Annotated in this window: 46 protein-coding genes, 2 pseudogenes and 1 riboswitch (1 of these 49 cut by a window edge); of the genes and pseudogenes, 24 read left to right on the top strand and 24 right to left on the bottom strand. The window is 74.5% G+C overall.

The features are described from left to right. Positions 1 to 1,919 carry the 5' portion of an elongation factor G gene (gene fusA / locus AB0469_RS20800; protein ID WP_366452883.1) on the bottom strand. Its footprint begins 127 nt before the window's first position, so the window shows 1,919 of its 2,046 coding nt (coding positions 1-1,919); its start codon is at positions 1,917 to 1,919; the stop codon falls past the left edge of the window. A 606-nt stretch (positions 1,920 to 2,525) separates the two neighbouring features. After that, positions 2,526 to 3,683, bottom strand: coding sequence for an AMP-binding protein (locus tag AB0469_RS20795; RefSeq protein WP_366452882.1), 1,158 nt, complete (start codon positions 3,681 to 3,683; stop codon positions 2,526 to 2,528). Positions 3,684 to 4,060: 377 nt separating this feature from the next. On the opposite strand from AB0469_RS20795, the gene AB0469_RS20790 reads away from it, so the two are divergent. Together AB0469_RS20790 and AB0469_RS20785 are read left to right on the top strand one after the other, a co-directional pair. Then, on the top strand, positions 4,061 to 4,288 hold the full coding sequence (locus AB0469_RS20790) for a hypothetical protein (RefSeq protein WP_366452881.1): 228 nt from the start codon (positions 4,061 to 4,063) through the stop codon (positions 4,286 to 4,288). 67 nt (positions 4,289 to 4,355) lie between these two features. Beyond that, a complete protein-coding gene (locus tag AB0469_RS20785) occupies positions 4,356 to 6,626 on the top strand; it encodes an immune inhibitor A domain-containing protein (RefSeq protein WP_366452880.1) in 2,271 nt (756 codons plus the stop codon). Positions 6,627 to 6,694: 68 nt separating this feature from the next. On the opposite strand, the gene AB0469_RS20780 is transcribed toward AB0469_RS20785, so the two are convergent. Further along, a complete protein-coding gene (locus AB0469_RS20780; protein WP_366452879.1) occupies positions 6,695 to 7,723 on the bottom strand; it encodes a phosphatidylinositol-specific phospholipase C domain-containing protein in 1,029 nt (342 codons plus the stop codon). 193 nt (positions 7,724 to 7,916) lie between these two features. Here AB0469_RS20780 and AB0469_RS20775 point away from each other — a divergent pair, with 193 nt between their 5' ends. The 5 genes from AB0469_RS20775 to AB0469_RS20755 all read left to right on the top strand — a co-directional run bounded on the left by AB0469_RS20775 (position 7,917) and on the right by AB0469_RS20755 (position 12,529). Beyond that, positions 7,917 to 8,813, top strand: a complete 897-nt coding sequence (locus tag AB0469_RS20775) for a trypsin-like peptidase domain-containing protein (protein ID WP_366452877.1) — start codon at positions 7,917 to 7,919, stop codon at positions 8,811 to 8,813. 407 nt (positions 8,814 to 9,220) lie between these two features. Beyond that, positions 9,221 to 10,465: a precorrin-6y C5,15-methyltransferase (decarboxylating) subunit CbiE gene (gene cbiE / locus AB0469_RS20770; protein ID WP_366452876.1), complete on the top strand. Its 1,245-nt coding sequence runs from the start codon at positions 9,221 to 9,223 to the stop codon at positions 10,463 to 10,465. Between the two features lies 1 nt (position 10,466). Next, positions 10,467 to 11,216 (top strand): precorrin-4 C(11)-methyltransferase, encoded by a 750-nt coding sequence (gene cobM / locus AB0469_RS20765; protein WP_366452875.1) that lies wholly within the window; start codon positions 10,467 to 10,469, stop codon positions 11,214 to 11,216. Continuing rightward, positions 11,206 to 12,006 carry a cobalt-precorrin-6A reductase gene (locus AB0469_RS20760; RefSeq protein ID WP_366452874.1) on the top strand — a complete coding sequence of 267 codons (801 nt, stop codon included), beginning with the start codon at positions 11,206 to 11,208 and terminating at the stop codon, positions 12,004 to 12,006. Before cobM ends, AB0469_RS20760 begins: the two co-directional genes overlap by 11 nt. A 4-nt stretch (positions 12,007 to 12,010) precedes the next feature. After that, the gene (locus tag AB0469_RS20755; RefSeq protein WP_366452873.1) at positions 12,011 to 12,529 is read left to right on the top strand and encodes a hypothetical protein; all 519 of its coding nucleotides are present in this window, start codon (positions 12,011 to 12,013) and stop codon (positions 12,527 to 12,529) included. A gap of 60 nt (positions 12,530 to 12,589) precedes the next feature. Here the strand turns inward: AB0469_RS20755 and AB0469_RS20750 are convergent, their stop codons facing one another. From AB0469_RS20750 to AB0469_RS20740, 3 genes are read right to left on the bottom strand one after another with little or no spacing between them, the layout of a single operon-like run. Continuing rightward, positions 12,590 to 14,098, bottom strand: a complete 1,509-nt coding sequence (locus AB0469_RS20750; RefSeq protein WP_366452872.1) for a precorrin-2 C(20)-methyltransferase — start codon at positions 14,096 to 14,098, stop codon at positions 12,590 to 12,592. Beyond that, a complete protein-coding gene (locus tag AB0469_RS20745; RefSeq protein ID WP_366452871.1) occupies positions 14,095 to 14,742 on the bottom strand; it encodes a precorrin-8X methylmutase in 648 nt (215 codons plus the stop codon). Before AB0469_RS20745 ends, AB0469_RS20750 begins: the two co-directional genes overlap by 4 nt. Then, on the bottom strand, positions 14,739 to 16,019 hold the full coding sequence (locus tag AB0469_RS20740) for a cobalamin biosynthesis protein CobG (protein WP_366453008.1): 1,281 nt from the start codon (positions 16,017 to 16,019) through the stop codon (positions 14,739 to 14,741). Before AB0469_RS20740 ends, AB0469_RS20745 begins: the two co-directional genes overlap by 4 nt. Before the next feature lie 333 nt (positions 16,020 to 16,352). After that, positions 16,353 to 16,510, top strand: a riboswitch (cobalamin riboswitch). A 32-nt stretch (positions 16,511 to 16,542) separates the two neighbouring features. On the opposite strand from AB0469_RS20740, the gene cobN reads away from it, so the two are divergent. Then, entirely contained in the window at positions 16,543 to 20,163 is a 3,621-nt protein-coding gene (gene cobN / locus AB0469_RS20735) for a cobaltochelatase subunit CobN (RefSeq protein ID WP_366452870.1), read from the top strand. 87 nt (positions 20,164 to 20,250) lie between these two features. Here the strand turns inward: cobN and AB0469_RS20730 are convergent, their stop codons facing one another. Next, entirely contained in the window at positions 20,251 to 20,475 is a 225-nt protein-coding gene (locus tag AB0469_RS20730; RefSeq protein ID WP_366452868.1) for a hypothetical protein, read from the bottom strand. A 252-nt stretch (positions 20,476 to 20,727) separates the two neighbouring features. Here AB0469_RS20730 and AB0469_RS20725 point away from each other — a divergent pair, with 252 nt between their 5' ends. Beyond that, complete coding sequence (locus AB0469_RS20725) at positions 20,728 to 22,950, top strand: germacradienol/geosmin synthase (protein ID WP_366452867.1); 2,223 nt, start codon at positions 20,728 to 20,730, stop codon at positions 22,948 to 22,950. Between the two features lie 105 nt (positions 22,951 to 23,055). Here the strand turns inward: AB0469_RS20725 and AB0469_RS20720 are convergent, their stop codons facing one another. The 8 genes from AB0469_RS20720 to AB0469_RS20685 form a co-directional block, all read right to left on the bottom strand. Next, on the bottom strand, positions 23,056 to 24,288 hold the full coding sequence (locus tag AB0469_RS20720) for a GNAT family N-acetyltransferase (RefSeq protein WP_366452866.1): 1,233 nt from the start codon (positions 24,286 to 24,288) through the stop codon (positions 23,056 to 23,058). Between the two features lie 62 nt (positions 24,289 to 24,350). After that, positions 24,351 to 24,851, bottom strand: coding sequence for a septum formation family protein (locus AB0469_RS20715; protein ID WP_366452865.1), 501 nt, complete (start codon positions 24,849 to 24,851; stop codon positions 24,351 to 24,353). A 55-nt stretch (positions 24,852 to 24,906) separates the two neighbouring features. Continuing rightward, on the bottom strand, positions 24,907 to 26,226 hold the full coding sequence (locus tag AB0469_RS20710) for a YncE family protein (RefSeq protein ID WP_366452864.1): 1,320 nt from the start codon (positions 26,224 to 26,226) through the stop codon (positions 24,907 to 24,909). A gap of 137 nt (positions 26,227 to 26,363) precedes the next feature. Further along, positions 26,364 to 27,527 (bottom strand): XdhC/CoxI family protein, encoded by a 1,164-nt coding sequence (locus tag AB0469_RS20705; RefSeq protein ID WP_366452863.1) that lies wholly within the window; start codon positions 27,525 to 27,527, stop codon positions 26,364 to 26,366. Between the two features lie 117 nt (positions 27,528 to 27,644). After that, complete coding sequence (locus tag AB0469_RS20700; protein ID WP_366452862.1) at positions 27,645 to 29,108, bottom strand: NCS2 family permease; 1,464 nt, start codon at positions 29,106 to 29,108, stop codon at positions 27,645 to 27,647. Between the two features lie 324 nt (positions 29,109 to 29,432). Next, positions 29,433 to 31,832, bottom strand: coding sequence for a xanthine dehydrogenase subunit D (pucD, locus tag AB0469_RS20695; protein ID WP_366452861.1), 2,400 nt, complete (start codon positions 31,830 to 31,832; stop codon positions 29,433 to 29,435). Between the two features lie 2 nt (positions 31,833 to 31,834). After that, positions 31,835 to 32,434, bottom strand: a complete 600-nt coding sequence (locus AB0469_RS20690; RefSeq protein ID WP_366452860.1) for a (2Fe-2S)-binding protein — start codon at positions 32,432 to 32,434, stop codon at positions 31,835 to 31,837. 2 nt (positions 32,435 to 32,436) lie between these two features. Then, positions 32,437 to 33,330 carry a xanthine dehydrogenase family protein subunit M gene (locus AB0469_RS20685; RefSeq protein ID WP_366452859.1) on the bottom strand — a complete coding sequence of 298 codons (894 nt, stop codon included), beginning with the start codon at positions 33,328 to 33,330 and terminating at the stop codon, positions 32,437 to 32,439. Positions 33,331 to 33,583: 253 nt separating this feature from the next. Here AB0469_RS20685 and AB0469_RS20680 point away from each other — a divergent pair, with 253 nt between their 5' ends. After that, positions 33,584 to 35,260: a PucR family transcriptional regulator ligand-binding domain-containing protein gene (locus tag AB0469_RS20680; protein ID WP_366452858.1), complete on the top strand. Its 1,677-nt coding sequence runs from the start codon at positions 33,584 to 33,586 to the stop codon at positions 35,258 to 35,260. A 190-nt stretch (positions 35,261 to 35,450) separates the two neighbouring features. Next, positions 35,451 to 36,209, top strand: coding sequence for a hypothetical protein (locus AB0469_RS20675; RefSeq protein WP_366453007.1), 759 nt, complete (start codon positions 35,451 to 35,453; stop codon positions 36,207 to 36,209). A 222-nt stretch (positions 36,210 to 36,431) separates the two neighbouring features. Here the strand turns inward: AB0469_RS20675 and AB0469_RS20670 are convergent, their stop codons facing one another. After that, complete coding sequence (locus AB0469_RS20670; protein WP_366452857.1) at positions 36,432 to 37,160, bottom strand: GntR family transcriptional regulator; 729 nt, start codon at positions 37,158 to 37,160, stop codon at positions 36,432 to 36,434. Between the two features lie 152 nt (positions 37,161 to 37,312). Between AB0469_RS20670 and AB0469_RS20665 the strand changes: the two genes are divergently transcribed. Next, complete coding sequence (locus AB0469_RS20665) at positions 37,313 to 38,176, top strand: (2Fe-2S)-binding protein (protein WP_366452856.1); 864 nt, start codon at positions 37,313 to 37,315, stop codon at positions 38,174 to 38,176. 192 nt (positions 38,177 to 38,368) lie between these two features. Next, positions 38,369 to 39,427 carry a DUF2637 domain-containing protein gene (locus AB0469_RS20660; RefSeq protein WP_366452855.1) on the top strand — a complete coding sequence of 353 codons (1,059 nt, stop codon included), beginning with the start codon at positions 38,369 to 38,371 and terminating at the stop codon, positions 39,425 to 39,427. 87 nt (positions 39,428 to 39,514) lie between these two features. Here AB0469_RS20660 and AB0469_RS20655 read toward each other — a convergent pair whose 3' ends face one another. Beyond that, complete coding sequence (locus tag AB0469_RS20655; protein WP_366453006.1) at positions 39,515 to 39,892, bottom strand: ATP-binding protein; 378 nt, start codon at positions 39,890 to 39,892, stop codon at positions 39,515 to 39,517. A 549-nt stretch (positions 39,893 to 40,441) separates the two neighbouring features. Then, complete coding sequence (locus AB0469_RS20650) at positions 40,442 to 41,719, bottom strand: protein phosphatase 2C domain-containing protein (protein ID WP_366452854.1); 1,278 nt, start codon at positions 41,717 to 41,719, stop codon at positions 40,442 to 40,444. A gap of 140 nt (positions 41,720 to 41,859) precedes the next feature. Between AB0469_RS20650 and AB0469_RS20645 the strand changes: the two genes are divergently transcribed. Further along, positions 41,860 to 42,840, top strand: a complete 981-nt coding sequence (locus tag AB0469_RS20645; protein WP_366452853.1) for a helix-turn-helix domain-containing protein — start codon at positions 41,860 to 41,862, stop codon at positions 42,838 to 42,840. 150 nt (positions 42,841 to 42,990) lie between these two features. On the opposite strand, the gene rsgA is transcribed toward AB0469_RS20645, so the two are convergent. The 4 genes and pseudogenes from rsgA to AB0469_RS20625 all read right to left on the bottom strand — a co-directional run bounded on the left by rsgA (position 42,991) and on the right by AB0469_RS20625 (position 46,640). After that, the gene (gene rsgA, locus AB0469_RS20640; RefSeq protein WP_366452852.1) at positions 42,991 to 44,103 is read right to left on the bottom strand and encodes a ribosome small subunit-dependent GTPase A; all 1,113 of its coding nucleotides are present in this window, start codon (positions 44,101 to 44,103) and stop codon (positions 42,991 to 42,993) included. Positions 44,104 to 44,361: 258 nt separating this feature from the next. After that, positions 44,362 to 45,035 (bottom strand): annotated as a pseudogene (locus AB0469_RS20635) (response regulator transcription factor). Then, positions 45,032 to 46,117, bottom strand: coding sequence for a histidine kinase (locus AB0469_RS20630; RefSeq protein WP_366452851.1), 1,086 nt, complete (start codon positions 46,115 to 46,117; stop codon positions 45,032 to 45,034). The pseudogene AB0469_RS20635 and the gene AB0469_RS20630 overlap by 4 nt, the downstream one beginning before the upstream one ends. Before the next feature lie 58 nt (positions 46,118 to 46,175). Next, on the bottom strand, positions 46,176 to 46,640 hold the full coding sequence (locus AB0469_RS20625) for a hypothetical protein (protein WP_366452850.1): 465 nt from the start codon (positions 46,638 to 46,640) through the stop codon (positions 46,176 to 46,178). A 153-nt stretch (positions 46,641 to 46,793) separates the two neighbouring features. On the opposite strand from AB0469_RS20625, the gene AB0469_RS20620 reads away from it, so the two are divergent. Beyond that, a complete protein-coding gene (locus AB0469_RS20620) occupies positions 46,794 to 47,216 on the top strand; it encodes a VOC family protein (protein ID WP_366452849.1) in 423 nt (140 codons plus the stop codon). Here AB0469_RS20620 and AB0469_RS20615 read toward each other — a convergent pair. Beyond that, positions 47,126 to 47,893, bottom strand: coding sequence for a helix-turn-helix domain-containing protein (locus tag AB0469_RS20615; RefSeq protein WP_366452848.1), 768 nt, complete (start codon positions 47,891 to 47,893; stop codon positions 47,126 to 47,128). The genes AB0469_RS20620 and AB0469_RS20615 overlap by 91 nt on opposite strands. A gap of 42 nt (positions 47,894 to 47,935) precedes the next feature. Continuing rightward, positions 47,936 to 49,060, bottom strand: a complete 1,125-nt coding sequence (locus tag AB0469_RS20610) for a YihY/virulence factor BrkB family protein (RefSeq protein WP_366452847.1) — start codon at positions 49,058 to 49,060, stop codon at positions 47,936 to 47,938. Between the two features lie 17 nt (positions 49,061 to 49,077). Here AB0469_RS20610 and AB0469_RS20605 point away from each other — a divergent pair, with 17 nt between their 5' ends. The 9 genes and pseudogenes from AB0469_RS20605 to AB0469_RS20565 all read left to right on the top strand — a co-directional run. Then, complete coding sequence (locus AB0469_RS20605; protein ID WP_366452846.1) at positions 49,078 to 50,721, top strand: acyl-CoA dehydrogenase family protein; 1,644 nt, start codon at positions 49,078 to 49,080, stop codon at positions 50,719 to 50,721. A 438-nt stretch (positions 50,722 to 51,159) separates the two neighbouring features. Beyond that, positions 51,160 to 52,449 carry a GAF domain-containing protein gene (locus AB0469_RS20600; RefSeq protein ID WP_366453005.1) on the top strand — a complete coding sequence of 430 codons (1,290 nt, stop codon included), beginning with the start codon at positions 51,160 to 51,162 and terminating at the stop codon, positions 52,447 to 52,449. A gap of 5 nt (positions 52,450 to 52,454) precedes the next feature. Continuing rightward, the gene (locus AB0469_RS20595; RefSeq protein ID WP_366452845.1) at positions 52,455 to 53,018 is read left to right on the top strand and encodes a GNAT family N-acetyltransferase; all 564 of its coding nucleotides are present in this window, start codon (positions 52,455 to 52,457) and stop codon (positions 53,016 to 53,018) included. A 188-nt stretch (positions 53,019 to 53,206) separates the two neighbouring features. Then, positions 53,207 to 53,290 (top strand): putative leader peptide, encoded by an 84-nt coding sequence (locus AB0469_RS20590; RefSeq protein ID WP_344166751.1) that lies wholly within the window; start codon positions 53,207 to 53,209, stop codon positions 53,288 to 53,290. 218 nt (positions 53,291 to 53,508) lie between these two features. Then, positions 53,509 to 55,215: a nitrite/sulfite reductase gene (locus tag AB0469_RS20585; protein WP_366453004.1), complete on the top strand. Its 1,707-nt coding sequence runs from the start codon at positions 53,509 to 53,511 to the stop codon at positions 55,213 to 55,215. Continuing rightward, positions 55,212 to 55,391 (top strand): hypothetical protein, encoded by a 180-nt coding sequence (locus AB0469_RS20580; RefSeq protein WP_366452844.1) that lies wholly within the window; start codon positions 55,212 to 55,214, stop codon positions 55,389 to 55,391. The genes AB0469_RS20585 and AB0469_RS20580 overlap by 4 nt, the downstream gene beginning before the upstream one ends. After that, positions 55,388 to 56,095 carry a phosphoadenylyl-sulfate reductase gene (locus AB0469_RS20575; protein WP_366452843.1) on the top strand — a complete coding sequence of 236 codons (708 nt, stop codon included), beginning with the start codon at positions 55,388 to 55,390 and terminating at the stop codon, positions 56,093 to 56,095. Before AB0469_RS20580 ends, AB0469_RS20575 begins: the two co-directional genes overlap by 4 nt. After that, positions 56,095 to 56,685 carry an adenylyl-sulfate kinase gene (gene cysC / locus AB0469_RS20570; RefSeq protein ID WP_366452842.1) on the top strand — a complete coding sequence of 197 codons (591 nt, stop codon included), beginning with the start codon at positions 56,095 to 56,097 and terminating at the stop codon, positions 56,683 to 56,685. The genes AB0469_RS20575 and cysC overlap by 1 nt, the downstream gene beginning before the upstream one ends. Further along, a pseudogene (locus tag AB0469_RS20565) lies at positions 56,682 to 56,857 on the top strand (sulfate adenylyltransferase small subunit); the annotation flags it as partial. The gene cysC and the pseudogene AB0469_RS20565, both read left to right, overlap by 4 nt.

Raw genomic sequence — 56,857 nt, 5'->3', positions numbered from 1 at the left:
AGCGGCACCGTCGCCGTGACGACCGCGGTCCCGGCCCGGGTGGCCGAGCCCGTGACCCGGCCGCGCCGGGCGGCGAGGTCGCCGAGGACCGCGCCGACGGACTCGTCCGGGACGGTCACGGTGACCTCCGCGACCGGCTCCAGCAGCTCCAGCGTGCTCGCGCGCAGGGCCTCGCGCAGCGCGAACCGGCCGGCCGCGCGGAAGGCGAGCTCCGAGGAGTCCTTGGAGTGGGTCGCCCCGTCGGTGAGGACCACCCGCAGCCCGGTCACCGGGTGCCCGCCGAGAGGGCCCTCGGCGAGGGCGTCCCGGCAGCCGGCCTCCACGGCCCGCACGTACTCCTGCGGGACCCGGCCCCCGACGACCGTCGAACGGAACGCGAAGCCCGGCTCCCCCAGCGGTTCGACGTCGATCACCACATGGGCGAACTGCCCCGCCCCGCCGTCCTGTTTGACGTGCCGGTGGACCAGCCCGGCGACCCCGTCCACCACGGTCTCCCGGTAGGAGACCCGGGGACGGCCCACGACGACCTCCACGCCCTGGTCCCGGCGGATCTTCTCCACCGCGACCTCCAGATGGAGTTCGCCCAGCCCCGACAGCACGGTCTGCCCGGTCTCCGCGTCGGTCCGGACCACCAGCGAGGGGTCCTCCTCGGCGATCCGGGCCAGTGCGGCCGCGAGCCGGCCCGTGTCGGTGCTGCGGCCGGCCTCGACCGCCACCGACACCACCGGGTCGGCCACCGTGGGCGGTTCGAGGAGCAGCGGGGCCCCCGGCGCGCACAGGGTGGTGCCGGCCCGGGCCGCCTTGGGCCCGATCACGGCGACGATGTCACCGGCCACCGCCTCCTCCCGCTCCTCGTGCCGGTCGGCCTGCACCCGCAGGATCCGCCCGATCCGCTCCGTCCTGCCCGTACCGGGGTCCAGTACGGTGTCGCCCTTGCGCAGGGTGCCCGCGTAGAGGCGTACGTACGTCAGCCGCCCGGTCGCCGTCGCCGTCACCTTGAAGGCGAGGGCCGCGAGCGGCTCCGCCGGGTCGGCCGGGCGGCCCTGCACCGCCGGCATGTCGGCCGGCGACGGCAGGTACGCCACGACGGCGTCCAGCAGCGGCTCGATCCCGCGGTTGCGGTACGCCGAACCGCACAGCACCACCACGCCGTCCCCGGCGAGCGTCAGCTCGCGCAGGGCGCGGACCAGTGTCGCCACGGTGAGGGAGCCCTCCGCGCAGAACTCCTCCAGGGCGTCCGCGTGGAGCTCGGCCACCGTCTCCTCCAGCAGTCGGCGCCGCCGCAGCGCCTCCTCCCGCAGCTCTTCGGGGACGGGCGCGGTCGCGTACGCGTCGGCGCCCGTCCCCCACAGCAGGGTGCGCATCCGCAGGAGGTCGACGACGCCGGTGAAGGCGTCCTCGCGGCCGACGGGCAGCTGGACGACCAGCGGGACCGTGCCGAGCCGGTGCCGGATCGAGGCGACCGCGGTGTCGAGGTCGGCGCCCGCGCGGTCCAGCTTGTTGACGAACGCGATCCTCGGCACGCCGTGCCGGTCCGCCTGCCGCCACACCGACTCGCTCTGCGGCTCGACCCCGGCGACGGCGTCGAACACCGCGACGGCCCCGTCGAGCACCCGCAGGGAGCGTTCGACCTCGTCGGCGAAGTCGACGTGCCCGGGGGTGTCGATCAGGTTGACCCGGTGCCCGTCCCAGGCGCAGCTGACGGCCGCGGCGAAGATGGTGATGCCGCGGGCCCGTTCCTGGGCGTCGAAGTCGGTGACGGTCGTCCCGTCGTGGACCTCGCCGCGCTTGTGGATGGTGCCGGTGGCGAACAGGATCCGCTCGGTGACGGTGGTCTTGCCGGCGTCGACGTGGGCGAGGATGCCGAGGTTGCGGACGCTGGTCAGGGGGTTGGGACGGGAGTCGGTACGGGTGCGCATGGCCCGGGGCCTTTCGGATGACGTGGAGCTGGTGAAGGGGGCAGCGCGATTCCCGTGCGGTGCACGACCGGCGATGACGCACGGTCATGGAGGGGCGTACCGGGTCCGTTTCAGGGACCCGCGTACCTGCCCGGGACACGGGTGGACGGTGACAGCCGCGCAGCTGCTACCGCGCGGTGCGGGACACCGGGATCACGTCGTACCGGGTCTGGGGAACGAGGGCGGCGGCGGTGTGCGTGCGCATGACCCTGTTCCCCTTCTCTTCGTCCGACGGCATGAGGCGCGCGGGCCGTTTCGGCGGCGCGCACGGCGAGTGTAGGCAGCGCGGGCCGGGCGGGGCACCGTATTTTCACGGCGGCCGCCGGCCCTGCACGGTGAACCACCGCGCGCGACGGGGCGGTTGCGCCGTCGGGACGCCTCGGCGGACGCCGGCGGCCGATCCGTCCCGGGGACCGGCGGGGCGCGTGAGGTGGTGTCCCCCGGGCCGCCGTCCGAACGGGCCGCCGTCCGGTCGGCCGGCAGGAAGGGGCGCCGGGCGACCCCTGACGCCGCTGGACCGGTCGCCCCGGAGCGGGGGCCGACGGCCGCGCGGGGGAAGCGGGCCGGTCAGCCGGGCGGCTCAGGGGGAACGGCCAGGGGCTTGCCGAGCGGGCCGCGCGGGATCCGGTCGACCAGCCGCACCTGCCGCGGTTCGGCGCCGAGCCCGCGGGCGGCGGCCCGTACACCCTCGGCCGTCAGCGGGCCTCCGCCGGCGACGAGGACGTCGTACGCCTCCGCCCGTTGCGGGCCGGGGACGCGCACGCAGGCGACGTCGGCCCCGGGGAGCGCGGCGCGCAGCCGGGCGGCGATGGCGCCCAGGTCGCGCCGGGCGCCGTTGACCCTGACCAGGTGGGCGCGGCGGCCGCGGCGCAAGAAGAGCCGGTCGCCGAGGCGGCGGACCAGGTCGTCCATCTCGTGGTGCTCGGGGCGGCGGCCGTCGGGGAGGGGCGCGAGGCGGGGCCCGGCGACGGTGAGCGGGCCCTCCGCGCCGACGCCCGGCGCGGCGAACGCGACGTCGTCGAGGAGGGTCCACGCCCCGTGCGGGTCCCAGCCGCTGCGGTGCGCGACGGCCCCGGTCTCGGTGGAGCCCAGCAGCTCGATCAGGGCGGTGCGCGAAGGGTCCTGGAACATCCGGGCTTCGGGCGGGAGTTCGGCGGAGCCGTGCAGGAAGACGATGTGCTCGAAGGAGGCGGTCCAGCGGGGGTGCCGGGCCAGGATCCGGAAGGTCCGCGGGATGGCGGCGACGGCGATCCGCCGGGCCTCGACGGGCGGGGGCGGGCAGTCGGAGCCGGGCCAGAACCACACCGGCAGCCCGGTCAGCGCGGGCAGCATCACCGTGGCCGAGGCGCCGTAGGCGTGCCGGGGCGGGACGAAGCTGACGACGGCCTCGGGGGCGTGGGGGGCCAGCAGGCGGGCGCTGTGCGCGGCGTCGGCCTGGAGGAGTTCGCCGGACAGGACGCACCGGACGGGCTCGCCGGTGACACCGGACGTGTCGAACGGGTACTCCCCGGAGCGCAGCGTTGCGCGGATCCGGGCGGCCTCGGCCCCGGTGAGCCGGTCCCAGGGCAGGTGCCAGCCGCCGCCGGCCGGGCGCTCGGGCGCGCCGGCCCCGATGCCGGGGCGCTCCCGGAGCGCGTCCAGGGGCAGGGCCGGGTACCCCTGCGCGGGGATCGCCGGGGCGGCCGCCGCGCCGTCCCGGCCCTCCGGGCCCTCCCGGCCGCTCACGACGCCTCCCGCGGGACGCCGGCGGGCCGGCCGGCTGCGGGCGCCTCGGGCGGGGGCGCCGGCCGGTGGTCGGTGGGGTCGAGGAGCATGCGCGGGTTCCCCCTGTGCGGTCGGGTGCGTCGGGCCGCGACGGCTACCACCCGGCGGCCCCCGGTCGGCTCAACGACGCCGCGCCCCGCCGGAAACGGCTCCCCCGCCGTCCGGCCCGCCGGCGGGCGCGGCGCCCGGGACCGCACCCGGGCCGCGTCCTGGGGATCAGCCCGGATCAGCCCGCGGGGCCCGCCGCCCTCTCGGCCCCCTGGCCCGCTCCGCCCTGCGCGCGGCGGTCCGGCGACCGGAGGGCGGCTCCGGCGGGCCCGGCGGCGGGACGGCCGGCGGTGTCACCGGCGCCCCTGCTCGCGGCGGAGCACTCCGGCCTGCTCCACCGCCTCCTCGTCGACCCGGCCGCCAAGGCGGGCACCACCCTGGCGGCCCCCGCGCTCCTCGCCCTCGGGATGCGGTGGATCCGGCGCCGGGCGGGCGGCACTCCCCGCACCCGGGGCGCGCGGCGCCACCCCGCACCGCCCGGCCGGACCCGCCCCCTAGCCGCGATCTGTGACATGTGAAATATTACCTGCGCTCCGGGGGGCCGGACCCTCCGGGCTTCCCGAACTCCCGGAAAGGTCACCCCCGTTGCGCAGACTTGCCGCGGCGGGAGCGGCGATATCGCTCACCGCTCTCGCCTTCCTCGCCGCCCCCGCCCAGGCGGCCGCCCCGCCGCCCCCGGCACCCGCCGCCCCGCAGGCCGGACACGAGGCCTCCCCGCCGCCCGCGCCCCTCGAACTCCGGCGCCAGGCCCTGCGCCGCCAGGCCCTGGAGGGCGTCGCGGCGGGCGGCGCCGGATCGCGCCGGGCCGGGCCGGCCCCCCGCACCGCACGGATCGGCGACCAGTACGTCGAGCTCGCGCAGGAGCGCAAGGACAAGGTCTTCGTCATCCTCGCCGAGTTCGGCGACGAGACCGACCCCCGCTTCGGCGGCACCCCCGGCCCCCTGCACAACACGATCGCCAAGCCACCGGCGGACGACAACCACACCCTGTGGCGCAAGGACTTCGACCGGGACTTCTACCAGCGGCAGTTCTTCTCCGCCGATCCCGGCGCGGACTCGATGCGGGCCTACTACGACCTGCAGTCCTCGGGGCGCTACGACCTCGACGGCACGGTCACCGCCTGGGTCAAGCTCCCCTACAACGAGGCCCGTTACGGCACGGACAAGTGCACCGAGGCCGGCCAGTGCCGCACCAACTGGGACCTGGTCCGCGACGCCACGGCCGCCTGGTACGACTCCGAGCGCGCGAAGGGCCGTTCGCCGCAGGACATCAGGGCCGAGCTCGCCCAGTACGACGTGTGGGACCGCTACGACGCCGACCACGACGGCAACTTCGACGAACCCGACGGCTACCTCGACCACCTGGTCGTCGTCCACGCGGGCAAGGACCAGACGTGGGGCGGCGGGGAACAGGGCAAGGACGCCGTCTGGGCACACCGCTGGTTCGCCTACTGGGACCGGGCCGGCACCGCCGGACCCGAGGGCAACAAGGCGGGCGGCACCCCGGTCGGCGACACCGGCATCTGGGCCGGCGACTACCTCACCGGCGGCGAGAACAGCGGAGCGGGCCTCTTCGCCCACGAGTTCGGCCACGACCTGGGCCTTCCCGACCTCTACAGCTCGGACGGGGACAACGCCGTCAACTTCTGGTCCCTGATGTCCTCGGCCTCCTACCTGGGCAAGGGCCCCAACACCACGGGGCGGTTCCCCGGCGACCTGGACCCGTGGAGCAAGCTCCAGCTGGGCTGGCTGGACTACACGGAGGCCGACGCGGGCCGCAGGACCCGCGCCACCCTGGGCGTCTCGGGGTACAACACCCAGGACCCCCAGGCCCTCCTGGTCCACCTCCCGCCCTCCACCACCCGTACGGAACTCACCGACCCCTACGCCGGCACGAGCCAGTGGTGGAGCGGCACCGGCGACTTCATGGACAACACCCTCACCCGCACGGTGGACCTCGGCGGCCGGCCGGCGACCCTCGGGGCCCGCCTCTGGTACGACACGGAGAAGGACTTCGACTTCGTCACCGTCGAGGCCTCGTCCGACGGCGGCGCCACCTGGACCCCGCTCCCCGGCACCGTGAACGGGACGCCGATCCCCGCGAAGGGCGTCTCGGGCAGCTCCGGCGCCTGGACCGAGCTCACCGTCCCCCTCCCCGCCGGCACCACCCGGCTCCGCTTCCACGCCACCTCGGACGGCAACACCCACGGCCGCGGCGCCACCTTCGACGAGCTCCGCATCACCTCGGACGCCGACGGCCGCACCCTCTTCACGGACGGCGCGGAATCCGGCGCGAACGACTGGACCGCCCTCAAGTGGTCCCGCACCGAGGGCCGCACGGGCACCGAGTCCCACCCGCGCGCCTACTTCGCGGAGAACCGCCGCTACACCGGCTACGGCTCCTACCTCCGCACCGGCCCGTACAACTTCACCTCCACGGACGACCGGGTCGAGTTCTACCCCTACCAGCAGGGCGTGCTGCTCTGGCTCTGGGACACCGCCCACAGCGACAACACCACCAAGGCCCACCCGGGTTCGGGCCTGATCCTCCCGGTCGACGCCCGCCCCGACGCCCTGCGCTACCCGGACGGCACCCTGGCCAACGCCCGGGCCCAGACCTTCGACGCGACCTTCTCCACCCGCCCCACGGACCGGATCGCCCTGCACCGGCCCGGCAGCACCCTGACGGTCCCCTCCCGCCCGGGCGTCCCGGTCTTCGACGACCACCGCGGCGTCTACTGGACCCCGGACCTCCCCCAGGTGGGCGTCAAGGTCCCGGACACGGGCACCCGCCTGCAGGTCCTGCGCGAATCCGCCACGACCACCACCCTCCAGCTGGGCCCGTCCGCCCCCTGACCCGTCCCGCACGCGCGAGCGCCCTGCCGGGCCGTCCCGGCAGGGCGCTCGCCGCCGTCCGGGCCGGCTCAGCCGCGGGGCAGGACCGTGGAGAGGACCGAGGGGAGGGGGTACCAGTCCGAGGAGGTGATCGAGGCGTGGCGGGCGGCCATCAGGGCCACCCGGTCCCGCGCCTGGGCCTCCGTGGGGTGGACCGCGTCGATGGCCGGGGCGACGTTCTGGGCGTCCGTGGCGATCAGGAGGTAGTGGTTGCGGTCGTACCAGGACGTGTCGATCGAGCCCGAGGCGTAGGCGGCCGCGTCACCGTCGAAGACGACGAACCAGGGGCGCAGGGCCGGGTCCGCGTAGCGGGCACGGGGGTCGCCCGCCTCGGCGCGGTGGACCGCCGGGAAGGCGGCGGCCGTCGCGAGGTGGTCGCGCAGGTGCTCGGCGTACTCGCGGTCCGTCCAGAGCTTGTCCGCGCCGTTGCCCTCCTCGACCGTGCCGGGGATCAGCTCCACGAGGAACGTGCCGGCCATCTGCGCGCGGGTCGGCCAGGCGCCGGCGCGGGCGGCCGAGTCGAGGTCCGGGCGGCCGGACGCGAGGCGGCCCGGGGTGTAGAGGGCGTCGCCGAGCTTCGAGGTGAGGAGGCTGTCGAGGGCGGCCGGGCCCCGGCCCAGGTTCGCGGCGAAGCCGTCCTTCAGCTCCAGCTTGAGGACGATCGGGCGGTGGCCGGGGTGGGCGTCGTGCCAGCTGCGGATGTCGGAGAGGCAGCCCGCCAGGTTCTGGTCGCGGGACTTGGTGCGCAGCTGGGCGGGGGTGGTGGCGTTCTCGCAGTTGCTGTCGTTGCCGAAGGGGTTGTCGTGGGAGACGCGCCACGAACTGCCGAAGAAGTTGGTCCAGACGTCCAGCTCCAGCATGGCCGCGCCGGAGTCCAGGGCGTCCGCGAGGTAGGGGTACTTGGCCTTCTCGTAGGCGTTGTGGACGCCCACGCCGGTCGATGCGGAGTACGGGAGGTCACCGGTGGCCGCCGTGGCGGGGGCGGTGGCCGCGGCGAGGGCGGCGAGGGCGGCGGTCAGCAGGGCGGCTGCCGTGCGGAGGCGGGTGCGGATGGGCATGGGTGTGCGACTCCCCTGGTTACCGAGTGGTAAGGCGGGTGGAGCGTAGGGGAGTCGGATGAAGAGGGGAAGGACCGGGGATGGCCGGTTGGGGACGGCATGTGAGGAGGGGCACATTCCGGCGGGGAACCCCGGGGGACGGCCGGCCGTTCCGGGGGGTTGACGGGTGGTCCTCGGCGGTGGGAGTGGCGCGATGACGGGCAGGGCCGTGCGGGTCTGCGTGCTGGCCGGGGTGTGCTGCGCCCTGGTGGTCGCCGGGGTGGCCTTCGGCGTGGGGCGCATGGGGACCGTCGCCCGGGGCGACGGCGGCCAGGGGCGGTACGTGCAGGACACCGCGCTCGCCGACCGGGCCGCCGCCGCGGCGCTGGAGAAGCTCACCGAGGGGGGGCCGCAGACCGCTCCGCCGGTACAGGGCTTCGCGGAGGGCACCTGGAAGGCGTCCGAACCGCTGGAGGCCCGTGACGTGCCCGCCGAGCCGGCCGTCGGGGCGCTGTTCTCCCCCGGGCTGGACTGGGACGACGACCACCACTGCTCGGGGAGCGTGGTGCACTCCGCCGGCGGGGACCTCGTCGTCACCGCGGCCCACTGCGTGTACTCCGGCGGGTTCCGCAACAACCTGGCCTTCGTGCCCGGGTACGAGGAGGGGAAGGCGCCCTACGGCGTGTGGGTGCCCACCCGGATCGACGTGGACCCGCGGTGGGTGCGCGACTCCGACCCCGATGTCGACGTGGCGTTCATACGGGTGCGCCGGGCCGGACACCCCGGCCAGCGGCTGGAGGACGTCACGGGGGCCCACCCCGTCCGCTTCGGCCGGCAGCTGCCCGTCCCCGCCCGGCTGGTGGGGTACCCGAACGACACCGAGCGGCCGCTGGGCTGTTCCGGCACGGCCGTCGCCGACGGGCCCGCGCAGCTGCGGTTCGACTGTGCGGACGTGCCCAACGGGACCAGCGGCGGCCCCGTCCTCAGCACCGGGAACATCCTGATCGGGGTCATCGGCGGGCGGGACGGCGGCGGGGACGAGACCACCTCGTACAGCAGCTACTTCGGCGACGACGTACGGGCGCTGTACGAGCGGGCCGTGCGCGGATAGGCCGTGGCCTTCGGACCGGGCCGGTCCGCGAGGGTGCGCGGGCGTCGTCCGAGCCGGCTGGGTGGTTGTCCGGGGTGTCGTCCATCCGCCGAGTGTGGAGCGACCCGTGACGGCGGGGGCAGGTTCCGTCCGGGGCGGACGGGGGCACGGCGGGGGCGGACGGGGGCACGCCGTCGCGCCGAGGCCCTGCGGCCGGTGCGCGGCGCACGACGGGACGGCGGCGGGCGCGCCTCCCCGCCGGCCGGATCCGCCTCCCGGCCGCCCGAGTACGCCTGCGCGGCGGCCGCGAGCACCGTCCGGCGGTGGCGTCGTTCCTGGTCACCCTGGCACGGAAGCCCGGTCCGCGCCCCAGTAAGCTGCGGGTCCGTCCCGCGCCATCCGCCCTCTCCCGTTCCCGAGGTACCGCAGTGAGCTCCGCAGCACCCCCCGCAGCCGTGGCGGTCGTCGGCCTCGGTGCCGACGGCTGGGCCGGGCTCACCGCCGCCGCCCGGGAGGCGCTGGCCGGCGCCGAGGTGCTGATCGGCGGGCCCCGGCAGCTGGACCTGCTCCCGGCCGGCGAGTGCGCCGGTCTGCGGGTCGCCTGGCCGAGCCCGCTGCGCCCCGCCGTGCCGAAGCTGGCGGCCGAGCACACCGGGCGCCGGATCGCCGTACTGGCCAGCGGGGACCCGATGTTCTACGGGATCGGCCGCGCCCTCTCCGAGGAGCTGGGCCCCGACGCGCTGCGCGTCCACCCGCACCCCTCCTCCGTCTCCTACGCCTGTGCCCGGCTGGGCTGGCCGGTGGAGGACACCGAGGTGGTGACCGTGGTCGGGCGGCCGGTGGCCCGGGTGGCGGCCGCGCTGCACGAGGGGCGGCGGCTGCTGGTGCTGAGCGCCGGAGCGGCGACCCCGCACGAGATCGCCGCCCTGCTGCGCGAGCGGGGCTTCGGCCCGAGCCGGATGCGGGTCCTCGAACAGCTGGGCTCCGAGCGCGAGGACGTGTACGGGGGCACCGCGGACGGCTGGGCGCACGAACCCGGCGACGCCCTCAACGTCGTGGCCGTGGAATGCCGCCGGGATCCCGCCTCCCCGGTCCCCCGGCTCGGCGCCACCCCCGGCCTGCCCGACGCCGCGTACGAGCACGACGGCCAGCTGACCAAGCGCCACGTCCGCGCCGCGACCCTGTGCGCCCTGGCCCCCGCCCCCGGCGAACTGCTGTGGGACATCGGCGGCGGCTCCGGCTCGATCGGCATCGAGTGGATGCGCACGCACCCCTCCTGCCGGGCCGTGGCCGTCGAGCGCGTCCCCGAACGGGCCGCCCGCATCACCCGCAACGCGGCCGCCCTCGGCGTCCCGGGCCTGCGCGTGGTCGTCGGCGCGGCCCCGGCGGCGCTGGACGGACTGCCCGCCCCCGACGCGGTGTTCATCGGCGGCGGCCTCACCGCCCCGGGCCTGCTCGACGCCGCGTGGGCGGCGCTGGCCCCCGGCGGCCGGCTGGTCGTCAACACCGTGACGCTGGAGTCGGAGGCGGTCCTCGCCGAGCACTACCGGCGCCACGGCGGCGAACTGGTGAAGCTGGCCGTCGCCCACGCCGTGGCGGTCGGCGGGTTCACGGGGTGGCGGCAGGCGATGCCCGTCACCCAGTGGTCCGTGACGAAGACGCAAGGAGACTGAGATGACCGTGTACTTCATCGGCGCGGGCCCCGGCGCCGCCGACCTGATCACCGTGCGCGGCGCCCGCACCCTCGCCGCCGCCCCCGTCTGCCTCTACGCGGGCAGCCTGGTCCCGCGCGAGCTGCTCGACGACTGCCCCGAGGGGGCCCGGCTGGTCGACACCTCGCAGCTGAACCTCGACGAGATCGTCGCCGAGTGCGTACGGGCCCACGAGGCGGGGCAGGACGTGGCGCGGCTGCACTCCGGCGACCCGTCCATCTTCAGCGCGGTCGCCGAGCAGATGCGGCGCCTGGACGCGGCCGGCATCCCCTACGAGGTCGTCCCGGGCGTGCCCGCGTTCGCGGCGGCGGCCGCCTCGCTCAAGCGGGAGCTGACCGTCCCGACCGTCGGCCAGACCGTGATCCTGACCCGGATCGCCCAGCAGGCCACGCCGATGCCGCCCGGCGAGGACCTGGCCACGCTCGGGCGCAGCGGAGCGCTGCTGGTGCTGCACCTGGCCACCCGCTACGTGGACCGCGTCGTGGACGAACTCCTGCCGCACTACGGGGCCGAGTGCCCGGTGGCGGTGGTGGCGATGGCCAGCCGCCCCGACGAGCTGATCCTGCGCGGCACGCTCGCCGACATCGCGGGCCAGGTGAAGGAGGCGGGGCTGGTGCGCACCGCGGTCATCGTGGTGGGCCGGACGCTGGGCGCGGAGCAGTTCCGCGACAGCCACCTCTACTCCCCCGAGCGGGACCGGCATGTCTGCTGAACCGGGCGCTGCGGGCCGGCCCGGGCGGCACGTCCTGATCCTGGGCGGTACGACCGAGGCCCGCCGGCTGGCGGAGGCGCTGGCCCGGGACCCCGTGCACGCCTCCTCGTACCGGGTCACGAACTCCCTCGCCGGCCGGGTCGCCTCTCCCGTGCTGCCGCCGGGCGAGACCCGGATCGGCGGCTTCGGCGGGGCCGCGGGGCTGGCCGGCTGGATCGCCGCCCACGGCGTCACGCACGTCGTCGACGCCACGCACCCCTTCGCGGAGCGGATGAGCTTCCACGCGGCCGAGGCGGAGGCGCTCACGGGCGTGCCCGTGCTGGCGCTGCGCCGGCCCGGCTGGAGTCCGGGCCCGGGCGACGCCTGGACCTTCGCGGACGACCTCGCCGGGGCGGCTGCCGTACTGCCCTCGCTGGGCGGGCGGGCCTTCCTGACCACCGGCCGCACGGGCCTGCACGTCTTCGCGGACCTCACCGGCACCTGGTTCCTGGTGCGTTCGGTGGACCCGCCGCAGGGGCCGGTGCCGCCGCGCCTGGAAACGGTGCTGGCGCGCGGGCCGTTCGGCCTGGAGGAGGAACGGGAGCTGCTGGCCCGCCACCGCATCGACGTGCTGGTCACCAAGGACAGCGGCGGAGGCGCGACGGCCCCCAAGCTCACCGCCGCGCGCGAGGCCGGGATCCCGGTCCTGGTCGTCCGCCGCCCGCCGGTCCCGGAGGGGGTGGCCCGCGCGGAGTCGGTGGAGGAGGCGCTGCGCTGGCTCGGCGGCGAAGGGCCGCACCCTCTAGGCTGAAGGAATGCGGATACGTCACTCCCTCGTCCTCGTCCTGGCCCTCGCCGCCGCGTCGGCGCTCGTCACCGGATGCGGCGGGAGTGCGGCGCCCGAGTCCAAGGGCTGGGAGCCCGACGACGCGCTCCAGCGGGCCGACGAGCTGCTGGGGAAGGGCGTCTCGGACGGGGCCCGCGTGACGATGCGGGGGACGGGTTTCCTCAAGGCCGGCATGGAGAAGACCCTGGAGACCGGCGGGGAGCGCCCGTACCGCTTCGACATCGCCTGCGACAGCGAGGAGAGTCCGCGGGTCACCCTGGTGCTGTCGCGCGAAGGCGGCTCCGGGGACCGGTCGTTCGACGTGTCGTGCACCGCCGGCGAGGTCACCCGGCTGAACCTGCCGGCGGGTTCGGCGCTCAACGCGCACATCGACCCCGCCCCGCAGGAGGACTCGCCCCCGGCCGGGGTCGTGTCGTGGCAGCTGGTCACCGTCGACCCGTCGACGGTCCAGGGCTGCGCGGACGCCCTCGCGGGCTGCCCGGGCTGAGCCGCGTCGGCCCGGCCGGGGGGATCCCCCGGCCGGGCCGCGCTCACCCCGTCCGCAGGGTCACGGGTACCGGCGCGGGGTCCACGTCACCCGCGCGCCGTCGGCCCGCTCGGTCACCTGCGTCTGCGAGGAGCCGATCAGCAGGATCGTCCGCATGTCCACCTCGGACGGCTCCAGTTCGCCGAGCGTGACGATGCGCACCGACTGCTCGGGCCCGCCCACGTCCCGGGCCACGACCACCGGGGTCTGCGGCGCGCGCAGCTCCAGCAGCAGCTCCCGCGCCTGGGCCACCTGCCAGGTCCGGCTGCGGGAGCCCGGGTTGTACAGGGCGAGGACCAGGTCGGCGGCGGCCGCCGCGCGCAGCCGCTCCGCGATGACCTCCCACGGCTTGAGCCGGTCGGAGAGCGAGACAGTGGCGTAGTCGTGGCCCAGCGGGGCGCCGGCCGCGGCGGCCGCCGCGTTGGCCGCCGTCACTCCCGGCAGCACCCGTACGGGCACGTCCGCGTACGGGGCCTGCCCGGCCACCTCCAGGACCGCGGTGGCCATGGCGAAGACCCCGGGGTCGCCGCCGGAGACCACGGCCACCCGCTTGCCGCGCCGGGCGAGGTCGAGGGCGAACTCGGCGCGCTCGGACTCCACCTTGTTGTCGGAGCCGTGCCGTACCTGGCCGGGCCTGACCGGCACCCGGTCCAGGTAGGTGGTGTACCCGACCAGCACTTCGGCGTCGGCCAGCGCCCGCTTCGTCTCGGGGGTCAGCCACAGCGGCCCGGCCGGGCCGGTGCCGACGACCGCGACCTCGCCGGGCCCGGACGGCACACTGCCCGGGTTGCCGATCCGGCTGGGTACGACGGCGACGGCGAAGTACGGAACGCTGTCGGGGTCGGTGTCGGCGAGGACCCCGGTCCGCTCGCCCTCCATCGTGGCGCGCTCGACGTATCGGGCCTCGGCGAGCCGCCCGCTGCCCTCCATGGCCCGCCGGACGGCGGGGAAGGTGCGGCCGAGCTTCATGACGACCGCCGAATCGGTGGCGGCGAGGCGGGCGGTGAGCTCCTCCTCCGGCAGGGTGCCGGGCAGGATCGTCAGCACCTCCTCGCCCTCCACGAGCGGGGTGCCGAGGCGGGCGGCGGCGGCGCTGACGGAGGTGACGCCGGGGATGACCTCGGCCTCGTAGCGGTCCGCGAGCCGCTTGTGCATGTGCATGTACGAGCCGTAGAAGAGCGGGTCCCCCTCCGCGAGCACGGCGACGGTCCGGCCCGCGTCCAGGTGCGCGGCCAGGCGGGCGGCGGAGGCCTCGTAGAACTCCTCCATCGCGCCCTGGTAGCCGCCGGGGTGGTCGGTGGTCTCGGTGGTGACCGGGTAGACCAGCGGTTCCTCGAGGTGGTCGGAGCGCAGGTGCTTCGCGGCGATCGAGCGGGCGATGGAACGGCCGTGGCGGGCGCTGTGGTACGCGACCACGTCCGCCTCGGCGATCACCTCGACGGCCCGCAGGGTCATCAGCGACGGGTCGCCGGGGCCGAGTCCGACCCCGTACAGCCTGCCCTTGGCCCGGTTCTGGTCCTGCCCGCTCATTCTTCCTCGCTCGCGATCGCGTTGACCGCGGCGGCCGCGATGGCGCTGCCGCCGCGCCGGCCGCGCACGATGAGGTGGTCGAGGGCCGAGGGGTGGGCGGCGAGGGCGTCCTTGGACTCGGCGGCGCCGATGAAGCCCACGGGCACGCCGATGACGGCGGCGGGGCGCGGGGCACCCTCCTCGATCATCTCCAGCAGCCGGAACAGTGCGGTCGGGGCGTTGCCGACGGCGATCACGGCGTTCTCCAACAGGCCCCGGTCGCGCCAGACTTCGAGGGCGGCGGCGCTGCGGGTGGTGCCCATCTTCGCGGCGAGCGCGGGCACGGCCGGGTCGGAGAGGGTGCAGATCACCTCGTTGTCGGCGGGCAGCCGCTTGCGGGTGACCCCGCTGGCGACCATCTGCACGTCGCACAGGATCGGCGCGCCGGCGTGCAGCGCGGCGCGGGCCCGCAGGACGACCTCGGGGGTGTAGCCGAGGTCCTGGGGGAGGTCGGTCATGCCGCAGGCGTGAATCATGCGCACCGCGACCTGGGCGACCGAGGCGGGCAGCCCGGAGAGGTCCGCCTCGGCGCGGATCGTGGCAAAGGACTGGCGGTAGATCGCGGCGCCGTCCTTCTCGTACTCGAACACGGTGTACTCGCTCATTTCTTCACTGCGGCTTCGGTTGTGGTGGGGGTGGTGCGCGCGGCCGTGAGGGCGGCCGCCAGGTCTGCGTGCGGGACGGGCCGGCCGTCGAGGGCGTACCCGTCGGGGGTGGCGACGATGTCCACCCAGGCCGTACCGCGCGGATGCCCGCACCGGCGGGCGCAGCCCGACCAGTGCACGGGCAGCTCCGCGGCGTCGGTCTGCCCCTGTACGACGGCACGCGCGTCGGCGCGTACGTCCGCGAGGGACTTGGCGCAACCGGGCCTGCCGGTACAGGCGGTGACGGTCCGCCAGGGACTTCCGGGCCGGACGGCGAGGCCCGCCGCCTCGACGCGGGCGGCGCCGTCGGCTGCCGCGCGCGGGAGGACGACGCTGCGCCACGGGGTGACGCGCAGCTCCCCCTCCCCGCCGTCGGCGGCCTCGGCCAGGGCCCGCCACTGCGCGGAGTCCAGCCGGCCGAGCGGGGGCAGGACGCACAGTCCGGCCGCGCCCACGCTCCCGGGCCGGGGCGGCTCGGCGTACGGCCACTCCACCTCGGGCACGCGCCCGGCGGCCACCCCCGCCTCCGCCAGCCGCCGCACGAACTCGCGCTCGTCCAGGGCGTGTTCGGAGGGCAGCTCGGCGATCCGCCAGGCCCGGGTCCCGGCGTCCCGGGCGGCGTCGAGGAAGTACTCGGCGGCGCACAGCGCGGCCCGGGCGGCATCGGCGGCCCCGACCTCGACGGCGCCGCCGCCGCTCCCGAGCCGCACGAGCACCCGTCCGTCCGCCCCGCCGAGCACGGTCACGTCGGGGTCGAGGGCCGCCACGTCCCCGCGCCCGTCGTCGAGGGCGAACAGGAACCGTCCGGACAGGTCCGCGGCCCGCGCACTGGCGCACAGCAGCCGGTCGAGTTCCCGGACCCGGTCCACGACCTGGGGCCCGGCCACCGGGGTGGCCACGATGTTGCGCACCCGCTCGTGGCCCGGCGCCGGCAGCAGCCCGGCGCCGTCCAGCAGCTCCGCGAGCCCGGCGCCGCAGCCGTCGGCGAGGCCGCGCAGCTGGACGTTGCCGCGGGAGGTGAGTTCCAGGTGCCCGTCGCCGAACCGGTCGGCGGCGTGCCCGAGCGCGAGGGCCTGCCGGGTGGTGAGCAGCCCGCCGGGGATCCGGACGCGCGCGAGGTACCCGTCGTCGGCGGCGTGCAGCCGCAGCGCGCCGGGGCAGGCATCACCGCGGTCACGTATGACGGGTTCGTCCCGCGACGCGGCGGAAGGTGGCTGGGGCGACATGGCCGCGAGCATACCCACGATTGCCCACCCCCGACCTGTGTCCGTCGCCACCCCGACCAGCGGGATTGAGCCCCGCCGGGCAAAGTCCGGCCTCGCCGGCGCGTGAGGCTCGGGGTCCGGGGCGGAGCCCCTGGGAACACCTCCCGGCGGTGGCTCGGGGACGAACGGGCGAAGGGCGGGGCGGGGAGCCGGCTCCGGGCGGCGGCCCCCGTCCCCCGCCCGGCGTTTGCGGCGCGGCCCCCGGGGCAGAGCCCCCACGGCGCACCGCACGCCACCGGACCGCACGCCACCGCACCCCGCCACCCGCGAGCCCCCCACCCCACCTCCCGGCCAGGGAAAAGGCCACCTAAGATGACCTTCCGGCGGACCACTCGGCCCGTCACCGCCGAGGACGGCGACATGGGAGGAAGCCCGGTGCGATTCCGGCGCGGTCCCGCCACTGTGAGCCCCGCGGAGCGATCCGCGGGGTGAGTCAGGAACTCCCGCTGTCCTCACTGCCCGGGGCGCGGAAACCCCGAGGAAGGCCTGCCGCCGCATGATCCTGCTGCTGTCGACGTCCGACACCGATCTGCTCAGCGCCCGCGCCGCGAACACCGCCGGCGGCCCCGTGCCGTACCGGTTCGCGAACCCCTCCCGCCTCCCCCTCGACGACCTCGACGGCCTCCTCGACGGCGTCGGGCTGGTCGTCGTACGCCTCCTCGGCGGCCTGCGCGCCTGGCAGGACGGCCTCGACGTGCTCCTCGCCCCCGGCCAGACCCGCCCGGTGGTGGTCCTGACCGGCGAACAGGCCCCGGACGCCCAGCTGATGGAGGCCTCCACGGTCCCGATCGGCATCGCCGCGGAGGCGCACCGCTACCTCGCGCACGGCGGCCCGGCCAACCTCGACCAGCTGGCCCGCTTCCTCTCCGACACCGTCCTGCTCACCGGCCACGGTTTCGAGCCCCCGGCCGCCTCCCCGACCTGGGGCCCCCTGGAGCGCCCCGCCACGGAGGCCACCGGCCCGCAGGTCGCGGTGCTCTACTACCGCGCCCACCAGATGAGCGGCAACACCGCCTTCGTGCACGCCCTCTGCGACGCCGTCGAGGCCAAGGGCGGCCGTCCCCTCCCCCTCTACGTCTCCTCCCTGCGCACCCCGGAGCCGGAGCTGCTCCGGGCGCTGGAGCAGGCGGACGCCATCGTCACCACCGTCCTCGCGGCCGGCGGCACCCGCCCCGCGACCGCCTCGGCGGGCGGGGACGACGAGTCCTGGGACGCGGGCGCCCTGGCCGGGCTCGGCGTGCCGATCCTCCAGGCCCTGTGCCTGACGGGCTCGCGCAGCACCTGGGAGGAGAACGACGAGGGCCTCTCCCCCCTCGACGCCGCCACCCAGGTCGCCGTGCCCGAGTTCGACGGCCGGCTGATCACCGTCCCGTTCTCCTTCAAGGAGATCGACGAGGACGGCCTGCCCGCCTACGTGGCCGACGCCGAGCGCGCCTCCCGCGTCGCCGGCATCGCCGTGCGCCACGCCCGCCTGCGCCACATCGGGCGCGCGGAGAAGCGGATCGCGCTGGTCCTCTCCGCGTACCCCACGAAGCACTCCCGCATCGGCAACGCGGTCGGCCTCGACACCCCGGCCAGCGCCGTGGAGCTGCTGCGCCGCCTGATCGCCGAAGGCTACGACTTCGGCCCCGTGGAGGAGATCCCGGGTCTGGTCTCGGGTGACGGCGACGAGCTGATCCGCGCCCTGATCGAGGCCGGCGGCCACGACCAGGACTGGCTCACCGAGGAGCAGCTGGCCCGCAACCCGGTCCGCATCCCGGCGGCCGACTACAAGCGCTGGTTCGCCGAACTCCCGGCCGACCTGCGCGAGAGCGTCGAGGAGCACTGGGGCGAGGCCCCGGGCAACATGTTCGTGGACCGTTCCGCGAACCCGGAGGGCGACATCGTCCTGGCGGCCCTGCGCCGCGGGAACCTCCTCATCCTCATCCAGCCGCCGCGCGGCTTCGGCGAGAACCCGATCGCGATCTACCACGACCCGGACCTGCCGCCCTCGCACCACTACCTGGCCGCGTACCGCTGGATCCAGGCGGCCGCGCAGGACGGCGGCTTCGGCGCCGACGCGATGATCCACCTGGGCAAGCACGGGAACCTGGAGTGGCTGCCCGGCAAGAACGCGGGCCTGTCGGCCTCCTGCTCCCCGGACGCCGCCCTCGGTGACCTGCCCCTGGTCTACCCCTTCCTGGTCAACGACCCGGGCGAGGGCACGCAGGCCAAGCGCCGGGTGCACGCCACCCTGGTCGACCACCTGGTCCCGCCGATGGCGCGCGCCGAGTCGTACGGCGACATCGCCCGCCTGGAGCAGCACCTGGACGAGTACGCCCAGATCAGCTCCATGGACCCGTCGAAGCTCCCGGCCATCCGCGCCCAGATCTGGACCCTGATCCAGGCGGCGAAGCTCGACCACGACCTGGGCCTGGAGGAGCGCCCGGACGACGACGGCTTCGACGACTTCCTCCTCCACGTCGACGGCTGGCTGTGCGAGGTCAAGGACGCCCAGATCCGCGACGGCCTGCACGTCCTGGGCGGCGCCCCGACCGGCGAGGCCCGCGTCAACCTGGTCCTCTCCATCCTGCGCGCCCGCCAGATCTGGGGCGGCACCTCCGCGCTGCCCGGCCTGCGCGAGGCCCTCGGCCTCGACGAGTCGGCGGCCACCCGCACCTCGGCGGACGCCGTCGAGGAGACCGCCCGCGCCCTGGTCCAGGCGATGGAGGACGCGGACTGGGCCCCGTCGGCGGTGGCCGCGGTCGCGGCGGGCCACCCGGCAGCCGTCTCCGACATCCTCGCCTTCGCCGCGCACGAGGTCGTCCCCCGCCTGGCCGGCACCACGGACGAGATCGCCCACGTGGTCCGCGCCCTGGACGGCGGCTTCGTCCCGGCCGGCCCTTCGGGCTCCCCGCTGCGCGGCCTGGTCAACGTCCTCCCGACCGGCCGCAACTTCTACTCGGTCGACCCGAAGGCCGTCCCCTCCCGCCTGGCGTGGGAGACGGGCCAGGCCCTGGCCGACTCCCTCCTGGCCCGCTACCGCGCCGACCACGAGGACGAGTGGCCCGCCTCGGTCGGCCTGTCCCTGTGGGGCACCAGCGCCATGCGCACGGCCGGCGACGACGTGGCCGAAGCCCTGGCCCTCCTGGGCGTCCGCCCGGTCTGGGACGAGGCCTCGCGCCGCGTCACGGGCATCGAGGCGATCCCCCTCGCGGAACTGAACCGTCCCCGCATCGACGTCACCCTCCGCATCTCGGGCTTCTTCCGCGACGCGTTCCCGCACGTCATCGGCCTCCTCGACGACGCGGTCCGGCTGGCGGCCTCCCTGGACGAGCCGCACACCGAGAACTTCATCCGCGCCCACGCCCAGGCCGACCTCGCCGCCCACGGCGACGAGCGCAAGGCGACGACCCGCATCTTCGGCTCCCGACCCGGCACCTACGGCGCGGGCATCCTCCAGCTGATCGACTCCCGCGACTGGCGCACCGACGCCGACCTCGCGGAGGTCTACACGGTCTGGGGCGGCTACGCGTACGGCCGCGGTCTGGAGGGCCGCCCGGCGCGCACCGAGATGGAGACGGCGTACAAGCGCATCACCGTCGCCGCGAAGAACACGGACACCCGCGAGCACGACATCGCGGACTCGGACGACTACTTCCAGTACCACGGCGGCATGGTGGCCACCGTCCGCGCCCTGCGCGGCACGGCCCCCGAGGCCTACATCGGCGACTCCACCCGCCCGGAGACGGTCAAGACCCGCACCCTCGTGGAGGAGACGAGCCGGGTCTTCCGCGCCCGCGTGGTCAACCCCAAGTGGATCGAGGCGATGCGCCGCCACGGCTACAAGGGCGCCTTCGAACTCGCGGCGACGGTCGACTACCTCTTCGGCTACGACGCCACGACGGGCGTGGTCGCGGACTGGATGTACGACAAGCTGACGGAGACGTACGTCCTGGACCCGGCGAACCGCGCCTTCCTGGAGGAGGCCAACCCCTGGGCCCTCCACGGCATCGCCGAACGCCTCCTGGAGGCCGAGTCCCGCGGCATGTGGGAGAAGCCGGACCCGCAGATCCTCGAATCCCTCCGCCAGGTCTACCTGGACACGGAGGGCAACCTGGAGGGCGAGGCCGAGTAGGCACCCGGTTCCGCACGCTACGGGCCGGCCTCCCCACCCTTCCCAGGGTGGGGAGGCCGGCCCGTTCCGCTGTCGACCCTCCGGCCGCTACACCTTGGCGGTCTGGTTCAGCGCGACGAGCGCCGCGGCCCACCGGGCGAACTTGAGGGTCCCGAAGTCGGCGACGGTCTTCACCCCGAAGGCCTCGTGCAGCAGTTCCCCGTCCTTGTCGGTGACGCCCTTCAGCGCGGCGACGGGCGCGGAGAGGATCTCGGCGAGCGGCTTGTCCTCCCAGGCCTTGTCCAGCACCTTGCTCAGATCGATGGATGACATACGCGTTCCCTCCAGAACCGGACACTCCATACACCGAAAAAACTACACAAACCAGACACCCATCCGAAGCTCCGACACCAGCACGGCCCCCGGTACCCCCCGGCGGCCCCCCGCGCCGGGGAACGGGGCGGGTGTCACCTGAAGCGGTGAAACGGGACGTGTCCGCCGGATGCCGGGGGTAGGGCACTGCTGATCTCGTGCGGGGGCCGGGTCCGTCGGCCCCCGTGCCCCGGACGAAAGGCCCGCCCCGTCGTGACGCAGCAGCCGTTTCAACTGCCGGAGTTCTACGTGCCGTACCCGGCGCGGCTGAACCCCCACCTGGAGGAGGCCAGGGCCCACACCAAGGGCTGGGCGCGGGGGCTGGGGATGCTGGAGGGGTCGGGGGTGTGGGAGGAGCGGGACCTCGACTCGCACGACTACGCCCTGCTCTGCGCGTACACCCACCCCGACTGCGACGCCGCGGCGCTGTCCCTGGTCACCGACTGGTACGTGTGGGTGTTCTTCTTCGACGACCACTTCCTGGAGATGTACAAGCGCTCCCAGGACCGCGACGGCGCGAGGGCGTACCTCGACCGGCTCGCCGCCTTCATGCCCATGGACCTGGCGGAAGGTTTCCCCGAGGCGACCAATCCGGTCGAGGCCGGGCTCGCGGACCTGTGGGTGCGCACCGTCCCGGCCATGTCGGCGGACTGGCGCGAGCGGTTCGCCCTGTCCACGAAGAACCTGCTCGACGAGTCCATGTGGGAGCTCGCCAACATCGACATCGGGCGGGTGGCGAACCCCCTCGAGTACATCGAGATGCGCCGCAAGGTGGGCGGCGCCCCCTGGTCGGCGGGGCTGGTCGAGTACGTGGCCGCGGAGGTGCCGGCGCGCGTGGCGCACGCGCGCCCGCTGGCCGTCCTGCGCGACTCCTTCTCCGACGCCGTGCACGTCAGGAACGACATCTTCTCCTACCAGCGCGAGGTCGGAGACGAGGGCGAACTCTCCAACGCCGTGCTGGTGCTGGAGACCTTCCTCGGCTGCTCCACGCAGGAGGCCGCCGAGATCTCCAACGACCTGATCACCTCCCGCCTGCTGCAGTTCGAACAGACCGCCCTCGCCGAACTCCCCCGGCTCTTCGCCGACCACGCCCTCGCCCCGGACGAGATCGCGGCCGTCCTCGCCTACGTCAAGGGCCTCCAGGACTGGCAGTCCGGCGGACACGAGTGGCACACGGTCTCCAGCCGCTACATGAACGAGGGGGCCAGGCCCACCGCCCGGCTGTCCCTCCCCTTCCTGCCGAGCGGGCTCGGGACCAGCGCCTTCGACCTGGGCTCGGTCTTCACCCGGCGGTCCATGGAGATGCGCCGCCGCTCCTTCTCCTTCACCCCCTTCGAACGCACCGGCCCCTCGGTGGTCCCCGAGATGCGCCTGCCGTTCGAGCTGTCCCTGAGCCCGCACCTCGCGCACGCCCGCGAGGGCTCGGTGGAGTGGGCCCGGAGCATGGGGCTGCTGGAGCCGCAGCCCGGTGACCCCGGCTCGGCGATCTGGACCGAACGGAGGCTGCGCGGCTACGACTTCGCCCTCTGCTCGGCCGGCATCGACCCCGACGCCACGGCCGGGGAACTGCTGCTCAGCGCCTGCTGGCTGACCTGGGGGACGTACGCGGACGACTACTACCCGCTGGTGTTCGGGCGGTCCGGGAACGTCGCGGCGGCCAAGGCCACCACGGCACGGCTCCTGTCGATGATGCCTGCGGACGGAGCCGGTCCCGGGCCGGAGCCGGTCACCGTGATGGAACGGTCCCTCGCCGACCTGTGGGAACGGACCGTCGCGGGCATGACCGGGGTCGCCCGCACCGAGTTCCGGGCGACCATGGTGGACATGCTGGAGAGCTGGGTGTGGGAGGTGGAGAACCTGGCCCACCACCGCGTCCCGGACCCGGTGGACTACGCGGAGATGCGCCGCCGCACCTTCGGCTCGCAACTGACCATGTACATGTGCCGGCTCGGTCACGAGGGCCGGGGCGTCCCCGGGGAGATCTACCGCTCGGGGACCGTCCGGTCGCTGGAGAACGCGGCCGCGGACATCGCCTGCCTCGTCAACGACATCTTCTCCTACCAGAAGGAGGTGGAGTTCGAGGGCGACATGCACAACCACCTGGTGGTGACCCGGAACTTCTTCGACATCGGCTATCCGGAGGCCCTCCACATCTGCCACTCCCTCATGGACCGGCGCGTGGAGGAGTTCCAGCACATCGTCGCGACCCAGCTGCCGCGGCTGTGCGAGGACCGGAAGCTGGACGCCGCCGCCCGGGCCGGTCTCGACGCCTACGCGGGCGAACTGCGGGACTGGCTGGCTGGGATCCTCAACTGGCACCTGAAGGCGCGGCGTTATCGTGAGGAGGATCTGCGCCGGCAGGGCGACGGACTGTCCACCGCCGTCCTGGGCAGCGGCTTCGGCATGGCGGCGGCGCGGATCGGGCTGCCCGCCTGAGCCGGGCGGCGGCGGGGGCGGTCCGCTCGCCCGCCCCCGCCGCACCCCCGTCACGCCCCGCCGCACCCCCGCCAGGCCTTCGGCGCCGCCGTCGGGGCCGCTCCGTCAGAACTCGTCGGCGGTGTGCGGCAGCAGGCGTGTGCGCAGGGCCGCGTCCAGTGCGGCCGCCGCGCCGGGGGTGTGCTCGGCCACCAGCCCGGCGGCCACCAGCTCCGCGACCCGGGTGCCGCCCAGGTAGCAGGCGGCCAGCTCCCGTACGCCGAGGGTCAGGTCGGGTTCCGCGCGGGCGGGTTCGTACGCCGCTCCGCCCGGCCCCGCCTTGAGCCGGAACCGCCCGGAGTTGGCGGGCAGCCGCCCGTCGGCCACCTCCAGTACGAGTTCCACCGGCGCGGCCCACGACCGCGCGGTCAGCGCCTCCCGCACGTCGACCAGGCGCAGCCAGAGCGCCGGGAACTGGGCGGTGACCCTGACCTGGTCGCGGTCGGCGGCGAAGTGGAGCAGGGGGTCGTCCACCGGCCGGCCCCAGGCCCGGACGGTACCGGTCAGGTCGAGGGAGGCCGTGTAGTCCCACAGGGCGGCGGCGACGGCGGGGGTCTCGGCCTCCAGTTCGTCGACGCGGACCAGTCCGGTGCCGCGGGTGTTCCCGTCGGCGTCCTCCTGCTTGGTGCGGTAGAGGACGTAGCCCGCCACGGGCTCCCCGGGGGCACCGAGGGCGGCGATCCGGGGCGGGCCGAACTCCTTGTCCTCCTCGTCCTGTTCACAGAGCCACTCCTCGGTCCACCGCGCGGGGCTGCGGCTGGGCCGGCCGGCCCGGGTGCGGCGGGCGGCCTCGTGGCAGGGGCCGATGACGGCGAGGGCGTCGGCCGGGTCGACCAGCCGCAGGGGGCGGGGGTCGGGGTCGATGCGCAGGGCGAGCGGGCGGCTGGAGTCGATCTCGACGGTGAGGCCCTGGGTGGCGGGGCCGTAGCCGAAGCGGCCGTAGATGGCGGCCTCGGAGGCCCACAGGCACACCAGCGGGCTGCCGGCGGCCGCGGCGCGGCGCAGCTGCTCGTCCATGAGGGCGGTGAGGACGCCGCGCCGCCGGTGGGTGGGGGCGACGGAGACGAAGGTGAGTCCGGGACAGGAGAGTTCGGAGCCGGGGACGGAGAGCCGGAAGGGGTGCGCGGCCATGAAGCCGACGAGGGCGTCCCCGTCGTAGGCGCCGAGCCGGTCGCAGCGGCTCAGCAGGGCGTGGTGGCGTTCGCGCCCTTCCGGCTCGGGCCGGTCGTGGAAGGCCAGGTAGGCGTGCTCCTGGGCGCGGGCGATGTCGTCCTCGGGTACCTCGCGGATGTCCACCATGATCAGGAGACTAATCGGTCATCGGGGACCGCTCGCACCATAGTGGCCTGATCTGCGCGAACTCAGGATGCGCCGGTGCGGACCGAGCCGGTGGTCCGGCCGGCGGAGTCGGCGAGGAAGCAGGTGATCCGCCGCTGGCCGTGGTCCCAGGTGGCGGAGGTGGGGAGGTAGAAGTACACGGCCATCGTGTCCGGGATCTTCGCTCCGGCGCCCGCGTAGGCGGCGACCTCCTTGGCGCCGCACTTCTCGTTGGCGATCGAGATGATCTTCTTGTCGCCGGGGAACGGCCCTTCCGGGAGGGTGACGACGGCGAACGCCTCGGACTGGTGCGGCCGGCCGCAGGGCACGAGGTCCACCGACGAGGGCCCGCGGGCCACCTCGTCGGTCTTGTAGTCCTTGACGTCGGCGGCGCTGTTGAAGCAGTCCCCCACCGCGATGTCTCCGGGGTCGCTCGCGGCGGGGGCGGCGAGGGCCGTGCCGGCCGCGGGGGCCGCGAGGAGCAGGGTGAGGGCGAGGGCCGCACCGCGGGCGGCGCGGCGGTGCGGTCGGGGCAGTGTGGACATGCGCGCGGCCCTCCTCGGTGGGCGCGGGACGCGGGGGCTGCTCCCCCTTCCCACGCTACTCCCGGGCGGCCGCCGGGGCCTGCCGGACGCCGGGCCCGCTCCAGTCGGCCGGGACGCGGCCGAGGCGGACCCGCTGGGGGTGGTCGCCGACGGGGACGGAGACCCGCTTGGCCCCGGTCGCGAAGTCGATGGCGGTGACCCGGTCGGCGCCGCTCTCGGAGATGACGCAGCCCTTGCCGTTGCCGTCGACGGTGGCCCAGTAGGGCTTGTCGGCGGGGACCAGCGGGCCCTCGGCGAGGGTGGCGCGGTCCACGACGGTGGCGTAGTCGTCCATCGTGCCGGCGACGCAGAGCCTGCTGCCGTCGGGGCTCATGGACAGCCCGTGGTGGCGCGAGTCGTTGACCCAGGTGGTGCGGTCGGTGCTGGTGGCGGGGTTCGCCGGGAGGGTCTTGACCCGGGTGATCCGGTCGGTGGCGACGTCGTACTCCACGAGGCCGTTGAAGAACGACACCTGGAAGTAGAGCTTCGACTCGTCGGGGGTGAAGGCCATCGGGCGGACGGCGTCGGAGAGGTCCTTGCGGCCGAAGGCGTCCAGCCGTTCGCGCATGTCGACGGTGCGGACCGTGCGGAAGGTCTGCGCGTCGACGACGGTGAGCCTGCGGTCGCCCTTCGTCCAGTCCAGCCAGGGCGCGTCGAGGGCGGAGGTGACGTCGCCGATGGAGCTGTTCCACAGGAGGCGGCCGCCCTGGGTGAAGGTGTTCTCGTGCGGTTTGTCGCCGGTGGCGAAGGAGCCGACCTGCCGGCCGGTGGCGATGTCCAGGACGTGGACGGTGCCGGCGGTGGAGGCGGAGACGGCCACCCGGGTGCCGTCGGGCGAGACGGCCATGTGGTCGGAGCGGTAACCGGCCACCGGGAAGCGCCAGTTGATCCGTCCGGAGCGCAGGTCCACGGAGACGACGTCGGCGAAGCTGGGGCGCGAGACGACCACCGCCGTGCCGTCCGGGGTGGTGTACATGTCGTCGACGAACTGGTCGTGGCCCTCGCCGGCCGTGGCCCGGATGCCGAGGAAGAAGCCGAGCCTGACGGGGTTGAGGTAGATCTCCCGCAGCCGCTCCTCCTTGTCGGGGATCACGTTGATCCTGCCGACGCGGGCGAGGTCGCCGGTGGAGGCGAGGACGTCGGCGGTGCCCTCCCAGTTGTTGCCGACGAAGAGCACCTCCCGCAGTCCGGCGGCGGCGGGCTGCGGCGCCGCCGCCGGCGAGGACGCGGCGGCGGCCGGGCCCAGCGCGGCCGCGAGGCCCGCCAGCGCCAGGGCGCAGGCGAGGCGCAGGGTGCGCGAAGGGGTGCGCGGGAAGGTGCGACCGTACCGGGACATCCGCTCAACTCCGTTGTGAAGTAGCGCCGTTACCGGGCGGTAAAGTAGGCGGGACGGCAAGAAGGCGCAACCCTCGGGGCTGCGCCTTCTGTCATCGGGCCGCCGTCACGGCGGAGTCGGGCCGGTGGACCGCCGCCTCAGGCCACGGAGCCGATGCGGCCGATCACGGTGTTCGAGGAGTCCCGGTGGATCGGGATGTGCGCGCCGGTCAGGGCGGCTCCGCTGCCGCCGCGGCGGTTCGCCACGATCTCGGCGGCGATGGACAGCGCGGTCTCCTCCGGGGAGCGGGCGCCCAGGTCCAGGCCGATCGGGGAGCGCAGGCGGGCCAGTTCGAGCTCGGTCACGCCGACGTCGCGCAGCCTCTTGTTGCGGTCCTCGTGCGTGCGGCGGGAGCCCATGGCGCCGACGTAGGCGACGGGGAGCTTGAGGGCCAGTTCGAGGAGCGGGACGTCGAACTTGGCGTCGTGGGTGAGCACGCACAGGACGGTGCGGGCGTCGACGCCGCCGGAGCCGGCCTCGGCCTCCAGGTAGCGGTGGGGCCAGTCGACCACGATCTCGTCGGCCTCGGGGAATCGCTTCTTCGTGGCGAACACGGGCCGGGCGTCGCACAGCGTCACGTGGTAGCCGAGGAACTTGCCGATCCGCACCAGGGCGGAGGCGAAGTCGATGGCACCGAAGACGATCATCCGCGGGGGCGGGACGCTGGACTCGACGAGGACCTTGAGGGGCTCTCCGCAGAGCCGGCCGTCGGCGCCGATCTCCAGGACGCCGGTCTTCCCGGCGTCCAGCATGGCACGGGCCTCCTCGGCGATGGTGCGGTCCAGCTCGGGGTGGCCGCCGAAGCCGCCCTCGCGGGCGCCGTCGCCGAGGACGACCAGGGCGCGGCCCTTGAGCTCGGCCGGGCCCTCGGCTATCCGGGCCAGGGCCGCCGCCTCGCCCCGGGAGGCGGCGCGCAGGGCGGTGGCGAGGGCCTCGCGCTGCGGGGAGCCCACGGGAACCGGGGTGACCAGGATGTCGATGATCCCGCCGCAGGTCAGACCCACGGCGAAGGCGTCGTCGTCGCTGTAGCCGAAGCGCTCCTGGACGGTCTCGCCGTCTTCGAGGGCCTGCCGGCACAGCTCGTACACCGCACCCTCCACGCATCCGCCGGAAACGGAGCCGATGGCCGCGCCCTCGCCGTCGACGGCGAGGGCGGCTCCGGGCTGCCGGGGCGCGCTGCCGCCGACCGCCACCACGGTGGCCACGGCGAAGTCACGTCCCTGCTCGACCCACCGGTTCAGTTCCTCGGCGATGTCCAGCATGTGCGGCCTCCTCGGAGGGGTTCGTTTCCAGTATGGGATGCGTGAAGGGTGGTGACCCGTCCGGCACCGGGCCGCGGGGGCCGGGTGCCGGACGGGCCGGTACCGATCTTCGCCGGACTACTTGACGCCGAGCCACGCCTCGATGGGGTGGAGGGCGAAGAAGACCACGAAGACGACGGTGAGCGCCCACATGAAGGCGCCGATCTCGCGGGCCTTGCCCTGCGCGACCTTGATGGCCACGTAGGAGAGCACGCCGGCGGCGACGCCGGGGGTGATCGAGTACGTGAACGGCATGATCACGACGGTCAGGAAGACCGGGATCGCGGTCGCCGTGTCGGCCCAGTCCACGTGGCGGGCGTTCTGCATCATCATCGCGCCGATGACGACCAGGGCCGCGGAGGCGACCTCACCCGGGACGATCTGGGTGATCGGGGTGAAGAAGAGGCAGGCGGCGAAGAGCAGGCCGCTGACGACGGAGGCGAGGCCCGTGCGGGCGCCCTCGCCGACGCCGGTGGCGGACTCGACGAAGACCGTCTGGCCGGAGCCGCCGGCGATGCCGCCGATGGCGCCACCGGCGCCGTCGATGAACAGCGCCTTCGACAGGCCCGGCATGCGGCCCTGGTCGTCGGCCAGCTTGGCCTCGGTGCCGACGCCGATGATGGTGGCCATGGCGTCGAAGAAGCCGGCGAGCACGAGCGTGAAGACGATCATGCCGACCGTCATGACGCCGACGTCGCCCCAGCCGCCGAACTCGACCTTGCCGAAGAGCGAGAAGTCGGGCATGGAGATCGCGGAGCCCTCGAGGACCGGCGGGCCGTTCTTCCAGGCCTTCGGGTCGATGCCCACGACGGCGTTCAGGACGGCCGCGAGGACGGTGCCGCCCACGATGCCGATCAGGATCGCGCCCGGGACCTTGCGGGCCTGGAGCATGAAGATGCTCAGCAGGGTGACGCAGAAGATCAGGACGGGCCAGCCGGCGAGCTCGCCGACCGATCCGAGCTGGACCGGCGGGCCGAACTCGGGGCCCTTGCCGACGAAGCCGGCCTTCACGAGACCGATCAGGGCGACGAACATGCCGATGCCCATGGTGATCGCGTGCTTGAGCGCGAGCGGGATCGCGTTCATGATCATCTCGCGGAGGCCGGTGACGACCAGGAGACAGATCACGACGCCGTACATCACGCACATGCCCATGGCCTGCGGCCAGGTCATCTGCGGGGCGACCTGCGAGGACAGGACGCCGGAGACGGAGAGGCCGGCGGCGAGGACCAGCGGGACCTTGCCGATGAAGCCCATCAGGAGGGTGGTCGCGGCCGCGGCGAAGGCGGTGGCCGTGATCAGGGCCTTCTGGCTCATCGTGTCTCCGGCGACGTCCTTGCCGGAGAGGATCAGCGGGTTGAGCAGGAGGATGTACGCCATCGCCATGAAGGTCGTGACGCCGCCACGAATTTCAGTACCGACGCTCGACCCTCTATGGGTGATGTGAAAGTAACGGTCGAGCCAAGAACGCCCGGCGGGGTTCAGAGAGCCGTCGCCGGCCTCTTCCGCGGTGGTCTTGGGCTCCACAGACGACTGGGTCATGGTGCCTAACTCCCAAGGTTCAAAGGGGCACCCGCAAAAAGATTGGAGACGCGGGATTTGGGAAACTGCGTTTGGCTGCACGACCCGGGGTGACGGCCCGAGGCGACGCGAAATGTGCACTGCGTGTACTGCGGGTAGTGCGGGGGTGACCGCTGGTACTACGTGGGGGTTCTTGCAGGGGTACTGCCGGGTGAAGCTGACCGCGAGCGGTGCGGTTACTTCGGTGCTCCGGGCGGTGCGGGCGGCAAGTGTGACGTTCCCGTGTCGCACCGCCCGGAGAGTCGAGGGGGTCCGGGGGCCCGCGGCCCCCGGACCGTGCCGTTCCTAGAGGGTCCCGGTGAGGGCTTCCGGACGGATCGGCGTCTTGTTGAGCTCCAGACCGGTCGCCGCCCGGATCGCCGCGAGGACGGCCGGGGTGGACGACAGGGTCGGGGCCTCGCCCAGACCGCGCAGGCCGTACGGCGCGTTCGGGTCGGCGAGCTCCAGGACGTCGACCGGGATGGTCGGGGTGTCGAGGATGGTCGGGATCAGGTAGTCCGTGAAGGAGGGGTTGCGCACCTTCGCGGTCTTCGGGTCCACGATGATCTCTTCCATGACCGCCACGCCGAGGCCCTGGGTGGTACCACCCTGGATCTGGCCCACCACGGAGAGCATGTTGAGCGCCTTGCCGACGTCCTGCGCGGTCGCCAGCTCCACGACCTTGACCAGGCCGAGCTCGGTGTCCACCTCGACGACGGCGCGGTGCGCGGCGAAGGTGTACTGGACGTGGCCGTCGCCCTGGCCGGTGACCAGGTCGAACGCGACGGTCGGGCGGTGGCGGAACTCGAGTTCGAGGTCGATGGCCTCGTCCTCCAGGATGTCGGCGATGTCCGCGAGGACCTCACCGCCGTCCGTGACGACCTTGCCGGACTCCAGGAGGAGCTCCGCGTGGGCCCACGCCGGGTGGTACGAGCCGTTCTTGCGGCGGCCCATCTCCAGCAGCGCCTCGCGCACGGCCTCACAGGTGTTCTTCACGGCGCCACCGGTCATGTACGTCTGCCGCGAGGCGGACGTGGAACCGGCGGAGCCGACCTGCGTGTCGGCCGGGTGGATGGTCACCTGCGTGACGCCCAGCTCGGTGCGGGCGATCTGCGCGTGGACGGTGACACCGCCCTGGCCGACCTCCGCCATGGCCGTGTGGACCATCGCGACGGGCTCGCCGTTGATGACCTCCAGGCGCACGCGGGCGGTGGAGTAGTCGTCGAAGCCCTCGGAGAAGCCGACGTTCTTGATGCCGACCGCGTAGCCGACGCCGCGGACGACGCCCTCGCCGTGGGTGGTGTTCGACAGGCCGCCGGGCAGCGCGCGGAGGTCCGCGGCCTCGCCGGCGGTCTCCCACTGGCGCTCCGGCGGCAGCGGGCGGGCCTTGACCCGGCGCAGCAGCTCGGCGACCGGGGCCGGGGAGTCCACGACCTGGCCGGTGGGCATGATCGTGCCCATCTCCATGGCGTTCAGCTGGCGGAACTCGACCGGGTCCATGCCCAGCTTCGCCGCGAGCTTGTCCATCTGGGCCTCGTACGCGAAGCAGGCCTGGACGGCGCCGAAGCCGCGCATCGCGCCGCAGGGCGGGTTGTTCGTGTAGAGCGCGACCGCCTCGATGTCCACGTCGTCGATGACGTACGGGCCCACCGAGAGGGAGGACGCGTTGCCGACGACGGCCGGGGAGGCCGAGGCGTAGGCGCCGCCGTCGAGCACGATCCTGCACTTCATGTGCGTGATCTTGCCGTCCTTGGTGGCGCCGTGCTCGTACCAGAGCTTCGCCGGGTGGCGGTGCACGTGGCCGAAGAAGGACTCGAACCGGTTGTAGACGATCTTGACCGGCTTGCCCGTGGCCAGGGCCAGGAGGCAGGCGTGGATCTGCATCGAGATGTCCTCGCGGCCGCCGAAGGCACCGCCGACGCCGGAGAGCGTCATGCGCACCTTCTCCTCGGGCAGGCCGAGGACGGGGGCGATCTGCTTGAGGTCCGAGTGCAGCCACTGGGTGGCGACGTAGAGGTCGACGCCGCCGTCCTCGGAGGGCACGGCGAGGCCGGACTCCGGGCCGAGGAAGGCCTGGTCCTGCATGCCGAAGGTGTACTCGCCCTCGACGATCACGTCGGCCCGCTTGCGGGCCTCCTCCACGTTGCCGCGGATGATCGGCTGGCGGTGCACGATGTTCGGGTGCGGGACGTGACCGGAGTGGTGGTCGTCGCGGCCCGGGTGGATCAGCGGCGCGTCGGCGGCGAGGGCGGAGGCCTCGTCCGTGACGAGCGGCAGCTCCTTGTAGTCGATCTTGATCTTGGCGGCCGCGCGGCGGGCGGTCTCCGGGTGGTCGGCGGCCACGAGGGCGACCGGCTCGCCGTGGTGGCGTACGCGGCCGTTGGCGAGGACCGGCGTGTCCTGGATCTCCAGGCCGTAGTTCTTCATCTCGGCCGGCAGGTCGTCGTACGTCAGCACCGAGTAGACGCCCGGCATGGCCAGGGCCTCGGAGATGTCGATGGAGACGATCTCGGCGTGGGCGACGGTGCTGCGCAGGGTCTGGCCCCAGAGCATGTCCTCGTGCCACATGTCCGAGGAGTAGGCGAACTCGCCGGTCACCTTGAGGGTGCCGTCGGGGCGGAGCGTCGACTCGCCGATGCCGCCCTTGGTGTGCTTCTGGGTGACGTTCGTCGGGGTCCCGGAGGGCGTGGTGCGGGTGTTGGCCATGATCAGACAGCCTCTCCCTGACGGGCGGCCGCGAGGCGGACCGCGTCGAGGATCTTCTCGTAGCCCGTGCAGCGGCAGAGGTTGCCGGACAGGGCCTCACGGATGTCCTGGTCGGACGGGGACGAGTTGCTCTCGAGCAGCGCGTCGGCCTGCACCAGCAGGCCCGGGGTGCAGAATCCGCACTGGACGGCGCCGGCGTCGATGAACGCCTGCTGGATGTTGGAGAGCTCCACGCCCTCGCCCGTCTGGGAGTCGGTGCCCTTGGCGGACCACTGCTTGGCCTCGTCCGTGGACACGCCCTTGCCGCTGCCGCACGCGCCGGTGCCGCAGGCGTGGCCGTGCTCCTCGCGCTGCTTGGCGAAGTCGGCCAGGCCCTCGACGGTCACGACGTCGCGGCCCTCGACCTGACCGGCCGCGACCAGGCAGGAACAGACCGGCACGCCGTCGAGGCGGACGGTGCAGGAACCGCACTCGCCCTGCTCGCAGGCGTTCTTCGACCCGGGCAGGCCCAGGCGCTCACGCAGCACGTAGAGGAGGGACTCGCCCTCCCAGACGTCGTCGGCTTCCTGCGGACGACCGTTGACGGTGAAATTGACGCGCATGGTTACGCAGCCCCTTCAAGCGAGCGGCCGTTGGTGCCGCGGTACTGCTCCCAGGTCCAGACGAGCTGGCGGCGAGCAAGGATGCCAACCGCGTGACGGCGGTACTTCGCCGTGCCGCGGACGTCGTCGATCGGGTTGCACGCGGCGGACGCGAGCTCACCGAACTGCTTGGCGATCGACGGGGTGATGACCTTGCCGTTGTCCCAGAAGCCGCCCTCTTCGAGCGCGGCGTTCAGGAACTCCTCGGCGGCCTTGGCCCGGACCGGGGTCGGGGCGGCCGAGCCGATGCCCGTACGGACGGTGCGGGTGTCGGGGTGCAGCGCGAGGCCGAAGCCGCACACGGCGATGACCATCGCGTTGCGGGTGCCGACCTTCGAGTACTGCTGGGGGCCCGTGGCGTTCTTGATGTGCACCGACTTGATGAGCTCGTCGGCGGCGAGCGCGTTGCGCTTCACGCCGGTGTAGAACTCGTCGATCGGGATCAGGCGGGAGCCGCGTACGGACTCGACCTCGACCTCGCAGCCGGCGGCCAGCAGGGCGGGGTGGGAGTCACCGGCGGGGGAGGCGCAACCGAGGTTGCCGCCGACACCGCCGCGGTTGCGGATCTGCGGGGACGCGACCGTGTGCGAGGCGAGCGCGAGACCCGGCAGCGTACCGCGCAGGTTCTCCATGATCTGGGTGTACGGAACGGAGGCGCCCAGCCGGGTGACCTCCTCGCCGACCTCCCACTCCCGCAGCAGTTCGATGCGGTTGAGGTCCAGGAGGTATTCCGGACGGCGGTGGTCGAAGTTGATCTCGACCATGATGTCGGTGCCACCCGCAATCGGCACAGCTGTGGGGTACTCGGCCTTGGCGGCGAGTGCCTCCTCCCAGCTGGCGGGGCGAAGGAAGTCCATGTGCGGCTCTCTTCTTCTTAGTCGGGCCGTTCACTTCAAGCCAGGAGGCCTAGGGGCCCTCGACTGGTCGTTCACGTGCTGTTAACGCGGTGTGGAGCCAGTACACAAGCCCGGGGTCCCGGGGTGCAGTCACCGAAACCATGAAGGAGTTGGCTGGGTGCCTCCCTCGTCTTGTAGATTCGTATGAAAGGCAGGATGCGACGACCTGCCCGATTTCCAACGGCAACATTCGAGACAGATCGGCGGCGACATCATGCGGCTGCGCGCACTGCTGGAAACCGAGGCGCTGGGGCTGCGGCTGCTGGGCGGCGAGGAAGAACTCGACCGGACGGTCCGCGGGGTCATGACGACCGACCTGAGGGATCCCAGCCGGTATCTCTCGGGAGGAGAACTCGTCCTCACCGGCCTGGCATGGCGAAGAAATTCAGCCGACTCCGAGCCATTCGTACGAATTCTTGCGAGCGCGGGCGTGGCCGGCCTCGCGGCCGGCGAGGCGGAACTCGGGGACATTCCCGATGATCTCGTTTCAGCCTGTCGGCGCAACCGGCTCCCGCTGTTCGCCGTGAACGAAGACGTTGCATTCGCCACGATCACCGAGTACGTCGTGCGGCAGGTGTCCGGCGAGCGTGCGGGCGACCTCGCGGCGGTCGTCGACCGGCACCGGCGGCTGATGACCTCGGGCCCCGCGGGCGGCGGACCCGATGTGGTGCTGGATCTCCTCACCACGGACCTCGATCTGCGGGCCTGGGTGCTCTCCCCCACCGGCCGGCAGATCGCCGGAGCGGGCGAACCCCTGGCCCCGGGCGTCTGCGCGACGCTGGCGAGCGAACACCTCGCGGCGGTCCGGACCGGCCGCAGGGGCCCGCACCGGCTGTCCATCCAGGGTATTACCTACTCCCTCTTCCCGATCAGGGGAGCGGGCCGCGGCCAGGGCCCCGGGGCCCGTGACGTGCGCGAGAGCGTGCTGTCCGACTGGCTGCTGGCGGTCGAGGCGGACGCGGGCGACTGGCCCGCCGAGCGGCTCGACCTGCTCCAGGGGGTCACCCAGCTGATCGCCGTCGAGCGGGACCGGCGCGACGCGGCCCGCACGGTGCGCCGCCGGCTGGCGCAGGAGGTGCTGGAGCTGGTCCAGACGGGCGCGCCGCCCGCCGAGATCGCCGCCCGCCTGCGGGTGGCCGCCCCGGTGCTGCTGCCCGGGCTGGGCTCCGCCCCGCACTGGCAGGTCGTGGTGGCGCGGGTGGACTGGGAGGGCGGGGAGATCCCCGGCGGCCCGGTGGCCCAGTCGCTGCTGGAGGAGATCCTGGTCGACCCGTCGCTGTCCGGACCGGAGCCGTCCGACCGGATCGCGGTGGCCCACGCCGGCGACGAGGCGATCGCCCTCGTGCCGCTGCCCGCGCTCCCCGGCGACGCCGGCGAGGACAAGGGCCCGGACGCCGCCCTGCACGCCGACGTCCTGCTGGCCTCCGTGCGCGAGCCCCTGGCGTCCGGCCTGGCCGACGACGGCCGGCTCACGCTGGGCGTCAGCGCGGCCGTGCACTCCGCCGAGGGGCTGCGCGGGGCGCTGGAGGAGGCCCGGCACGCCCGCCGGGTCGCCGCCGCCCGTCCGGGCCGGGTCTGCGCCGCCGGCCACCACGAGCTCGCCTCGCACGTGCTGCTGCTGCCGTTCGTGCCGGACGACGTGCGCCGCGCCTTCACGGCCCGGCTGCTGGATCCGCTGCGGGACTACGACCGCCGGCACCGGGCGGAGCTCATCCCCACCCTGGAGGCGTTCCTCGACTGCGACGGCTCCTGGACCCGCTGCGCGACGCGGCTGCACCTCCACGTCAACACGCTGCGCTACCGGGTCGGGCGAATCGAGCAGCTGACGGGGCGCGACCTCTCGCGCCTGGAGGACAAGCTGGATTTCTTCCTGGCACTGCGCATGAGCTGACGCCCCGCAGGTCGGGGAGCCGGGCGCCACGAAGGGACCGGACGGGGAACGCTGACGAACCGTCCGGACTTTGTGAAAGAGTTCACCCGACCCCTTGGCCGAGGCAGCCGATCCGTGCTCTCATTTCGCCCCAGGGCTCAACGACGTGCTGCTTGGTTGCTTCGGGGAGGGCAATGTGGCGGATACCGCCATGTCCGGTGCGGGATCAACGGGGGGCGACGACCCCCTCCAGCGGGCGATATGGCGGCTGCGCTCGCGCGGCTGTTGGACGGACGCGGCGGCCCTGCTGACGCCGCACGCGCACGAGGCCGGGGCGGCGGTCCAGCGGACCGCGCTGCTGGTGGAGCGGTGCCTGTTCACCGGGCAGGGCTGGAGCGAGGCGGAGGACGCGCTCCGGGTGGCGGAGGCCACGGCCCGGGACGACGACGAGCGCGGGGCGGCCGCCTGCGAGCGGGGCCAGCTGGCCTACGCCGCGACCGTGCTCGGCGTACGGGACCGGGCGGACGAGGCCCGCTCGGCGCTCGGCCGGGCCGCGGCGCTGCTGTCGCCGGGGTCGCGGACCCGCCCGCTGCTGGACTTCCGGCGGGGGCTGGTCGCCGAACACCTGGCGGACGCCCCCCAGGCGGCCCGGCCGGCCTACCACCGCGCCCACGCGGGGGCCGAGGCGCACGGGGACACGCTGCTGCTGTCCTTCACCTGGCGCCACCTGGCCGCGCTGGCCCTGCGGGACGGCGAGGTCGCCGAGGCCCGCAGGGGCTTCGCGGAGTCCCTGCGGATCCGGGAGGACCTGGGCTTCCTGGTCGGCACGGCCCCCGCGCTGGCGGCGCTGGCCGAGGCCGAGCCGGAGCCGGAGGCCGGGCGGCTGCGGGACGAGGCCCGGCGCCTGTTCCACCTCCTGGGCGGCATCCCCACCTGGCTGGCGGACCAGCTCCACCCCGCCACGCCCTGACCCGGACGGCGGGCCGGCGCGCGGGGCGGGGACGAGTCACGCGCGGCGGGCCCGGGGGCCGGGCCGTCTCTTTCGGATCCTGCCGGTCGAGCCCGCGCCGTCCGGCGCCGTGCCCCGCACGGCGGAGGGGCTCCCGCGTACCGGACGTACCCGGGTGCCTCGACAACGCGGCGACGTGCGGTGCCGGGCGGCGCGGGTCGGGCGGGATCCGCAAGAGACGGCTCAAGCGCCCGCGAAGTGTTCGCGGACCAGGGACTCCACCACCGGGAGGTCCCGGGCGATCAGGGCCTCCAGCAGGGCCGAGTGCTCGGCGGCGTCGGCCACCAGATCGGCCCGCCGCACCCGCGGAGCACCCGGCAGCGGCCACTGCGCCCGCCGGTGCAGCTCCTCGGCGATCTGCACCAGCTGCCCGTTGCCCGCCAGCGAGAGCACCGCGCGGTGGAAGGCGCGGTCCGCCTCCGCGTACGCCGGCAGGTCCCCGGCGGCGGCCGCCTCGGCCGTGGCGAGGACGGCCGGGCGCAGGGCCTCCCAGGCGGCCACGGGGACCGAGCGGGCCAGCCGGAGCATCACCGGCACCTCGATCAGGCCCCGCACCTCGGCCAGCTCCGCCAGGCTCCGGGGGGTACGGGTCAGCACCCGGAAGCCGCGGTTGGGCAGGCATTCCACCGCCCCCTCCAGCGCCAGCTGCTGCATGGCCTCGCGGACGGGGGTCGCGGAGACCCCGAAGCGCTCGCCGAGCGCCGGACCCGAGTAGATCTCCCCCGGCACCAGCTCCCCGTCGACCAGGGCCGCGCGCAGCGCGTCGAGGACCTGTCCGCGCACCGAGTGCCGCAGCACCTTCTGGGCCGGAACCCGGGGACCGGCCGGCGCCGGTCCACCCGGGGCGGATTCCGCCTCCGCTTCCGTCGGTACGGGGTGTTCGGACACCAGGGCATGGGCCGCTTCGCGCACTCGGTCCTCCTCCGGGTCTCGACCGGTTCCGAGGATAGGCGACGGCCCCGGGGCGGGTCCGGGCGCGAGGCGGGGCGGACAGCCCACCCGTGATCAGCTAAGGTTAGGCTAACCTTGCTTTTCGTTCCCGACGCGCGATTCGGTGGTCCGCCATGCCCGGCCCGACTCTCCCCGCCCCGCCCGCACCCGCCCCGGCCGGCTCCCCGGTGGCGCGCGCGTACGCACGCCTCACGGCCGCCCACCCGGGCCTGCGGATCCGCGAGCACGCCGCGCACGAACCCCTTCCCGGCGGTGCGGGATGGGTCGGCGCGCACGAGCTCGCGGCGGGCGGCGGGGCCCTGGACTCCCACCTCGCCTGGGACGCGGCGCAGGTGGTCCGGGACTACGGGCGGCCGGCGCGGCCCGACGTCGTGGCCGGGTTCGGCCTGCACCGCTACGCCTGGCCGGCCTGCCTGCTGATCACGGTCCCGTGGTTCCTGGAGCGCAGGGTGCCGCGGCTGCCCGTGGACCGGGTGGCCTTCCACCGGACCGAGGGGCGGATGTCGGTGCGCGTCGAGGAGTTCGCCTGCCTGCCCGGCGATCCGGCGGCCGCCCTCCCCGGGGCGCGGACCGTGGCCGGCGAGGAGGCGCTGCGCGAGGAGGTGCGGGCGGCGGTGGCCGAGCACCTGGGTCCGCTGCTGGAGGGGTTCGGCCCGCGGATGCGGCGGGGCCCGCGCGCCCTGTGGGCCACGGCCGCCGACGAGGTCGTCGAGGGCCTCTGGTACCTCGGGAGCCTGCTCGGCGAGGAGCGGCGGGCGGTGCGCGAGCTGGAGCTGCTCCTGCCGGGCGCGCTGGCCCCGTACCCGGCCGGGGCGCGCTTCCGCACGCTCGCCGGGCCCTGCGGGACGGAGCTGACCACCCGGGACCGGGCCGGCTGCTGCTTCTTCTACACGGTCCGCCCCGAGGACACCTGCACCACCTGCCCCCGCACCCGCGACGCGGAGAGGATCGCCCGGCTCACGGCCGCCGTCGGCTGAACCCACCCCGCCGGATGAAGCGCATTCGAACAGAACTCGGCCACCTCGGAAGGGAGTTCGAGACACAACGCCCTATCCGACGGGCCCCGCCCCCCGTTGGCGTCCTCTTGACCCGAAACCCACGTGCACCACGGATCTGCTGCGCCACTATGGCGCCCGGAAAGCCGCATACGCGAGGCAAGGGACAACCGCATGAGACTGACCGACATATCGCTGGACTGGCTGCTGCCCGGCGGCCTGTTGATCCTGGGCGTGCTTGCGGCAGTGGCGGTGCTGGCCCGGGGCAAGCGGGAGGGCGAGAAGGCCGCGGCCGACGACAGCTGGGAGCGCAGCGAGGAGCGGCGGCGGCGCAAGGAGGCCGTCTACGGCACCGCCTCGTACGTCCTGCTCTTCTGCTGCGCCGCGGTGGCCGCCGCGCTCTCCTTCCACGGGCTGGTCGGCTTCGGCCGGCAGAACCTCAACCTCTCCGGCGGCTGGGAGTACCTGGTCCCCTTCGGCCTCGACGGCGCCGCGATGTTCTGCTCGGTGCTCGCCGTCCGCGAGGCCAGCCACGGTGACGCCGCCCTGGGCTCCCGGATGCTGGTCTGGCTGTTCGCCGGGGCGGCCGCCTGGTTCAACTGGGTGCACGCACCCCGGGGTTCGGGCCACGACGGCGCCCCGCAGTTCTTCGCCGGCATGTCGCTCTCGGCGGCCGTGCTCTTCGACCGCGCCCTCAAGCAGACCCGCCGGGCGGCGCTGCGCGAGCAGGGCCTGATCCCGCGCCCGCTGCCGCAGATCCGCATGGTCCGCTGGCTGCGGGCCCCCCGCGAGACCTTCGGCGCCTGGTCGCTGATGCTCCTGGAGGGCGTGCGCACGCTCGACGAGGCGGTCGACGAGGTGCGCGAGGACAAGAAGGAGCGGGAGCAGGACCGGCACCGCAGGCGGGAGCAGCACCGCCTGGACCGCGCCCGCATCAAGGCGCTGGGCCGGCAGCACAGGGCGTTCGGGCGGGCCCGGGCGCGTCAGGTCGACCTGCCGGGGCTGACCCCCGGAACGGGCTCCGCGCCGGTCGGCGCGGAGCCGGCCATATCGGAAGCGGGACAGCTGCCCTTGCGACGAAGGCCCTCCCTGCAGGCCGTGAACGGAACCGAGTCCCCTGACCCGGCCGGTCCCCGGACGGTGGACCTCACCGCCGAGGACGACACCCAGACGCTCCCCCGGCTCGACTCACTGGAGCGCAAACTGAAGGACCTGGAGCAGCAGTTCGGCTGACCGGCCCACGAGCCGGATGCCGGCGTACGCCTCGGCGGGGCGGCCTTCGGGCGGCCCCGCCGTCGCACGCCCCGGGCCGCTGCGCGGCTACCCGGCGTCCTCCAGCTCGAACCAGACGACCTTGCCCGGCCCCAGCGCCGGCGGATCCACGCCCCAGGTGTCGGCGAGCGTCTCCACCAGGACCAGCCCCCTTCCGTGCGTACCGTCGTCGGCGGACGGTACGTGCGGCCGGGGCCGGCGGGCGGCGCCGTCGCGGACCTCGACCCGCAGCCGGGCGTCCTCGACGCTCGCGGACACCTCGGCTCCCCCTTCCGTGTGGACGAGGGCGTTGGTGACGAGCTCGGTGACCAGCAGTTCGGCCACCTGGGCCGTACCGGCCCCGCAGCGGTGGCGGAGCAGCTCCCGCAACTCCCTGCGGACCTCGCCCACCGCCTTGAGGTCGGCGCGGCGGACGCTGCGCGTCATCTCCGCCCGGTCCGGCGACGGTTCGCGCGCCACCGGCCGCCCCCTCCGCCACGGCTTACCGGTCTTCGCCCCCACGCGCACGGCGATGTACCTCCCCGTATTCCTGTGCCCGCCTCTCGAACAGGCCTACGGAATGCATGCCCCCGGGGCGGGTTCACACTCCTTCGCCCCCGCGGGCCGGGCCCGTCGCACCGCCGGGATCCGGCCATCCGCGCCCGCCGGGCGGCACCCCCGGCGGACACGGTCCCGCTGTCCGATGGTGCGAATCCGGTCACCCCGCGGACACCGTCCTTCGGTGGAACCGACAGCCCGGCGCGCCCCGCCACCGCGTTCACCGGGGCGGCACCCGGCGGCGTACGTCCCGTCATGCCCCGCGGCCCGTCCGGGCGGAGGCCGGAAAGCGGTGGGTTCCCCCCGCCCGTTCCGCCCACGGGATGCCCGAGAAGGGCACTTTGACGGGCGGGCCGTACTGCACGAGGGGGAGGAAATCTCGCACCGGCAACGGGGAACCGCCGCCCTCCGGCCTCGCACCCCCTTGACGGGAGCGGGTCACGCCTCCCAGACCGCGGCGGCCGTCCGGTCGTCGGCGTAGCCCTTGAGGCGGACCTGGGTGTCCGCGAGGAAGGCCGCCAGACCGGGCGGGTCGCCCTGGGACCAGCGGGACGCGAGCTCGGCCGGGAGCAGGCCCTCCTCGCGCATGGGGTCCGCGAGGCCTCCGGAGCAGAGCAGCAGGGTGTCGCCCGGGCGGGCCGCGGAGGCACGGAACCGGAACCCGGCGGCCCCGCCCGTGTCCTCCTCCAGGTCCTGCCAACGGCCCCCGCGGAGCCGGAAGACCCCGCCCGCGCCTGCGCCGAAGCAGATCCGGTGGGGGCACTGGGGGTCCAGGGGCAGCAGCAGTCCGCGCAGCCCGGCGGTGTACGCCTCCTCGTCGAGCCCGAGTTCGGCGGCCCGGGCCCGCAGCCGCCCGTAGCCCCGGTCGGTGAGCCGCTGGAGCCCCGACAGCAGGGCCTCGCGGCGGCCCGTGCGGATGTCCTCGGCCAGCCGCTCCCGGCTGCGCCCGACGGCCGCCGCGACGGAGTGCCCCAGTTCGGCGGCGGCCTCGCGGGCGCCGGGGGCGGCCCGGTCCCCGCCGGCCAGGACCACCAGGACGAGGGCGTCGTCCCCACTGCCGAAGCGGGCGGTGAGCAGGAAGTCCCGGCGGGCGTCGCCCCGGTAGCGGGCGGAGTCCCCGCGCACCGAGGCGGCGCGCAGGGTGTACGTGCCGTAGCGGGCGCCCTCCAGGACGGTGTCGGGGGTGAGGGAGTCCAGGGCGGCGGGGTCGGCGGCCGGGAGCGCTCCCGGCTCGGCGGCGTAGGTGGGGGCCCGGTCCCCGAGGTGGCTGACCACGGGCCGGCCGGCGGGCTCCGGCCGTGGCTCCCGCTCCGCCCGCGGCGGGGTGTCGGGGCGGGGCGGGGCGGGCGGCACCGCCACGTCGCCTTCCGCGTACCCGGTGGCCCCCGTCACCCGGGAGTCGCGGCGGGGCGGCGGGACGGGCGCGGCGGTCTTGTCCAGCCGCAGCGGCGCGGGCGCGGCGGGAGGCGGCTCCGGTGCCACCGGGGGCGCGGCGGGAGGCGGCTCCGGTGCCACCGCGGGCGCGGCGGGCGGGGCGCCGCCCGCCCGGGGGCCGGGGAGCGACGGGGGTTGGGGCGGGGCCGGCCCGTCCGCGGCGACCAGGACCGACGCCGAGCGGAAGCGCTGGTCCAGCGTGTCCCCCGGGTCGGGTCCGGTCCCCGCGTCCGGGTCCTCGTACAGCTTCTGCCACCAGTCCTGCGCGCCCTGCCGACTCATGCCCTCATTGTCGGCCGCACCGGGCGGCGGAAAACCCCGAATGCACGAAAAGGTCCCCGGTCCGGGGTCGCCACCTTGGCAAACGGGCCGCGGGTGCGGCGAAGATGGGCCGGAACGGGTCTGAGAGTGGGGTGGACGGGTTGCTGGGGGCAATAGGCCTGGACGAGGGGCAGGAGTCGGCGTACCGCGCGCTGGTCGCGCTGGGGGCGGCGGAGGTGCCGGACCTCGCCCGCCGGCTGACGCTGCCGGTGCCGCAGACCGAGCGGACCCTGCGGCACCTGGAGCGGCACGGTCTGGCGGCGCAGTCCTCGGCCCGTCCCGGGCGGTGGGTGGCCGCACCGCCCGCGGTGGCCCTGGGCGCCCTCCTCACCCGGCAGCGCCAGGGGCTGGAGCAGGCCGAACTGGCCGCCGAGCTGCTGGCGCGGGAGTACCGGGCGGAGGCGGCGGACGCGGCGGTGCACGACCTGGTGGAGGTGGTGACGGGCGCGAGCGCGGTCGCGCACCGCTTCCACCAGATCCAGCTCGGTGCGGCGGAGGAGGTGTGCGCGCTGGCGAGCGCGCGCCCGCTGGTCGTGTCGGGGATGGAGAACGAGCCGACGGAGGAGCAGGCCGCCGTGCGCGGCGTCGGGTACCGGGTGGTCATCGAGCGGGACGTGCTGGGCCTGCCCACGGGGATCCGGGAGGCGTCGACGGCGCTGGTGCGGGGCGCACGGGTCCGGGTGACGGGCCGGGTCCCCACCAGCCTGGTCATCGCGGACCGCGCCCTCGCCATGGTGCCGCTCACGGCGCACGGCACGGAGCCCGCGGCGCTCGTCGTCCACGCCTCGGGGCTGCTGGAGTCCCTGCTGGGCCTGTTCGAGGCGGTCTGGCGGGAGGCCGTCCCCCTGGTGCTGGGGGCGAGCGGGACGCCGGAGGAGTCGGGCGGCGTGCCCGACAGCACCGATCTGGAGATCCTGACCCTGCTGCTGGCCGGGATGACGGACGCCAGCGTGGCCAAGCACCTGGAGCTGGGCCTGCGCACGGTCCAGCGCCGGGTGAAGGGCCTGATGGAGCTGGCCGGGGTGACCACCCGGCTCCAGCTCGGCTGGCACGCGTACGAACGGGGCTGGGTGGCCCGGTGACGCGGCCGCGGGCGGTCCGCACCGGAGGCCGGTGCCGTCGGGGCGGCGAACGCGTCCGGCTCCGGCGGGCACGGTGCCGCCCCGCCGTTCACGTCCGCCCGGCCCCGCGGGACGCGGCCGCCTGAGGGGCGGGACGCCGCCCCTCCCCGGTCAGGCGCGCCCGCCCCGCTTCGCGGCGTGGTTCGCGCGGCCCTCCGCCGACTTGGCGCGCCAGTCCCGGCGGATCTCCGCCCGTAGGCGGGCGTCCGTCTTCGCCACGATGCGCTGGTTCTCGCGCAGCAGCTTGCGGTAGCTCTCCAGGCGCCGTTCGGGGAGCGTGCCGTCGGCCACCGCCGCCCGTACCGCGCACCCCGGCTCCGCCTCGTGGGCGCAGTCGTGGAAGCGGCAGTCGGCGGCGTAGTCCTCGATCTCCGAGAACACCTGCCCGACCCCCGCCTCGGCGTCGAACAGGCCGACGCCCCGCAGCCCCGGGGTGTCGATCAGGACGCCTCCGCCCGGCAGTGCGAGCAGGTTGCGCGTGGTGGTGGTGTGGCGGCCCTTGCCGTCGACGTCGCGCGTCGCCCGGACGTCCATGACGTCCTCGCCGAGCAGCGCGTTGGCCAGCGTGGACTTGCCGGCGCCCGAGATGCCGAGCAGCACGCTCGTGCCGCCGGCGACGATCGCCGCGAGCACGTCCGTCCCCTCGCCCGTGTGCGAGGAGACGGTGAGGACCTGCACGCCGGGCGCGGTGGTCTCCACGTCCTGGACGAGGTGGCCGAGCACGTCGGGGTCCGGGACCAGGTCGGCCTTGGTCAGGACGACCAGCGGCTGGGCGCCCGACTCCCACGCCAGGGCGAGGAAGCGTTCGATCCGGCCGAGGTCGAGCTCGACGGCCAGCGAGACCGCGATGATCGCGTGGTCCACGTTGGCGGCGAGGATCTGCCCCTCGGAGCGCTGCGAGGAGGTGGACCGCACGAAGGCGGTGCGGCGCGGCAGGTACGCCTTCACGTAGCGCGGGCTGCCGGTCGCCTCGACGGCGGCCCAGTCGCCCGTGCAGATGACGCGGAGCGGGTCGTGGGGGGTGACGAAGGCGGTGTCGGCACGGACGACGCCGTCCTCGGTCATGAGGTCGCACTGCCCGCGGTCGACGCGGACGACCCGGCCGGGGAGGAGTCCCTCGGCTGCGTACGGGGCGAACTCCGCCGCCCAGGCGTCGTCCCAGCCGTAGGCGGCGAGGGCGTGCGGGAGGGAGGAGGAGGAGAGGGAAGAAGACGGGAGAGTCAAGGGGAACCCTTCACAGGGTGGCCCCGGCAGCGCACGCGCGGCGGCGCGCGGAGAGGTATGGGGTCAGCCGGAGACCACGGAGGTGGCAACGAGGACGAACTCCTGAACGCGGGCAACGCCCGTCACGGTGACAGTCATCAACGTCCTCACCTCCTGCGGTGTCTCGACGAGCCAACGCGGCTCTCCTGGAGGGCGGTTGTGCCCCGCGCCTCCGTACCCCGGAACCATAGCCCGGCCCGGTGCGGCGGCACCACCGGATTAATCCGCGGAATCGATCACCAGCCCGTGCCGGTAGGCGTAGCGGACGGCCTGGGCGCGGTCGCGGACCCCGGTCTTGGCGAAGAGGTTGTTGATGTGCGTCTTGACGGTGGACTCGCCGATGGTGAGCCGCCGGGCGATCCCGGCGTTCGAGCGGCCCTCGGCGATCAGGGCGAGCACCTCCCCCTCACGGGCCGTCAGACCGTCGGGCAGGGCGGCGGCCCGGGGCCGCGGCGGCGGCCCGGCGGCGACGGCCGCGGCGACGAGGCGTTCCTGGGCGGCGGGGCCCAGGCTGGTGGCTCCGTCGCGCACGGCGGCGAGGGCGCGGGCGATCTCCTGGGCGTCGGCGTCCTTGGTGAGGTAGCCGCGGGCGCCGGGGCGTCCAGCACGGAGGCGTCGTCGCTGTAGGTGGTGAGGACGACGACCCCGGTCCCGGGGTGGTTCCCGGTGATCAGGCGGGTGGCCTCCACGCCGTCCGTACGGGGCATGCGCAGGTCCATCAGGACCACGTCGGGGGCGTGTTCGGCGACGAGCCGGACGGCTTCGGCTCCGTCGGCGGCGGAGGCGACCACCTCGGTGCCGGGCAGCAGGCCGAGCAGCAGCACGAGCCCTTCCCGTACGACGGTCTGGTCGTCGGCCACGACGACACGGATCGGGGCGCCGTTGTCGGTCACGGTGCGAGGGGTCCTTCCAGGCGGACGCGGAAGCCGGTGCCGTACGGCCCGGCGTCGAGGGCGGCTCCGATGAGTTCGGCCCGTTCGGCCATCCCGACCAGGCCGTAACCGCCGCCGGTGGCGGCGTGCGGGGCGGGCCCGGTGCCGCCGGAGTCGGTGACGCACAGCTCGTAGCGCGCGCCCGGGTGGCGCAGGGTGATCTCCACGTCGGCCCCGGCGGCGTGCTTGCGCGCGTTGGTCAGGGCCTCCTGCGCGGTGCGGACGACGGCGAGGGCGGCCTCGGACGGCAGGGGGTGCGGGCCGGCGTCGACGGTGAGGGCGCAGGCGGCGCCCGTCGTGCGGCGGTACTCCTCGACGAGGGCCGCGAGGGCCTCCTGCGGGGCGGGGGCGTCGCCGCGCAGGACGGCGACGGCCCGGCGGGTCTCCTCCAGGCCTCCCTTGGCGAGGGCGCGGGCCCGCTCGACCAGGACCCCGGCCTCCTCGTGGCGGCCGGCCTCCAGGGTGAGGCGCGCGCTCTCCAGGTGGATGAGCTGGGCGGAGAGGGAGTGCGCGAGGATGTCGTGGACCTCGCGCGCCACGTGGGCCCGCTCGGCGAGCAGGGCGCGCTGGCGTTCGGACTCGGCGGCGGCGCGCCGGGCCCGGCCGGCGCGGACGTAGGCGAACATGCCGCAGAGGCCGACGACGTTCCACAGTTCGACGGGGTCGCGCTCGCGCAGCAGGGTGACGGCGGCGGCCGCGGCGGCCCCGGCGCCGAGGAGGACGGTGGCGGGGACGACCCCGAGGCGGGCGGCGGCGAAGCCGCACACGGCGAAGACGAGGACCACCCACGGGGTGGCGGGGGCCAGCAGTCCGGTGGCGCAGGCGGCGGCCAGGGCGGCTCCGAAGAGCCACGCCCCGGTGCGGGGCCGGTCGTCGACGACGGCGAGGAGGGTCATGCCGAGTCCGGCCGCCCCGCAGGCGAGCGCGGCGGCGCCGGGCGGGGGTGTGAGCAGGCCGTGCAGGAACCAGACGAGCAACGCCACCTGGACGGCGACCCTGACGTGGGTGTTCGTGAGCGGGGGCAGGGTGTGTGGCATCGGCATCCCCGCCCACTGTAGCCAGGCCCGCCCGAGCGGGGCGTGGCGCACCGGGCCGGCCGCCTCATGCCGCGACGGGGACCCGGCGGGAGCGGGCGGCCAGGGCCAGGCCCTGGGCCAGGATCCAGCTCGCGAGGGTCACCAGCAGGGCCCCGTTCCGCACCGGGACGCCCACGGCGTACCCGAGGAGGGCGAGGGCCGCGCGGACGGCGAGGGAGAACCCGAACAGGGCGAGGACCGTGCGGTTGCCCTTGGCCCAGAGGGTGCCGTCGGGCTCGCGCCACAGGGTCATGGCGCGGCCCATGAGGTGGCCGGTGCCGAAGGCCGCGGCGGTCCCGGCGGCGAGCAGCGCCGCGCCCAGCACGGGGTGGGCGGGGGCGGTCAGCCCGCCCTCGGCCACCCCGACGGCGGCGAGGACCGCGGGCAGCACCCACACGCGGTCCTGGTCCTTGACGGGCCGTCCGCCGAACCTGCGTACGAGGACGAAGACGACGACCAGCGCGATGACGAGAACACGTGCGATATCCATGCCCTTCACGCTAGGAACGGGCCGCCCCGCCGTGATCGGCGCCGGGGTGGATCCCGGGTGGAGGTTCCCTCTCCACCCACGGGTGGAGGACGGCCCGCCGCGGTGTCCGTTTCCTTCAATACCTCCGGCCCGGGCCCCGCCTAGCCTGCCGTCATGACCCCACGACTCGACATGATCGGCCTGGTCGTCTCCGACATGGCCGCCTCGCTCGCCTTCTACCGCCGCCTCGGCCTGGACGTCCCCGCCGACGCGGACGGCCTGCCGCACGTGGAGGCCGTCCTGCCCGGCGGGCTGCGGATCGGCTGGGACACCGAGGAGGTCGTCCGGTCCTTCGACCCCTCGTGGACCCCGCCCTCCGGGGGCCCGCGCCGCGAGCTCGCCTTCCTGTGCGACTCCCCCGCGGAGGTGGACACGCTGTACGCGGAGCTGACGGACGCGGGGTACGGGGGGCACCTGAAGCCCTGGGACGCCTTCTGGGGGCAGCGCTACGCGGTGGTCCTGGATCCGGACGGCTGCCAGGTCTCGCTGTTCGCCCCCGCGGGCCCCGGGTCCGCCGGAGCCCCCGACGGCGCCTGAGCCGCCGCCCACGCCCCCAGGGTGGTCCCGGCCAGGGCCCGCACCTCGCGGGCCAGGTGGGCCTGGTCGGCGTACCCGGCGGCGTACGCCACCTCGGCCTGCGCCAGCCCTCGCCGGGTCAGGGCCAGCGCCCGCTGGAGGCGCAGCACCCGGCCCAGGGTGCGGGGGCCGTATCCGAAGGCGTCGAGGGAGCGGCGGTGCAGCCGGCGCTCCCCGATGCCGAGGGCGGCGGCGATGGCGGCGACGGGCTGCCCGGCGCGGAGCCGGGCGGTCACCTCGGTGGGGAGCGGGTCGGGCGGGCCCGCGGCGTCGAGCCGGGTCCGGGCCAGCGCTTCGAGGCCCGCGCACGGGTCCGCGTACCGGGCGGTCCGACCGGTCAGCCGGCGCACCTCGGGGCCGGGCCACAGGTCGGCCAGCTCGACCCGCCGGTCGCGCAGTGCGCGGGCCGGTACGCCGAGCAGCGCGGGCGCGGTGCCGGGGGCGAGCCGCAGTCCCGCGAAGGAGCGGCCGGGGACCTCTCCGGCGGGGTGCGGGCCGGTGTCGGGGCCGGCCACGAGCAGCCGGCCCTCGATCCAGAGCAGGTCCATGCACCCGTCGGGCAGCACGGGCCCGCCGGGTCCCCGGGCCCGCCAGACCACGGCTCCGGGGACGGACCGGGACGGCGCTTCCTCGTACACACCGCAAGCCTAGGGGGGCGCCGCGCGGGCGGCCGCGGCGGTTCAGTGTTTGCGCAGGCGGGAGGTGTAGTCGTCCGGGGGCAGGAAGTTCGACCAGCGCTCGGGGAACTCGGAGGGCATCCCGGCGTCCTCGTCGTCCTCGGACTCCCCCTCGGCCAGGGCCCGCCAGGCGGCGGCGCGGGCGACGAGCCGGGCGGCCTCGGCCTCGCGGACCCGCTCGTTCGCCTCGCGCGCCGCGGCGGTGGCCACCGAGGGCCAGACCCGGTCGATGGCGGCGTTGACGGCCGCGCCGACGAGCACCGCGAAGGCCGAGATGCCGATCCACAGCAGGATCGCGACGGGCGCGGCCAGCGAGCCGTAGATGGTCGGGCCCTCCACGGTGTTGGTGAGGTAGATCCGCAGCAGGAAGGAGCCGAGCACCCACATGGCGAGGGCGACGAGCGCGCCGGGCACGTCCTCGATCCACGGCGAGCGGACCGGCACGGACACGTGGTAGAGCGTGGTCAGGAAGGCGATGGACAGCAGCGTGACCACCGGCCAGTAGAGGACGGCGATCACCTCCGTGCTCCAGGGCACCAGCCGGACGACGGCGTCGGGGCCGACCACCATCAGCGGCAGCACGATCGCGCCGATCACCAGGGCGATGACGTAGAGGAGGAAGGAGAGCAGCCGGGTCTTGACGATGCCGCGCTGCCCGTCGAGCCCGTACATGACGGTGATGGTGTCGATGAAGACGTTGACGGCGCGGGAGCCCGACCACAGGGCGAAGGCGAAGCCGAGGGAGATCAGGTCGGGGCGGCCCTCGCGGGTGACGTCGTCGAGCATCGGTCTGGCGATGTCGTTGACGCCCCGGTCGGACAGGACGGTGCCGACCGCGCGCAGGATGTTCTCCTCGATGCTGGCCACCGACTGGGTGTTGGTCCAGCCGTCCACGTAGCCGAGCAGGCCGAGCAGGCCGAGGAAGAGCGGGGGCAGGGACAGGAGGGTGAAGAAGGCGGCTTCGGCGGCGAGGCCGAGGATCCGGTATTCGACGCACGAGTTGACGGTGTCCTTGAGGAGCAGCCAGCCCATCTTGCGTTTGGAGACGTTGCGGTAGAGGACGCGGGCCCGATGGAGCCTTCCCGGGCGTACCGGGGTCCTTTCGGGTGTTTCGTTTGCGGGCTGCACGTCCTTACCGTAGCCGCATGGCAGCCACCACCCACACAGTCAGCAACCAGGCCCCGCCGCTCGTCGGGTACGAGGTCTACCTCGGCGACCGGGCCCTCACGGAGGCGGTGGACCGCCACCTCGCGGACGCGGCTGCGGAGGTCCGCGACGAGGTGCGGCGGGAGCTCGCCGAACTGGGGCGCGCGGCGGGCTCGGCGCAGGCCCAGCGGTGGGGCCGCGAGGCGAACGAGAACCCGCCGGTGCTGCGGACCCACGACCGCTACGGCAACCGGATCGACGAGGTGGAGTTCCCCCGGGCGTGGCACCGGCTGCTGGGGCACGCGGTGGGCGCCGGGCTGACCGACGCCTGGGGGCGGCCGTCGGGGCACCTGCGCCGGGCGGCGGGCTTCTTCGTGTGGTCGCAGGCCGAGGCGGGGCACGGCTGTCCGGTGTCGATGACGCACGCGGCGGTGCTGGCGCTGCGGGCGGATCCGGAGCTGGCCGCGCTGTGGGAGCCGAAGCTGACCTCGCACGTGTACGAGCAGGGGCTGCGGCCGCCCGCGCTGAAGGCCGGGGTGCTCTTCGGGATGGCGATGACGGAGAAGCAGGGGGGCAGCGACGTACGGGCGAACACGACGGCGGCGGTGCCGCTGGGCGCCTCCGGGGAGTACCTGCTGACCGGGCACAAGTGGTTCTGCTCGGCGCCGATGTCGGACGGCTTCCTGGTGCTGGCGCAGGCGCCGGGCGGGCTGACGTGCTTCCTGGTGCCGCGGGTGCTGCCGGACGGGGCGCGCAACCCGTTCGCGCTCCAGCGGCTGAAGGACAAGATGGGGAACCGGTCGAACGCCTCGGGGGAGGTCGAGTTCGACGGGACCTGGGCGCGGCGGGTGGGCGAGGAGGGCCGGGGGGTGCGGACCGTCATCGGGATGGTCGCGGCGACCCGGCTGGACTGCGTGGTGGGCTCGGCCTCGCTGATGCGGCAGGCGCTGACGCAGGCCGTCCACCATGCGGAGCACCGCTCTGTTTTCGGAGCGCCGCTCATCGGGCAGCCGCTGATGCGCAACGTCCTGGCCGACCTGGCCCTGGAGTCGGAGGCGGCGACCGTGCTGGCCCTGCGCCTGGCGGCCGCCTGCGACGCGGGGACGGAGCAGGAGTCGGCCTTCCTGCGCCTGGCGGTGCCCGTGGCGAAGTACTGGGTGACCAAGCGCTGTACGCCGATGGTGGCGGAGGCACTGGAGTGTCTGGGGGGCAACGGCTACGTAGAGGAGTCCGGACTGCCGAGACTGCTGCGCGAATCCCCGGTGAACTCCATCTGGGAGGGTTCGGGCAACGTGCAGGCGCTGGACGCCCTGCGCGCCCTCCGGCGGGAGCCGCAGGCGCTGAACGCCTTCCTCCAGGAGGTCGGCCTGGCGCGGGGCGCCGACCACCGGCTGGACGCGGCCTTCAGGGACCTGTTCACGGACCTCGCGGACCTGGAGGGGATCGAGGGCCGGGCCCGCCGGGTGGTGGAGCGGATGGCCCTGGTGCTCCAGGGTGCGCTGCTGGTGCGGTGGGCCCCGCCGGAGGTGGCGGACGCGTTCTGCGCGTCGCGGCTCGGCGGTGACCGGGGGTCGGCCTTCGGAACGCTGCCGCACGGCCTGGACCTGGGCGCGGTGGTGGCGCGGGCGCGGATCTCGGGCTGAGCGCGGTCCCCTGACCGCTGCGGTTCGCGCGGTTCGCGGGTGGTCCCCAAACCACCCGGGACCGCGGGGCCGCGGCGGTCCCCAAACCACCGCGACCGTGAACCGTTCAGCGCCGGGATCCGAACCCGTCCTGGTGGGTCCGGGGGTGGCGCCGCGCCGACTCGGCACCACCCCTGGTCCCAAGAGCCCCGAGGAAGGAGCTGTCACGCCGCTCTGCGGCGTGCCGATAGTTTCGGTCGCACGGCCGGGGGTTGGCGAGAGTTGCATACCGTTGCAACCCTTCGGTCCACAGGTGGTCGCAGGTGCCCGCCGCACGTGCCCGGGGAAGGGTCGCGTACGCCGGCCTCGACGGCTTCCGCAGTACGTCCTGTTCAGCACGGGGAGGTTCCGGTGGCCAACACCGCAGGCAGCACGGTCGACGTGGCGCGCATCTCGGCCATGGACGCGCGGGACGCCGCACGTCTGCTCAAGGGAGTACGGGCGGCGGCGCTGGCCGGGGACCGCCCGCCGGCCGCCCCGCGTCCGGAGATCGCCGAGTCCTGGCGCCGGATGATGGCCGGCGGGGTGCACCCGGACCGGGACGCGAGGTCCCGGATGCTGTCGGCCGCCGAGACCGAGGAGCGGCGGCAGGTCTCGCCGCTGCGGGAGATCCTCCCGGTGCTGCGGGAGGGGCTGCTGCCCGCGCTGGACGAGTCCCTGCACATCATGGTCGTCGCCGACGCCGACGGGCGGCTGCTGTGGCGGGAGGGGCACAGCGGCATCCTGCGCAAGGCGGACCGGCTGGGCTTCGCGGTGGGGGCCGACTGGGACGAGGCGGTCGTCGGCACGAACGGGGTGGGCACCGCGCTGGTGACCCGGCGGCCGGTGCAGGTGTTCTCGGCGGAGCACTTCGTCTCCAGCCACCACGACTGGACCTGCGCCGGGGCCCCCGTGCACGACCCCCGGGACGGGCAGCTGCTGGGCGTGGTCGACGTCAGCGGCCCGCTCGCCACCATGCACCCGGCGACCCTGGCCTGGGTCAGCTCGGTGGCCCGGCTCGCCGAGCGGGAGCTGCGGGTGCGCCACCTGGAGTCCCTGGAGCGGCTGCGGGCGGTGGCGGCGCCGCTGCTGGCCCGGCTCCCGGGGCGGGCCGTGGCGGTGGACCCGCACGGCTGGACGGCGGCGGTGACCGGACTGGCCCCCGCGGACCGGGTGCAGCTGCCGAAGGCGCTCGGCCCCGGGCGGCTGTGGATCCCGCAGCTGGGCGACTGCGTCGCGGAGCCGCTGCCGGGCGGCTGGCTGCTGCGCCTGGCGGAGTCCTCGGCGGCTGCGGGGGCGAGCCGGGTGGTGCTGGACCTGAGCCGGCCCCGGTCCTGGTCGGCGACGGTGTACGGGGCCGCGGGGAGCTGGTCGCAGGAGCTGAGCCCGCGCCACGCGGAGCTGCTGTTCCTGCTGGCCCAGACCCCGCGCGGGCGGACGGCGGCGGAGCTGGCCGAGGAGCTGTTCGGGGACCCCACCCGCACGGTGACGGTCCGCGCGGAGCTCTCCCGGGTCCGCCGCCACCTCGCCGGGGTGCTGAGCCACCGGCCGTACCGGTTCGCGGAGGACGTGGAGGTGGAGCTGATCCGCCCGCGGGACCCGGCCGGGCTGCTCCCGCACTCCACGGCCCCGGGCGTGGTCCGGGCCCGGCTGGGCCTCGGCGGCCCCTGGGGGACCCCCCGGCGGCAGCCGGGGGATGTGGTTCCCTGAAGCGCATGAGCACCATCACACTGACCACCTGGTCCCTCGAGATGACCTCGCCCGCCGATCTGGTCGCGGCCGCCGAACCCGGCCCGGAGATCACGATCAGCCGGGCCGAGGTGCCCTCCCCCGAGTTCAGCCGCTTCCTGTACGCCTCCGTGGGCCAGGACATCCACTGGACGGACCGGCTGTCGCTGACCCGGGCGCAGTGGGTGGAGCAGCTGGACCGCCCGGGCGTGGAGACGTGGGTGGCGTACGACCGGGGCACCCCGGCGGGGTACGTGGAGTTCGACCCGCAGCCCGACGGCGTGGTGGAGATCATCTACTTCGGCCTGCTCCCCGCCTTCCGGGGCCGGCGGATCGGCGGGCACCTGCTGTCGGTGGGCATAGCCCGCGCCTGGGACCTCGCGGACCGCTGGCCGGACCGCGAGCCCACGCGCCGCGTCTGGCTCCACACCTGCAGCCAGGACGGCCCCACGGCGATGGACAACTACCAGCGCCGCGGCTTCAAGCTCTTCAGGACGGAAACGGAAGAGAAGCCCGACTCCCCCACCCCGGGTCCCTGGCCCGGCGCGTAAGCCCCGGCAGGGCGTTCACGAGGCCCCTTTTCGCGCCGCCGTGGCCACGTCCGGCGGCGCGGGCCGGGGCGGGAGCGGAAGACCGGCGCGGCGTGACCCCCGTCACGCGGTCTCGCGATCCGGGACGAGTTCGTCCGTATCGTGGACAGTAGTGGACTCCTCCAATCGGCCCATGACACGCTTCGGCCATGAATGGAGCTGGAATCGCCCTGGTGAGTCGACGCCACGTCGACCTCGGCCGCATGTCCAGCGCCATGTGTCCGGCGAGCTGACGGAACCAGCCCTCGCCGCACGTCGCCGTCGTCCCCGCCGCCGCGGACGCGCCGACCACCTGCAAGCCCCCTGAAGGCCGCACCCTGCCCCCGCACGCCGGAAACCCTGGCGAAACGGCGCACATCGGCCACACCTGCTCGGAGATTCCAGCGTGACAGGGGCGCGCCGCCGCTCCCCCCTGCCCCGCCTCCAGCCGTTGAAGAAGGACGTACCCGCCATGGCCGCCACCCCCGAAACGCCCGCAGCCGCCCCTGCAGCCGCCGCGCGCCGCAAGACCGGCCGTCACCGCGGTGAGGGCCAGTGGGCCGTCGGACACCACACGCCCCTCAACGGCAACGAGCAGTTCAAGAAGGACGACGACGGTCTCAACGTGCGGACGCGCATTGAGACGATCTACTCCAAGACGGGCTTCGACTCGATCGACCCCAACGACCTGCGCGGCCGTATGCGCTGGTGGGGCCTCTACACCCAGCGCAAGCCCGGGATCGACGGCGGCAAGACCGCGATCCTGGAGCCGGAGGAGCTGGACGACAAGTACTTCATGCTGCGCGTCCGCATCGACGGCGGCCGGCTGACCACCGAGCAGCTCCGCGTCATCGGCGAGATCTCCGAGGAGTTCGCGCGCGGCACCGCCGACCTCACCGACCGCCAGAACGTGCAGTACCACTGGATCCGGATCGAGGACGTCCCGGAGATCTGGCGGCGCCTGGAGGCCGTCGGCCTGTCCACCACCGAGGCCTGCGGTGACACGCCCCGCGTCATCCTCGGTTCGCCCGTCGCCGGCATCGCCCAGGACGAGATCATCGACGGCACCCCCGCCATCGAGGAGATCTACCGCCGCATCGTCGGCAACAAGGACTTCTCCAACCTGCCCCGCAAGTTCAAGTCCGCGGTCTCCGGCTCGCCGCTGCTCGACGTGGCGCACGAGATCAACGACATCGCCTTCGTCGGCGTGAACCACCCGGAGCACGGCCCCGGCTTCGACGTCTGGGTCGGCGGCGGCCTCTCCACCAACCCCAAGCTGGGCGTCCGCCTGGGCACCTGGGTCTCGCTCGACGAGGTCCCGGACGTCTACGAGGGCGTCATCTCGATCTTCCGCGACTACGGCTACCGGCGCCTGCGCACCCGCGCCCGTCTGAAGTTCCTCGTCGCCGACTGGGGCGCGGCCAGGTTCCGCCAGGTCCTGGAGGACGAGTACCTCAAGCGCAAGCTCACCGACGGCCCCGCGCCCGAGCAGCCCAGCGGCCAGTGGCGCGACCACGTCGGCGTGCACCGGCAGCAGGACGGGAAGTTCTACGTCGGCTTCGCGCCCCGCGTCGGCCGCGTGGACGGCGCCACCCTGACCAAGATCGCGGACATCGCGGAGCAGCACGGCTCCGGCCGCCTGCGCACCACCGCCGAGCAGAAGATGATCGTCCTCGACATCGAGGCCGACAAGGTCGACTCCGTCGTCGGGGCGCTGGAGGCGCTGGACCTGCGGGTCAAGCCGTCCCCGTTCCGCCGCGGCACCATGGCCTGCACCGGCATCGAGTTCTGCAAGCTGGCCATCGTCGAGACCAAGGGCCGCGGGGCCTCGCTGATCGACGAGCTGGAGCGCCGCCTGCCGGACTTCGCCGAGCCGCTCACCATCAACATCAACGGCTGCCCGAACGCCTGCGCCCGTATCCAGGTGGCGGACATCGGTCTCAAGGGCCAGCTGGTCCTGGACGACGAGGGCAACCAGGTCGAGGGTTACCAGGTCCACCTGGGCGGCGCCCTGGGCCTGGAGGCCGGCTTCGGCCGCAAGGTCCGCGGCCTCAAGGTCACCTCGGCCGAACTGCCCGACTACGTCGAGCGGGTCGTCACGCGCTTCGAAGCGGAGCGCGAGGACGGCGAGCGCTTCGCCGCCTGGGTCGGCCGCGCGAGCGACGAGAGCCTCTCATGAGCGAGCGCGCCGCACCGTTCTACTGCCCGTACTGCGGCGACGAGGACCTGTTTCCCCACGAGACGGGCCACGGCGCCTGGGAGTGCAGGGCCTGCAACCGGGCCTTCCAGCTGAAGTACCTGGGGCTGCTGGCCCGGGGTGTTCGGACCGAAACCGCTGGAGGGGACGAGATATGACCACCGTTCAAGACTCGCGTCTCACGGAGTTGAAGGAACTGGCCGAACGGGCCGGCCGGGAGCTGGAGGACGCCTCCGCACTGGAGATCCTCACCTGGGCCGCGGAGACCTTCGGCAAGAAGTTCTGCGTGACCTCATCGATGGAGGACGCGGTGGTCGCCCACCTCGCCTCCCGGGCGATGCCCGGCGTGGACGTGGTCTTCCTCGACACCGGCTACCACTTCGAGGAGACCATCGGCACCCGTGACGCGGTCGAGGCCGTGATGGACGTCAACGTCATCACCCTCACCCCGCGCCGGACGGTCGCCGAGCAGGACGCCGAGTACGGCCCGAGGCTCCACGACCGCGACCCCGACCTGTGCTGCGCCCTGCGCAAGGTCCAGCCGCTGGAAGAGGGCCTGACCGCGTACGAGGCCTGGGCGACGGGTCTGCGCCGCGACGAGTCCCCGACCCGGGCGAACACGCCGGTGGTCGGCTGGGACGAGAAGCGGCGGAAGGTCAAGGTGTCGCCGATCGCCCGCTGGACCCAGGACGACGTCGAGGCGTACGTCGCCGAGCACGGGGTGCTGACGAACCCGCTGCTGATGGACGGTTACACCTCCGTCGGCTGCGCCCCCTGCACCCGCCGGGTCGCCGAGGGCGAGGACGCACGGGCCGGCCGCTGGGCCGGGCGCGGCAAGACCGAGTGCGGACTGCACGGCTGATGACCACCACACCTACGGACACCACGGAACTTACGGAGAAGCGGATGAGCGTGACCGGCCAGGGAGCCACCGTGTGGCTGACCGGTCTGCCCAGCGCGGGCAAGACCACCATCGCCTACGCGCTGGCGGAGCGGCTGCGCGCCGAGGGGCACCGGGTGGAGGTGCTCGACGGGGACGAGATCCGCGAGTTCCTCTCCGCCGGACTCGGGTTCAGCCGTGAGGACCGGCACACCAACGTGCAGCGGATCGGGTTCGTCGCCGAGCTCCTCGCGAGCAACGGCGTGAAGGCGCTCGTCCCGGTGATCGCTCCCTTCGCCGACAGCCGCGGGGCCGTCGCGAAGCGGCACGCCGCCGCCGGTACGAGCTACCTCGAAGTGCACGTCGCGACCCCGGTCGAGGTGTGCTCCGAGCGTGATGTGAAGGGCCTGTACGCCAAGCAGGCGGCGGGCGAGATCTCCGGTCTGACCGGCGTCGACGACCCGTACGAGGTCCCGCAGGACCCGGACCTGCGCATCGAGTCGCACACGCAGACCGTGCAGGAGTCGGCCTCCGCCCTGCACGCACTGCTCACCGAGAGGGGTCTGGCATGACCACCGCCGCGCACCTGCACACCGAGTCCGGTTCCGACGCGCCCTACGCGCTGTCGCACCTCGACGCCCTCGAATCCGAGGCGGTGCACATCTTCCGCGAGGTGGCGGGCGAGTTCGAGAAGCCGGTGATCCTCTTCTCCGGCGGCAAGGACTCCATCGTCATGCTGCACCT

The organism is Streptomyces sp. NPDC093801 (assembly GCF_040701585.1).
Lineage (GTDB): Bacteria > Actinomycetota > Actinomycetes > Streptomycetales > Streptomycetaceae > Streptomyces.
Note: the sequence above shows the minus strand (reverse complement) of the source record. Positions and strands in the feature narration are given on the sequence as shown.

Excerpts from the sequence above, each read along its gene's own strand:
- AB0469_RS20730 (WP_366452868.1), bottom strand. The coding sequence starts at position 20,475 with ATGTCATCCATCGATCTGAGCAAGGTGCTGGACAAGGCCTGGGAGGAC.
- cobM (WP_366452875.1), top strand. The coding sequence starts at position 10,467 with ATGACCGTGTACTTCATCGGCGCGGGCCCCGGCGCCGCCGACCTGATC.
- AB0469_RS20575 (WP_366452843.1), top strand. The coding sequence starts at position 55,388 with ATGACCACCGTTCAAGACTCGCGTCTCACGGAGTTGAAGGAACTGGCC.
- AB0469_RS20680 (WP_366452858.1), top strand. The coding sequence starts at position 33,584 with ATGCGGCTGCGCGCACTGCTGGAAACCGAGGCGCTGGGGCTGCGGCTG.
- AB0469_RS20685 (WP_366452859.1), bottom strand. The coding sequence starts at position 33,330 with ATGGACTTCCTTCGCCCCGCCAGCTGGGAGGAGGCACTCGCCGCCAAG.
- AB0469_RS20780 (WP_366452879.1), bottom strand. The coding sequence starts at position 7,723 with ATGCCCATCCGCACCCGCCTCCGCACGGCAGCCGCCCTGCTGACCGCC.
- AB0469_RS20750 (WP_366452872.1), bottom strand. The coding sequence starts at position 14,098 with ATGAGCGGGCAGGACCAGAACCGGGCCAAGGGCAGGCTGTACGGGGTC.
- AB0469_RS20590 (WP_344166751.1), top strand. The coding sequence starts at position 53,207 with ATGAATGGAGCTGGAATCGCCCTGGTGAGTCGACGCCACGTCGACCTC.
- AB0469_RS20755 (WP_366452873.1), top strand. The coding sequence starts at position 12,011 with ATGCGGATACGTCACTCCCTCGTCCTCGTCCTGGCCCTCGCCGCCGCG.
- AB0469_RS20775 (WP_366452877.1), top strand. The coding sequence starts at position 7,917 with ATGACGGGCAGGGCCGTGCGGGTCTGCGTGCTGGCCGGGGTGTGCTGC.
- AB0469_RS20700 (WP_366452862.1), bottom strand. The coding sequence starts at position 29,108 with ATGACCCAGTCGTCTGTGGAGCCCAAGACCACCGCGGAAGAGGCCGGC.
- AB0469_RS20675 (WP_366453007.1), top strand. The coding sequence starts at position 35,451 with ATGTCCGGTGCGGGATCAACGGGGGGCGACGACCCCCTCCAGCGGGCG.
- AB0469_RS20650 (WP_366452854.1), bottom strand. The coding sequence starts at position 41,719 with ATGAGTCGGCAGGGCGCGCAGGACTGGTGGCAGAAGCTGTACGAGGAC.
- AB0469_RS20690 (WP_366452860.1), bottom strand. The coding sequence starts at position 32,434 with ATGCGCGTCAATTTCACCGTCAACGGTCGTCCGCAGGAAGCCGACGAC.
- AB0469_RS20630 (WP_366452851.1), bottom strand. The coding sequence starts at position 46,117 with ATGCCGATGCCACACACCCTGCCCCCGCTCACGAACACCCACGTCAGG.
- AB0469_RS20760 (WP_366452874.1), top strand. The coding sequence starts at position 11,206 with ATGTCTGCTGAACCGGGCGCTGCGGGCCGGCCCGGGCGGCACGTCCTG.
- AB0469_RS20595 (WP_366452845.1), top strand. The coding sequence starts at position 52,455 with ATGAGCACCATCACACTGACCACCTGGTCCCTCGAGATGACCTCGCCC.
- AB0469_RS20720 (WP_366452866.1), bottom strand. The coding sequence starts at position 24,288 with ATGGTGGACATCCGCGAGGTACCCGAGGACGACATCGCCCGCGCCCAG.
- AB0469_RS20705 (WP_366452863.1), bottom strand. The coding sequence starts at position 27,527 with ATGCTGGACATCGCCGAGGAACTGAACCGGTGGGTCGAGCAGGGACGT.
- AB0469_RS20605 (WP_366452846.1), top strand. The coding sequence starts at position 49,078 with ATGGCAGCCACCACCCACACAGTCAGCAACCAGGCCCCGCCGCTCGTC.
- AB0469_RS20710 (WP_366452864.1), bottom strand. The coding sequence starts at position 26,226 with ATGTCCCGGTACGGTCGCACCTTCCCGCGCACCCCTTCGCGCACCCTG.
- pucD (WP_366452861.1), bottom strand. The coding sequence starts at position 31,832 with ATGGCCAACACCCGCACCACGCCCTCCGGGACCCCGACGAACGTCACC.
- AB0469_RS20620 (WP_366452849.1), top strand. The coding sequence starts at position 46,794 with ATGACCCCACGACTCGACATGATCGGCCTGGTCGTCTCCGACATGGCC.
- AB0469_RS20745 (WP_366452871.1), bottom strand. The coding sequence starts at position 14,742 with ATGAGCGAGTACACCGTGTTCGAGTACGAGAAGGACGGCGCCGCGATC.
- AB0469_RS20660 (WP_366452855.1), top strand. The coding sequence starts at position 38,369 with ATGAGACTGACCGACATATCGCTGGACTGGCTGCTGCCCGGCGGCCTG.
- AB0469_RS20585 (WP_366453004.1), top strand. The coding sequence starts at position 53,509 with ATGGCCGCCACCCCCGAAACGCCCGCAGCCGCCCCTGCAGCCGCCGCG.
- AB0469_RS20625 (WP_366452850.1), bottom strand. The coding sequence starts at position 46,640 with ATGGATATCGCACGTGTTCTCGTCATCGCGCTGGTCGTCGTCTTCGTC.
- AB0469_RS20655 (WP_366453006.1), bottom strand. The coding sequence starts at position 39,892 with ATGACGCGCAGCGTCCGCCGCGCCGACCTCAAGGCGGTGGGCGAGGTC.
- AB0469_RS20600 (WP_366453005.1), top strand. The coding sequence starts at position 51,160 with ATGGACGCGCGGGACGCCGCACGTCTGCTCAAGGGAGTACGGGCGGCG.
- AB0469_RS20715 (WP_366452865.1), bottom strand. The coding sequence starts at position 24,851 with ATGTCCACACTGCCCCGACCGCACCGCCGCGCCGCCCGCGGTGCGGCC.
- AB0469_RS20740 (WP_366453008.1), bottom strand. The coding sequence starts at position 16,019 with ATGCTCGCGGCCATGTCGCCCCAGCCACCTTCCGCCGCGTCGCGGGAC.
- AB0469_RS20580 (WP_366452844.1), top strand. The coding sequence starts at position 55,212 with ATGAGCGAGCGCGCCGCACCGTTCTACTGCCCGTACTGCGGCGACGAG.
- cysC (WP_366452842.1), top strand. The coding sequence starts at position 56,095 with ATGACCACCACACCTACGGACACCACGGAACTTACGGAGAAGCGGATG.
- AB0469_RS20665 (WP_366452856.1), top strand. The coding sequence starts at position 37,313 with ATGCCCGGCCCGACTCTCCCCGCCCCGCCCGCACCCGCCCCGGCCGGC.
- cobN (WP_366452870.1), top strand. The coding sequence starts at position 16,543 with ATGATCCTGCTGCTGTCGACGTCCGACACCGATCTGCTCAGCGCCCGC.